We start from the raw sequence: 56,348 nt of genomic DNA, 5'->3' as shown, positions 1-56,348 counted from the left end.
CCCTTGCGGGCCAGCACGCGGACCGACTCGGAGTCGATCAGTTTGCGCCGCAAGGTGTCCCGCGCTTCGGGATCGGTAGGCGCCGCGACGATGCGGCCCTCGGCCTTGGAGATGATCTTGCTGGTGATCACGATCACATCGCCGTCCCGGATCCATGGCGCCGCCTCGGCGATGGTCTTGGCGACATCGTCGCCGGGGCGGAATTCCGGCAAGTCCGCAATGGGTAGAATCTCCACCGGAGCTGCCGAACCATGTTCCGGTGCAGGGGAATCCGCAGATGAGGTCATAGGGTAACTCCGGCCAGGTCGAGTCCCGCACGCACCATCGCCGCCGTCGCGTCCGGGTCGGTCATGAGCAGCGGAATCGACCGTACCTGAACTCCCGCAATGTGAGCGGCGTCACCCTCGTCGACCAGCCAGCCGTCCAGGATGCCGGTCTGTGAGCGGGCGCCGAAGTGTTCCCCGACACCTTGTGAGCTCACCTCGACACCGATCACGCGCAAACATTCGTCGGCCATTCCGCGGAGTGGCTTACCGGACACGATTGGCGAGTACCCGATGACCGGAGCGGTGGTTGTGCGGAGCGCCCCGCGAACTCCGCCGACCGCCAGGACGGCCCCGATGCTCACCACCGGATTGGAGGGAGCCAGCAAGACGGCATCTGCCTCGGCGATGGCTTCGGCAACGCCTGGGCCGGCCTTTGCTTCGTCCGCGCCGACGAACGCGAAACTGTGGGTCGGTACCTGTGCTCGGTGTTGCACCCACCACTGTTGGAAGTGGATGGCACGCTGCTCCCCATCGGCGGGGTCGGTGATCACCACGTGGGTCTCGCAGCGGTCGTCGCTGGCGGGTAACAGGCGGACTCCGGGCCGCCATCGATTGCATAACGCTTCGGTGACCGCTGATAGCGGGTAACCGGCTCGCAGCATTTGACTGCGTATCAGGTGAGTGGCCAGGTCCCTGTCGCCGAGCGAGAACCAGTCGGGCTGGGCGCCGTAGGCCGCCAGTTCCTCCATGGCGTTCCACGTCTCGCCCCGGTGTCCCCAGCCGCGTTCCGGATCCACCCCTCCGCCCAGGGTGTACATGCAGGTGTCCAGGTCAGGGCAGATCCTGACGCCATGCATCCAGGCGTCGTCGCCAATGTTCACGATGGCGTTTATCTGATGCTTGCTGGAGTCCGATCCGAGCAAGCGTTGGACGCCGAGCAGGAAGCGCGCTCCGCCGACGCCGCCGACGAGGACGGTGAGTTTCACGCTGACCGACACTAGTGCGCCGGCAATGATGCGACACGCCACGAGGGCGCCACGCCGATTTTGTCGGTCGTAGATGGTATGAATTTTCGTCCTTCGCTTGACCCCGGCAGCGAACACGTGTGTAATCACACCAGTGTCATTCCTCGGGCTGGGTTTGGAAGTTGCAGGCGCAGACCGGGATTCGATCAGATGTTCGAATGGAATGGCCGGGAAACGACAATGTGGCACGAAACCGGGCACGACGACTGCAAGTGGGAATGGTGAGGAGGCGGGACGATGCTGTTCGGGCACAATGAATTTGGCGCACACGACGAGCTGAGTTCCGGCGTCGGCACGGGTGCGACGGGCTTGCCGCCCGCACGTCCGCATCTGACGTTGGTGCAGAACGATTTTGATGCGCTGATTGGTGTCGCTGATGATCAGTGGCAAGAGAAGGCGCTGTGCGCACAGACCGATCCAGAGGCGTTCTTCCCTGAGAAGGGCGGGTCGACTCGCGAGGCCAAGCGCATCTGCCAGGGCTGCGAAGTCAAGGACGAGTGCCTTGAATACGCACTGGCCAACGACGAGCGGTTCGGTATCTGGGGCGGGTTGTCCGAGCGTGAGCGCCGTCGCCTGAAGCGGGGCATCATCTAACTCCGCGTTCGATCGGGCGGTTAGTCGCCCTCATCGGTGATGGTCGGGTCGATCACCGATGGTTCCACCCCCAGGTGGGTGGCAACCTGCGCCACCAGCAGATCGTGCAGGAGATCCGACAAATCCCCAGATTTCTTCGCGCGTAATTCGATCGGCTTGCGGAATAGGACAATTCGCGCCCGGGTGGTGTTACCCCGGGTATCCACGCCAGCGGGAATAAGCCTTGCCAGCGGGATCGGTCCGTCGGCGATCACCTCCGGCGGCCATTGCACCGACTCGGGATCCTTGGGTTGGATGCGCGGAATCTCGTCTACCGCGACATCGAGACCCTCCAGCCGCGACTGCCACGCCCGCTCGATGGGTTCATAGGCCTCCAGCACCGCCATATCGAAGCGCTCGGCGCGTGAGCGCCAGCCGGGAACGGTCGGCGGCAAGAGCGGGCCACGAAAATCGCGCCCCCTTCGGGAGCCCTGCGAGCTCGATCCGCTCGCCGAGCCGCCGCGCCGTCCGTCACGTGCCATACGGGAAATGGTAACGGTGTGACTGCTGTGGCTGACGAATCACAACGAGCCGATCACCCCGGGGTCTCTGCCTGATCACCGGAGGGTCTCAGTGGGTTCACAGCGCGTGTCTGCGGGTCGGAACGTGTTTGCGCACGCTAGCCTCAACGTTTGTGAGAGCCCCCCGTCGCTGCTGTCGACCCGGGTGCCCGAGTTCCGCCGTGGCGACGTTGACGTTTGTCTATGCGGACTCGACGGCCGTGGTTGGGCCGCTGGCCACGTCCAGCGAGCCGCATTCGTGGGATCTGTGCGCGCAGCACGCGAGCCGGATTACCGCGCCCCGTGGCTGGGAGCTGGTCCGGTACAACGGCCCCCTGCCGTCGAATCCCGAGGATGACGACTTGGTTGCCCTGGCCGATGCGGTCCGGGAACCCACCGGAGTGCGGATGGCCGCGGCGGGATTCAGCGAGCCCGCACTCGATATGGGAGGGCCTGCCACCTCGGCTGCTCCCCGGCCCGTGCATCCGGCTCCCGTCGGGCGGCGCCGCGGACATCTGCGGGTTCTGCCGGATCCGGCAGAGTAGTTCTGATCAGGTGCTTTCGGCTTGGCCCGGTGACATTCTGTACCCTCTCGCCGGACGTTCACGTTGGGCACTCGCCGACCACTAGGCTGGCCAGCGACACCTAACGTCCCTCGCTCGACAGATCAATAGGAGTGCTCTCGTCATGGCCCGGTCCGCCGACGCTGTCCACGCAGTCATCAAGGCGTACGACGTTCGTGGCCTCCTGGGCGAGCAGATCGACGAGTCCTTCGTGTTCGACGTGGGTTCTTCGTTCGCACGACTGGTCAAGGCGGAGCAGGCCGACGCCGGCGCGCCATTGCGGATCGTGGTGGGCCGCGACATGCGCGACTCGTCGCCTCCGCTGGCTCAGGCGTTCACCGAGGGTGTCACCGCTCAGGGCGTCGATGTCGTGCAGATCGGACTGGCATCCACTGATCAGCTGTACTTCGCTTCGGGGCTGTTGGATTGCCCGGGAGCCATGTTCACCGCCAGCCACAACCCGGCCGCGTACAACGGAATCAAGCTGTGCCGCGCCGGTGCCAAGCCGGTGGGCAGGGACACCGGCCTGGCCATCATCAGCGAGGAGCTGATCAACGGGGTGCCCGCGCACGACGCTGCGGCGGGCACGATCACCGAACGTGATGTTCTCGCCGAGTACGGCGAGTTCCTGCGGTCACTGGTTCAGTTGAGCGGGGCACGCCCCCTTCGGGTGGCTGTGGATGCGGGTAACGGTATGGCCGGACACACGACACCGGCGGTGCTGGGTGCGATTCCATCGATTGCGCTCGCGCCGTTGTACTTCGAGTTGGACGGCAACTTCCCCAACCACGAAGCCAACCCGCTCGACCCCGAGAACCTGCGCGATCTGCAGGCCTTCGTGGTGGCCGAGGGTGCTGACATCGGCCTCGCCTTCGATGGCGACGCCGACCGGTGCTTCGTCGTCGATGAGCGCGGACGGGCCGTATCTCCTTCCGCGGTAACCGCTTTGGTAGCGCGTCGAGAGCTGGAGCGGGAAATCGGCGGCACCATCATCCACAATCTGATCACCTCGCGTGCCGTCCCCGAGCTTGTCGTCGAGCACGGCGGAACACCGGTGCGCTCTCGCGTCGGCCACTCGTTCATCAAGGCATTGATGGCCGAGACGGGCGCGATCTTCGGCGGTGAGCATTCCGCGCACTACTACTTCCGGGACTTCTGGGGTGCCGACTCCGGAATGCTGGCGGCACTGCACGTGCTGGCAGCCCTGGGCGAGCAGGACCGGCCGCTTTCAGATCTCATGTCTGATTACGAGCGGTACGCATCCTCCGGCGAGATCAACTTCCGCGTCTCGAATGCCAAGGCATGTATCGACGAGGTGTTGAAGTCCTTTGGCACACAGATAGTTTCGATCGACCATCTCGACGGCGTCACCGTCGACATCGGTACCGGAACGTGGTTCAACCTGCGCACGTCCAACACCGAGCCACTGCTGCGCCTCAACGTCGAGGCCCGCACCGACGAAGATGTGGCGGGTGTGGTCGCGCGCGTCACCGAGTTGGTCGACCGCACCGAGGCCGCGACCTGATGAAGGCCACCATCGATCTGGACGACGCCGAGGCGCTGTTGGCGGCCGACCGCGATGGTTCGCTGCAAGCCGCTTCGATGGCCGGCTCGCAGGTTCGGGCGGTTGGTACAGCCATCGCCGAGGGTGCCCTGGACCCGCTTCACGTGGAGGACCGGTCGCGCGCGCTCGTGTGGGTCGCGGGCCGCGGCACCGCCGCAACGGCGGGAGCGGTTCTGGCTGGGGCGCTGTCGGATACCGCGAGTCTTCCGTTCGTTACCGCCACCCGGGCTCCGGTGTGGGTGGGCCCACTCGATGTCATGGTGGTCGCCGGTGACGATGCCGGTGATCCTGCCCTCACTGCTGCGGTGTCGATGGGTACCCGTCGGGGTGCCCGGGTGGTCATCGCCGCACCCGACGAGGGTCCCTTGGCGGATTCCGGTGCTGGCCGGGCGATTTCACTGGCGCCCCGGTTGCGGGTGCCCGACACTTTCAGCCTTGCTCACAACCTCGCTGTTGGGGCGGCAGTGCTGGGGGTGCTCGACAGGGCCATCGTGCCCGACGTCATGGCGATCGCCGATGAAGTGGATGGCGAGGTATCCCGGAATACCGTGGGCCGGGAAATCTTCACCAACGCCGCCAAGGTGATCGCGACGCGATTGACCGGTGGGCCCGCGGTGTTCTGCGGGGATCGGTCGGTCACCGTGGCGCTCGCGCAACATGCGGCGGCAACGCTGCTGCGGCTGACGCAGCGCACCGCTACCGCGTGCGGCCTTCCGCAAGCGTTGGCCGCGATGCGGGATGCGTTGTCGAGCAGGAGCTCTGGTGAGAGCTCACTGTTTCATGACGAGTTCATCGACGGCCCCCGCGGCGATGGCCCACCGCGGATACTTGCTCTTGCCACCGATAGCGACTTCCAGTCGGTTGCGGCGCGGATCGATGGTGTCGATGAAGCGCAGCTGGTGAGCACCACCGATCTTGGTGACGTGGCGGCCCGACCGTCGGAGCTCGCGCAGCTGATGATGCTCGCGACACGACTCGAAATGGCCTCGGTGTACGCCCGGCTCGGCGGGGGGAGATCCGGGCTGTGAATCTGCTCAGGGGGGCGATAAGGACGTACGCCTGGGGCTCGCGGACGGCGATCGCCGAGTTCACCGGACGCCCAACACCGACACCGCATCCGGAAGCCGAACTGTGGCTGGGTGCGCACCCTGCCGATCCGGCCTACCTGGAAACCGGTGGTGGCGCAGAGTCATTACTCGATGTAGTGGCGGCAGATCCGGCAGGGCAGTTGGGTCCGGCGTCGGTGGCTGAGTTCGGCGATCAATTGCCCTTCCTGCTCAAGGTGCTGGCGGCGGACGAGCCGCTGTCCCTGCAAGCCCACCCCAGTGCGCAGCAGGCGGCAGACGGATACGCGCGGGAAGAGGCGGCGGGTGTCCCGCTCAACTCTCCGGTGCGCAATTATCGGGATCGCAATCACAAGCCCGAACTGGTTGTGGCGCTGGATCGTTTTGAGGCGCTGGCAGGCTTTCGAGACCCCGGTGACACCGTCGAACTCTTTCGCGCGCTCGATGTCGGCGAGCTGACACCCTATGTGAATCTGTTGGCCGGACAATCCGATGCCGATGGGCTGCGCGCCCTGTTCACCACCTGGATAACCCTTCCGCAGCCCAGCCTGGATCTGTTGGTGCCTGCCGTGCTCGAGGGTGCCGTGCGTTATCTGTCGTCCGGCCACGAGCGTTTCGCTGGTGAGGCGCGCACGCTTCTGGAGTTGGGTGAGCGGTATCCGGCGGACGCCGGAGTACTTGCCTCCTTGTTGTTGAATCGGCTCACGCTGGAACCGGGGGAGGGGATTTACCTGCCCGCCGGAAATCTGCATGCGTACCTGCGTGGTCTGGCCGTCGAGATCATGGCCAATTCCGACAACGTGCTGCGCGGCGGGCTTACTCCCAAACACGTCGATGTACCCGAATTGCTTCGGGTGCTCGATTTCTCACCCGCCGCCGAAAAACACCTGCATGTTGAGACCGTCACCGACGGTGCACAGACTCGGTACCTCACGCCCGCCAGGGAGTTCGCGTTATCGCGATTCGATCTGGTGGATGGCGAACGCGTACCGGTGGAGGTAAAAGGACCGCGGATAGTGCTGTGCACGCGGGGCAGCGTGCGGTTGGACGGTATGGGGCCGGACCTTGACGTTCATGCGGGACAGTCGGTGTGGATACCGGCCGACGGCGGAGATGTGACGCTGACCGGGCAGTCCGATGCCCGTGTATTCATGGCAACAGTTGACGCGGACGCGTGACCGTCCGTCAGCACAATGCGAGCGGGAACAGAAGGAGAGTCGATGTCGGCAGGCGGCAGTAAGAGGGCGATCATCGCGGCGCTGGCGGCGAACGCGGGTATCGCGGCGGCCAAGTTCGTCGGATTCCTGATCACCGGGAGTTCGTCGATGCTCGCCGAGTCCGTGCACTCGGTGGCGGACACCTCTAACCAGGGGCTGCTGCTCTACGGGCAGCGCGCCGCGAGTAAGGAAGCAGATCGACTGCACCCGTTCGGATATGGACGTAGCCGATTCTTCTACTCTTTTGTGGTCGCGCTGGTGCTGTTCACGCTCGGCTCGGTCTTCGCCCTCTATGAGGGCTATCACAAGATCCACGCTCCCGAGCATCTGCAGTCGCCCATTGTCGCGATTGTGATCCTGGTGTTGGCCATAGGTCTGGAGGGCTACAGCTTCCGCACCGCCTTCGTGGAATCCAAACCGCTGAAGGGCAAAGCCAGCTGGTGGCAGTTCATCCGAAACTCCCGTAACCCGGAGCTTCCCGTCGTGCTGCTCGAAGACACCGGTGCTCTGCTGGGGCTGGCCTTCGCGCTGTTCGGCGTCGGCATGACGATTCTCACGGGCGACCCCGTGTGGGATGGGATCGGCACCATGGCGATCGGTGTGCTGCTGGGCGTCATCGCGATCGTTTTGATGGTCGAGATGAAGAGCCTTCTGATCGGTGAAGGTGCGACCGCAACGCAGGAGCGCGCGATCCTGGATGCGCTGACCGGCACCGATCACGTCGAGCGGGTAATCCATTGCCGTACTCAGTATCTGGGTCCCGAGGAACTTCTGGTCGCGGCCAAGATCGCGATCGCGCCCGATGCGGATCTGCCGTTGGTCGCCGCCACGATCGATGCCGCAGAGCGGCGGGTGCGCGAGGCGGTGCCGATCGCGCAGGTGATCTATCTCGAGCCCGATCTGGATCGTTCGGCCGTCAATTCTTAGCCGGCCGGTGTGATCAACAGTGGTGAGCACGGGGGTTGTGCAAGACTGCCGTAATGCCAGGTAGCGGATTGTGGCGAACCAAGTCTGTCGAACAGTCGATCGCGGATACCGACGAGCCGGAAACGAAGCTCCGTAGGGACCTAACGTGGTGGGATCTCACCGTTTTCGGGGTCTCTGTGGTCATCGGAGCCGGAATCTTCACCGTCACGGCATCGACGGCCGCCAATGTCACCGGTCCGGCGATATCGCTGTCCTTCATCATGGCTGCGATCGGGTGTGGCCTGGCCGCGATGTGCTACGCCGAGTTCGCATCGACCATTCCGGTTGCAGGCAGCGCCTATACGTTCTCCTATGCGACATTCGGTGAGTTCGCGGCCTGGATCCTGGGATGGGATCTCATCTTGGAGTTCTCGGTTGGTGCGGCCACCGTCGCGAAGGGCTGGTCGAGCTATCTGAGCACGGTATTTGGGTTATCTAGTGGCACAGTGCATCTCGGGTCGCTCAAGATCGACTGGGGCGCGCTGCTCATTGTCTCGGTGTTGACGGTGCTACTGGCCGTCGGCACCAAGCTGTCTTCACGGGTGTCCCTCGTCATCACGACCGTCAAGGTCCTGGTGGTGCTGCTGGTGATCATCGTCGGCGCGTTCTTCATCAAGGCGGCCAACTACACACCGTTCGTTCCACCGGCGGAGGCAGGAAGTTCCAGCAGGACCGGTTTGGATCAGTCCCTGTTTTCGTTCATCGCCGGCGGCTCCGGAAGCCAGTACGGCTGGTTCGGGGTGCTGGCGGGCGCCTCGATCGTGTTCTTCGCGTTCATCGGGTTCGATGTCGTCGCCACCACTGCGGAGGAAACGCGGAACCCGCAAAAGGATGTGCCGCGCGGCATCATCGCCTCGCTCGTCATCGTCACCGTTCTGTACGTCGCGGTCACGGTGGTGCTCTCGGGCATGGTCAAGTACAGCGACCTGCGGGCGGCCGATTCGCACCCGAATCTGTCCACGGCATTTCACCTCAACGGTGTCGACTGGGCGGCCAAGGTCATCGCCATCGGCGCGCTGGCCGGCCTGACCACGGTGGTGATGGTGCTGATGCTCGGACAGATCCGCGTCATCTTCGCGATGTGCCGTGATGGACTGCTGCCCCGCGAACTCGCCCGGACGGGATCGCATGGCACACCCATACGCATCACCCTCATCGTGGGCTTTCTTGTCGCGATAGCGGCGTCCCTTACCCCGATAGAGGGGCTGGAAGAGATCGTCAACGTCGGGACATTGTTCGCCTTTGTGCTGGTGTCGGCCGGCGTCATCGTGCTGCGGCGCTCCCGGCCCGACTTGCCCCGGAGCTTCCGCACACCGGGTGTGCCGTGGCTGCCCGTGGTCGCGATCCTGGCGTGCGGGTGGTTGATGCTCAATCTCGCCGTCCGCACCTGGACGTTCGCATTGGCCTGGATGGTCATCGGCGTGATCGTCTACTTCGCTTATAGCCGCAGGCACTCGGTGCTGGGGTTGCGGGTAGCCGTCGAGAAGTAGCGCGCTCCCTATCTCTCCGTGGGTCCCTTGTGGGTGACGCACACCACCAGGCACTTTACAAAACATAGCTATTTGTCTAGACAAGCGACGAATCATGTCCTATCGTCAAATCTGTTCGGTGACGTACCTCACGCAGATATAGACCGAGGAGATAGTGACGATGACGTCAAACCTTGATGCAGCCCATGACCTGCCCGTCCAGTGGCGCGACCGCAAGCGCCACATGTGGCTGTACGGGATGATCCCGCCCACGGCGATCTTCATTGCGACGGCGCTGGTTTATGCGATGAACCAGCTCGGATGGCAGCAGTTCTCGCCGTTCTTCTTCTGGATCGGCCCACTGCTGGTGTACGTGATCCTGCCGCTGCTGGATCTGCGTTTCGGTGCCGACGGCGAGAACGCACCCGATGAGGTGATGGAGGCGCTGGAGAACGACAAGTACTACCGCTATTGCACGTACATCTTCATTCCCTTCCAATACGCGAGCTTCTTCCTGGGGGCCTACTACTTCACCGCCACCGACCTGAGTTGGATCGGGTTCGACAACGGCATCAGCTGGATCTCCAAGCTGGGTATCGCCTTGTCGATCGGTGTGCTCGGCGGCGTCGGCATCAACACGGCCCACGAGATGGGGCACAAGAAAGACGAGCTGGAGCGCTGGCTCTCGAAGATCACTCTGGCGCAGACGTTCTACGGCCACTTCTATATCGAGCACAACCGCGGACACCATGTGCGCGTCGCGACACCTGAGGATCCGGCCAGCTCGCGATTCGGCGAGACGTTCTGGGGCTTCTGGCCGCGCAGCGTCTGGGGCAGCCTGAAGTCTTCGTGGAATCTTGAGGCCACCCGCATGAAGCGGCTGAACCGCTTCGTGCTGCACCCCAGCAACGATGTGGTGAACGCCTGGCTGATGACGGTGGTGTTGTTCGGGGTCACCATCGCCATCTTCGGCACCGCGGTCATCCCGTACCTGATCATTCAGGCCATCTACGGCTTCACCTTCCTGGAGACGGTGAACTACCTGGAGCACTACGGGCTGCTGCGGCAGAAGGTCGCCGGCGGGCGCTACGAGCGCTGCACCCCCAAGCACAGCTGGAACTCCGATCACCTGGTGACCAACATCTTCCTGTACCACCTGCAGCGGCACAGCGATCACCACGCCAACCCCACCCGGCGCTACCAGACTCTGCGCAGCATGGACGGTGCTCCGAACCTGCCCAGTGGCTACGCCACGATGCTGACGCTGGCCTACTTCCCGCCGCTGTGGCGCAAGGTGATGGATCAGCGGGTGCTGGATCACTACGACGGCGACATCACCAAGGTCAACATCCAGCCCAGCAAGCGCGCCAAGATTCTGGCCAAGTACGGCGTAACCGAACAGGCGGCCTGACATGTCCCAGTACCGTTGCCCCATATGTCAGTACGTGTACGACGAGAGCACGGGTGCCCCTCGCGAGGGGTTCCCGGCCGGGACGGCGTGGTCGGAGGTTCCCGACGACTGGTGCTGCCCCGACTGCGGAGTGCGCGAGAAGGTGGATTTTGAAGCCCTGCAAGGAGCGGAATCATGAGCGACGACGACTACAAGTTGTTCGAATGCATGCAGTGCGGATTTCAGTACGACGAGGCGCTGGGCTGGCCAGAGGACGGTATCGAGCCGGGCACTCGCTGGGATGACATCCCCGAGGACTGGAGCTGCCCGGACTGCGGGGCCGCCAAGGCCGACTTCGTGATGGTGGAGATCGCGCGGCCATGACATTGACCGAGTACACCGCGCCTGCCAGGCTCCACGGTGTGACGCCACGAGTGCCGTATGCCGAGGCCGCGCGGGCGCTGCTTCGCGAATCGGTGCTTGATGCGCTCGGAGACCTTCTGCGTCATCAGGATTGGTCGGCAGTGACCATGTCGGCGGTCGCCCGCCGGGCAGGAGTCAGCCGTCAGACGCTGTACAACGAATTCGGTTCCCGGCAGGGGCTGGCTCAGGGATACGCCCTGCGGCTGGCCTTGCGTCTGGCCGACTCCGTCAACGACGCGATCTACGCCAACGTCGGTGATATCCATGGCGCGTTGCACCAGGGATTTGCGGCCTTCTTCGCCGAGAGTGCCGCAGACCCCATGGTCATCTCGTTGTTGACAGGCGAGGCCAAGCCCGAACTCATGCGCCTCGTGACGGTCGACAGCGCGTTGATCGTGCTGCCGGCGTCGGCGCGGCTCACCGAGTCGTTTGCGAACAGCTGGGTGGCCGCCAGTGGAGAAGACGCGGCCATCCTCGCGAGGTCGATTGTGCGGCTGGCGATTAGTTACGTGTCGATGCCGCCGGAATCGGATCATGATGTGGCGCTCGATATGGCGCGCCTGCTGTCCCCGTTCGTGGAGGCCAACGCGCTCACCGACAAGGCCCCCACAAGCGGCACGGGCCCCCAGTGACCTGCGCATCCATAAATCTCGCTACCTGATCTAACTATCCGTTGCTTACACGCGCTAACCTGGTGACGGACCCGTGTGTGTCAGTTGAATTGACATGCAGGAATTATTCAAGCGACGCGATTGAGGTGGCGATGACCGAGCTGGTGGCCGACGTACGCAACGGCATTGATTACAAGGTGGCCGATCTTTCCGAGGCCGAGTTCGGCCGCAAGGAGATCCGTCTCGCCGAGCATGAGATGCCCGGCCTCATGGCGCTGCGTCGCGAGTACGCGGATGTATTGCCGCTCAAGGGCGCTCGCATTTCGGGCTCGCTGCACATGACGATCCAGACTGCGGTGCTGATCGAGACGTTGACGGCCCTGGGTGCCGAGGTGCGCTGGGCTTCTTGCAACATCTTCTCCACCCAGGACCATGCGGCGGCGGCGATCGTCGTCGGCCCGCACGGCACCCCGGAGGAGCCTCAGGGCACCCCGGTCTTCGCCTGGAAGGGCGAGACGCTGGAGGAGTACTGGTGGGCCGCCGAGCAGATGCTCACCTGGCCGAACGAGCCGGCCAACATGATCCTCGACGACGGCGGCGACGCCACCATGCTGGTGCTGCGCGGCGCGCAGTTCGAGCAGGCCGGCGTGGTGCCCCCGGCGGACGACAACGACTCGGCCGAGTACAAGGTCTTCCTGAACCTGCTGCGTGAGCGGTTCGAGACCGACAAGGACAAGTGGACCAAGATTGCCGAGTCGGTCCAGGGTGTCACCGAGGAGACCACCACCGGCGTGCTGCGCCTGTACCAGTTCGCCGCTGCCGGCGAGCTGGCGTTCCCGGCCATCAACGTCAACGACTCGGTGACCAAGAGCAAGTTCGACAACAAGTACGGCACCCGGCACTCGCTGGTCGACGGCATCAACCGCGGCACCGACGTGCTCATCGGTGGCAAGAAGGTGCTGATCTGTGGCTACGGCGACGTCGGCAAGGGCTGCGCTGAGTCCCTCGCGGGGCAAGGCGCTCGTGTGCAGGTCACCGAGATCGACCCGATCAACGCGCTGCAGGCGCTCATGGACGGGTTCGATGTCGTCACCGTCGAGCAGGCCATCGGCAATGCCGACATCGTGGTGACCGCGACCGGTAACTACGACATCATCCTGCTGGACCACATGAAGGCCATGAAGGACCAGGCGATCCTGGGCAACATCGGCCACTTCGACAACGAGATCGACATGGCGGCCCTCGAGAAGTCCGGCGCCACGCGGCTCAACATCAAGCCGCAGGTCGACCTGTGGACCTTCGGGGACTCGGGCAAGTCGATCATCGTGCTGTCCGAGGGGCGTCTGCTCAACCTGGGTAACGCCACCGGACACCCGTCGTTCGTGATGAGCAACAGCTTCTCCAACCAGGTGATCGCGCAGATCGAGCTGTGGACCAAGAACGACGAGTACGACAACGAGGTGTACCGACTGGCCAAGCACCTGGACGAGAAGGTGGCGCGCATTCACGTCGAGGCTCTCGGCGGCACGCTGACCAAGCTCACCAAGGATCAGGCCGAGTACATCGGCGTCGACGTGGAAGGCCCGTACAAGCCGGAGCACTACCGCTACTGATCGCCGCTCATCCGCGTAGAGGCCCCTTGCACTCCGGTGCCGGGGGCCTTTGCGTAGGCTGACCAGCCGTGGGCCAGCTGATTGCGATCGAGGGTGTCGACGGCGCGGGCAAGCGCACGCTTACCGCCGCGCTGACGAAGCGCTGCGGATTGCAGGGGTTATCCGTTGCGACGCTGGATTTTCCGCGCTACGGACGCTCGGTGCACGCCGATCTCGCGGCCGAGTCGCTCAAGGGCGGGCACGGCGATGTGGTGTCCTCCGCGTACGCGATGGGACTGCTGTTCGCCCTCGACCGCCGCAGTGCGCTCGGTGAGATAGCCGAGCTGATCGCCGCGAACGATCTGGTGATACTGGATCGCTGGGTTGCGTCCAACGCTGCCTATGGCGCGGCGCGGCTGCATCAGGACGGCGGCGGCGACATGGCGCGCTGGGTCTATGAGCTTGAGTACCAACGCTTTGGCCTGCCGCATCCCGACCGGCAGGTGTTCTTGAACGTTTCCCCGGAGCTTGCTCAGCAGCGGGCGCGGCACCGCGAGGAGCAGGAGAGCGCGCGCACCCGCGATACCTATGAGCGTGATGCGGATCTGCAGTCGCGGGTCTCCGCGGCGTATGCCGATTTGGCGCAACGGAATTGGGGTGGCCCATGGGTGATCACCGACGGCGCCGACCCGGATGCATTGGCCGAGAGGCTCCTGCGCCGAGTGTGAAGATTCGGCGGGTATTTCGCCGAATTACCGCCGTGGCTTCACGCTCGACGGGTGTGACCGTAGAGGCTCACCATTCACTGGCTTCGGCCTCTTCCTCGCGGTCGACATGCCAGCGCACCGAGGAGACGGCTGGTTCCATGGACAGGCGGCTCACCGCGGACTCCAGCAGTGAGTCGTTGCGCTCTTCGGCGCTCAGCTTCGCCACCACGCGCACATGCTTGCCGTCTTCGACGTCATAGGACCGCACCGATTGCAGCGCGAATTCGGGCCTGCTGACGGCCTGCACGGTGAGTGCGCGGATGTGCGCCTCGGTTTCGTCGGTGGTGGTGACCTCGAACAGGTACGCGGCCGGCCGGGCTTCGCGGCCGATGGCAGGCTGGCGATCCAGCAGATGTCCGAGCGGCCGCAACAGCACGTTGGCCAGCACGATGGCGGCGGTGCCGACTATCGCGACGTCGTACATCCCGCCGCCGGCCAGTGCCCCCACGGCGGCGGTGGCCCACATGGTGGCGGCGGTGTTCAGTCCGGTGATGGTTGCGCCCTGCTTCATGATCACGCCGGCGCCGAGGAAACCGATGCCCGAAACAATCTGTGCTGCAACGCGAGTCGGGTCGGCGCCGGGGCCGTGGAAGCTGTAGCCGCCCATGATGACGAAGAGTGTCGCACCCAGGCACACCAGCGCGTTGGTGCGCAGGCCGGCATTTTTGGCGCGCCACTGCCGTTCGATCCCGATGACGCAACCCAGGCCAAATCCCAGGGCTACGCGGATGATGACATCCCAATGACTCATGATGGGTCCCGTTCTCTTGCAGTGGCTTCGAGGTGCACACAACGGTGTGGTGCAACAAGAGCGCCTTCGAGCGCGACCCTGATGTGCGTTAGAAGGCGCTGTGGATACTCGGAGGTTGACTATCGGACATAGTCGCGTCACCTCCTAAGCGTGTGCGCAAAGCGCGCATGAACCACTGCTGAACAAAGCGCCATCATTAAACACCCGTCTGCCGGTGACCGGCAAGGCGTCCGCGTGCTTCGTGGATATCCACGCCACATTGGGGGCGGGACGGCAGGATTGGTGCGTGTTCTTCGATCTGAGTGTGCGAGATTTCCTGGACCGCGCGGAGCTGGTGTATCCCGACCGCGTGGGGGTTGTCGACGAGCCGGTGCAACCGGCGCCCTCCTGGGGAGCGGTGACCTACCGGCAGCTTGCCGAGCGGGCGCGCGGGCAGGCCGCGGCACTCGACGGTCTGGGCGTCGGACCGGGGGAGCGGGTCGCGATTGTCTCGCAGAACAGTGCGCGACTGCTCACCTCGTTCTTCGGGGTTTCCGGGTGGGGACGCATCCTGGTACCCGTCAACTTTCGGTTGGCTCCCGCTGAGATCGAGTACATCGTCGAGCACTCACGGGCTTCGGTACTGATAGTGGACCCGGACGTGCGTGGGCTGCTCGACACCGTGCGCGCCACTCATAACTTCGTGCTGGGAGAGGATGACGCCGCGATATTCGGTGAAATCGGTACACCGCAGCGCGCCGATCCGAGACCCTGGTCGTGCACCGAATCAGACACCGCCACTTTGAATTACACCTCAGGAACCACGAGCCGGCCCAAAGGTGTGCAACTCACTCATCGCAACATCTGGATCAACGCGGTTGTTTTCGGGTTGCATGCCACCCTGCGTGACGACGATGTGCTGCTGCACACGTTGCCGATGTTCCACTGCAACGGGTGGGGGTGGCCGTATGCGGCGACCGGAATGGGTGGCCGGCACATCGTGCTGCGCAAGGTCGACGGTGACGAGATCTTGCGGCGTATCGCAGAGCATGGAGTCACCGTGATGTGTGCGGCGCCAACGGTCGTCGATTCTGTGCTGGACGCGGCGGCCCGTTGGCAGGGGCCCATCCCCGGCCGGGACCGGGTCCGGATAATCGTCGCGGGTGCGCCGCCCCCGACGCGCACCATCGAGAGGGTGCGTGCCGAACTCGGCTGGGAGTTCATCCAGATATACGGGCTCACCGAGACTGCACCGCTGATCACGATGAATCGCTTTCGGTCCGAGTGGGCCGATCTCGACGACCATCAGCAGGCTCGCATGCTGGGCCGCGCGGGAGCCCCGGCGATAGGTGTGCGGGTGTCGATCGCCGAGGACGGTGAGGTACTCACTCAGTCGAACACGAATCTTGACGGCTACTGGGATCAGCCGGAAGCGACCACGGAAGCGTTGGCGGGCAATTGGTTTCATACCGGTGATCGCGGATCGATGTCCGACGGGTACCTGAGCATCTCGGACCGCAAGAAGGACATCATCATTACCGGCGGCGAGAACGTGTCGTCCATCGAAGTGGAAGACGCGCTGATATCTCATCCAGGGGTCCGTGAGGCCGCCGTCGTCGGAGTGCCCGATGACAAGTGGGGCGAAGTGGTTACCGCTGTCGTGGTGATCTCGGTGACAGATCCGGGGACAGATCCGCCGACCGGGCCGGATCTCATCGCGCACTGCCGGGAGCATCTGGCCGGATACAAGTGCCCCAAACGCGTCGAGTTCGTCGATTCCTTACCCAGAACCGCGACCGGGAAGGTTCAGAAGTTCAGGATCCGCCAGCAGCTCGCGTGAGACTAGTTCGCAACTCGCCCCTTTGGTACCCCGGTTTTGTCACGATCTAGTGACACGATGGGCTCTATGAGGCAAAGGATCCTTGTTGTCGACGATGACGCGTCATTGGCAGAGATGCTCACCATCGTGTTGCGCGGGGAGGGCTTCGAGACGGCAGTGGTGAGCGACGGTACTCAGGCGCTCACCGCGGTCCGTGAGCTGCGTCCCGATCTGGTTCTGTTGGATCTCATGCTGCCCGGGATGAATGGCATCGACGTATGCCGGGTGCTGCGTTCCGATTCCGGTGTGCCGATCGTCATGCTGACCGCCAAGACCGACACCGTCGATGTGGTGCTCGGCCTGGAGTCGGGTGCCGACGACTACATCATGAAGCCGTTCAAGCCCAAGGAGCTCGTCGCACGTATTCGTGCCCGGTTGCGGCGCAACGACGACGAACCCGCCGAGCTGCTGAACATCGCGGGCATCGACATCGATGTCCCCGCGCACAAGGTGACGCGCGAGGGCGAGCAGATCTCCCTGACCCCGCTGGAGTTCGACCTGCTGGTGGCGCTGGCACGCAAACCGCGCCAGGTGTTTACTCGTGATGTGCTGCTCGAACAGGTGTGGGGCTACCGTCACCCGGCTGATACCCGGCTGGTGAATGTCCACGTGCAGCGGCTGCGGGCGAAGGTCGAGAAGGATCCCGAGAATCCGACCGTGGTGTTGACCGTTCGAGGAGTGGGATATAAGGCCGGACCCCCGTGATCTTCAGCTCGAAGCGGCGCATTCAGCGGCGATCGGCACCACTGGTACGCGGACTGAAGGCACTGAGTCGAGCGGTCGGGTTCACCTGGCGCCGTTCCCTGCAGGTGCGGGTGGTGGTGTCGAATTTGGCGCTGTCCTCCCTGGTCATCCTGATTCTGGGATTCGTGCTCACCAGCCAGGTGACCGACCGCATTCTGGAGTCGAAGATTCGGGTCGCGACCGAAGAGATGGAACGCGCTCGCGTCATCGTCAGCGATGACGTCGGTGGCGAGGAGACGCGGTCGCTGCAGAGCAGTCTGGAGCTGGCCCGTAACCAGCTGCTGAACGGCAGCAAGGGATCCGAAGGCGGTGGCGCCGGAGCGTTCGACGCGGTCCTGCTGGTGCCCGGCGACGGTCCCCGCGAGGCGACGTCGGCTGGCCCCGCCACCCAGATCCCCGGCCCGCTGCGCGAATTCGTCAAGGCCGGTCAGGTCAGTTACCAGTATTCGACAGTCCACACCGAGAGCTTCTCCGGGAAAGCTCTGGTCATCGGCTCGCCGACCACGTCGAAGGTCACCGCGCTCGAGCTGTACCTGGTCTTCCCGCTGTCGAACGAGGAAAGCACGATTTCGCTGGTGCGCGGCACCATCGTCACCGGCGGTGTGGTGCTGCTGGTGCTGCTGGCGGCCGCCGCGCTGCTGGTCGCGCGCCAGGTGGTGTTGCCGGTGCGGTCGGCCTCGCGCATTGCCGAGCGATTCGCCGAAGGACATCTGTCCGAACGCATGCCGGTGCGCGGTGTCGATGACATGGCACGGCTCGCGGTGTCGTTCAACGACATGGCCGAAAGCCTCTCGCGGGAGATCACCCAGCTGGAAGAGTTCGGAAACCTGCAGCGCCGCTTCACCTCCGACGTCAGCCACGAACTGCGTACACCGTTGACCACGGTGCGTATGGCGGCCGATCTTATCTACGACAACCGTGAGGAGCTCGACCCGGCGCTGCAGCGTTCCGCCGAACTGATGGTCAACGAGCTCGACCGGTTCGAGACGCTGCTGAGTGACTTGCTGGAAATCTCGCGACACGACGCCGGTGTGGCCGAGCTCGCCGTGGAGCAGGTGGATCTGCGCGACACCGTCAAGACCGTGGTGGCTTCGGTCAAGCACCTGGCGGACGAGTTGGACACTGAAGTAGAGCTCGACATGCCCGATAGCGAGATCATCGCGGAGGTGGATCCCCGTCGGGTGGAGCGGATTTTGCGCAACCTTGTCGCCAACGCGATCGACCACAGCGAGCACAAGCCCGTCACCATCCGGATGGCCGCCGATATCGACAGCGTCGCCGTCACCGTGCGCGATCGCGGAGTTGGACTGCGTCCCGGTGAGGAAAAGCTGGTGTTCAACCGGTTCTGGCGTGCCGACCCATCGCGCAAGCGTCACTCGGGCGGCACCGGGCTGGGGTTGGCGATCAGCGTCGAGGACGCTCGGTTGCATCAGGGTCGCCTGGAGGCGTGGGGAGAACCGGGCAACGGGGCGCTTTTCCGATTGACGGTGCCGTTGGTTCGTGGGCATAAAGTGACCACGAGCCCGCTTCCGTTGAACCCGACCAGCCGTCCGAGTGCTGGTGCGCGCCGGCCGGTTTCGCGGGGAACTCAGCCAGGGGAACGGGGAATCCAGCCGGGGGAGCAGGAGACCACACCAATGCGTACCTCGGGTGCCAAGGCCGACCACGTGCGGGAGTTGTCCTGATGCGCCGCCGGGTGGCCGCGGTACTGACCGTGGTGGCACTCGGTATCACCGGCTGTGCCGGAGTGCCGACCTCGTCCTCGCCACAGGCCATCGGCACGGTGCAACGGCCATTACCGCCAGGGATGCCGGCACCCACCCCGGGGATGGAACCCGAGACGGTGCTGCGCGAATTCTTGAAGGCGACCGCGGACCCCTCGAACAGGCACCGTGCGGCGCGCCAGTTCCTCACCGAATCCAGTTCGCGGACGTGGGATGACGCGGGCGATGCGGTGCTGATCGAGTCGCCGTCATTCGCCGACCAGCGCGGTGTCGATCGATGGACGATCAATGTGCGCGCCAACAAGTTGGGCACACTGTCCGACATCGGGGTCTTCGAGATGCACCAGGGTGATGTTCAGGATCCCCAGTTCACGCTGGTGAAGGCCAATGGCGAATGGCGGATCGATTCGTTGCCCAATGGGGTGTTCCTTGACTGGGGACAGTTTCAGTCCACCTATCGCCGGTACACGGTGTACTTCGCCGACCCGGCGGGTCGCACGGTCGTGCCCGATCCGCGCTATGTGGCGGTCAACGATCCCGATCTGCTGGCCACCGAGCTCGTGTACAAGCTGCTGTCCGGCCCGCGCCCGGAACTGGTTGGGGCGGTGCGCAACCACCTGAGCGGCCTGCGGTTGCGCGGCCCGCTGACCCGCGTCGACGGCAGCAGGGTGGACGTGGGGCGCGGATACGGCGGCGTGCGCGTGGAGTTGGAGGGCAACCTCACGCCCGATCAGCGGACCCGCCAGTTCCTTGCCGCGCAGGTGATTTGGACGCTCTCGCGGGCCGGTATCGCCGGGCCGTACGTCTTGCAGGTCAACGGTGCTCCTCTCGACGAGCAGTTCGCGGAAGGCTGGAGCACCCAGAACGTCGCATCGACCGACCCTGGCGCATCGGAGGGTGCGGGGGTGGGCCTCTACGGATTGTTGAACGGGTCCATGGTGACGGTCGACCGTGATGCCGCGGTGCCCGTGCGCGGATCGTTTGGCCAAGTGGGAAACCAGGTTTCGGCTGCGCTCTCACGCAGTGGGCGTCAGATTGCCTCGGTTATCCGGGTGCAGGGCGGAGATGATCCGCAGATGTCGCTCTGGGTGGGTGCCAACGGCGCCAACGGCAGCGAGGCGGTCGGCGGTAAGACGCTGACCCGCCCAACCTGGGCGCTCGACGACGCGGTGTGGACGGTGATCGACGGCGGCCGAGTGGTCCGGATAATCCAGGAAGCCACCACGTCGATGGTGGCGGTGCTGCCCGTCGAATCATCCGCGGTGGCGGAGAAGTACAAGGGCCCGATTAGCGAGTTGGCCTTATCCCGCGATGGCACGCGCGCCGCGATGATCATCGATGGCCAGGTGATCCTGGCGACGGTGATACAGACCGACAGCGGCGACTATGCCCTGGCCCATCCGCGCCGGTTGGGCTACGGACTCGGGAACTCCGCGGTGTCGCTGGCTTGGCGCACCGGCGACGACATTGCGGTGGCGCGCAACGACGGTTCACATCCGGTGGCGAATGTGAACCTCGACGGAGTGAACTCGGATCTGAACGACCAGAATCTCCTGACACCGGTCTCGACGATCGCTGCCTCGCCGGCGGCGATCTACCTCGCCGATGCGCGGGGCGTGCTGCAGCTGACGGGACTGGGTACCCCCGAAGTGCGATGGATCGAGGTACGTCCGCTCATGCTGCCGCAAGCGATTCCGGTGCTGACGGGCTAGTTGTCGGGGATCATCTCCGTGGCGAGCAGCGCCTCGGGAATTCCGAAAGCATCCACCAGGGTGCTCAGATGCGGGCGCAGCTCCTCGCACAGTTGATTGACACCGCGCCTGATGGCCTTCGCTCGTTCGGTCGAGACATGCCGGTGCATCAGGAACCATGACAGGTCCGCCTCGAGTGTGCTGTAGACAAACAGATCGCACAGCTTCTCCAGCAGTTCCTGCGCTGACTTGCTGTCGCAGCTGTCGATCGCCTCGATGAAGGCCTCCAGCACCACCCGTTCGGTGTGGGCCGAGCCCACCTTGAGGATGTGGTCCTGTGCGGAGTTGAAGACCTCAAAGGGGTCCTCATCATCGGATTGGGCGCGCTGCATCCGGGTGGCCGCGGTGCGCAGCAGATGATCCTCGCGATTGCGCAGCAGCCGCAGCTGGGTGCCCCTGTTGCTCAAATCGGATTCCTCGACGTCCTCGTCGGAAGAGTCCAAGATGGTCTGGATGACCTGCCGGGCCGCGGAGCGTTCCAGGATCACGTCGCGGGCCATGCCTGCGATGAACCGGGTCCAGCCCACAGCATTGAGACCACGCACATCCTCGGCGTAGGCCGACAGGAGTTCCTTGGCCACCAGCTGGGTGAGCACGGTGTTATCGCCTTCGAAGGTGGTGAACACGTCGATATCGCGGCGCAGAATGGTGAGCTGGTTGGCGTCGAGATAGCCGGCCCCACCGCACGCCTCGCGGCACACGGTGATGGTGTTTTGGGCGTGCCAGCTGGTCATCGCCTTCAAACCCGCTGCGGCACTTTCCAGCTGGCGCTGCCGGTCCGCGTCCACCTCGTCGGCGGTCTGCACCTCGTGCAGTTCCTCGGTGAGCTCGTTCTGCGCGAACGCCAGTGCGTACGACCGGGCGATCAGGGGCAATAGCTTGCGCTGATGCACCAGATAGTCGGCGATGATCACCTCGTCGTCACTGTCCGGCGTGTCAAACTGCTTGCGTACCAGGGCATATCGCGAGGCGATGGTCAGCGCCTTGCGCGCCGCCGCACCGGAGGTCGCGGCGACGCTGACCCGTCCGCGGATGAGTGTGCCCAGCATGGTGAAGAATCGCTTGTTCTCATTCTCGATGGGCGAGGTGTAGGTGCCGTCGGCGCCGACGTTCGCATATTTGTTGAGCAGGTTGGCGCGAGGCACCCGCACGTTGTCGAACACAATGCGCCCGTTGTCGACCCCGGCGAGGCCGCCCTTGTATCCGCAGTCGCTGGTGGTGATGCCGGGTAGATCATTGCCCGCCTCATCCCGGATGGGTACCACGAAGCAATGCACTCCCCGGCCGGATGCCTCCTCGCCGGGCCCGCCGGTGACGAGCTGAGCGAAAACCGCTGCCACAGTGGCGTGCTCCGCGGCGCCACCAATGTAGTCCTTACGTGCCAGCGAGCCCTCCGAGTTCAGAACGAAGTCGCCGGTCTGGCTGTCATAGGTGGCGACGGTCTGCAGGGCCTGAACATTGGAACCATGGCCGGTCTCGGTCATGCCGAAACATCCGAGTACGTCCAGATTGATCAGCGGGACCACGTATTGCTTGTGATGGGTTGCGGTGCCGAGGTTTTCGATGGCACCGCCGAACAAGCCCCATTGCACGCCGGCCTTGACCATGAGGGACAGATCGGCATAGCCGAGCATCTCGATGCCGACGATCGCGGCTCCGACGTCGCCGGTGCCGCCGTGTTCTTTGCGGAATCCCGCGTGTGGCAAGCCATGTGGAACCAGCTCGCGCATGATGCGCAGCGATCGCGTCCGTGCCTCCTCGAGTGTCAGTGAGGGGTCGGGTAGCAGATCGGCGCGGTTCAGGTACTCACGAGCGGCATCACGTATCGGGCCGAATCGGCCGTCGAGCGCAACGCGCAGATTCGAGGTGAGGACTTCGGGATCGGCAGGTGCTGTCCGGGTCTCCATATGCCCGAGCCTAGTCAGGTCGATCCGTCGGCTTGGCGTTCTAGGGCAAACCATTTGCTTATACCGACCAATGGTCTAACATACCGACCAGTGGTCTATTAAGGCTGTGTGAAAGGAGATCGGGACATGAGTACTGCGTCCATCACGGTCGATCCGGCCCTGCGTACCCGCGCATTTGCACGGGTCATCGGCCCCTTTGTCGCGACGGTCACCGCCATCATCGCCGTGCGCGCGGCAGATCTGCGCTTCCTGGGCGATAGCTTCTTCACAGAGCCGATGTGGTCGTGGCTGTTCGGTGCCCTGCTGCTGTTTTGTGGGCTGATGGTCATCGCCTTCCATCAGTTTTGGCGAGGACTCGCGCCGGTGATCATCTCGCTGTTCGGATGGTTCCTGGCCCTGCGAGGATTCGTGCTGCTGGCGTTTCCTCAGCTGATGCAGAAGGGAGTCGACGCCTCGGTGCCCGCAGTCGGCCCGGTCCGTTTCTTCTTCCTGTTTCTGACGGTTGTCGGTGTGTACCTGACCTACGTCGGCTGGATCAGGAAGCGCTGACGTATGCCACGTGTGGTGAAGCATCCGGAGGTGCGCCGGGCCGAGTTGCTCGATCTGGCGATGACTCTGTTCCTGGAACGCGGCTACGAGAAGGTGAGCCTCAACGATCTCATCGCCACCTCCGGCATGTCGAAAGGTGCTTTCTACCATTACTTTTCTTCGAAAGAGGCCCTGGTGGCCACGCTGGCGGAGCGTAGCGCCGACCAGGCCTTCGAGGTGCTGAGTCCGGTGTTCACCGAGCCGGGCGTGGGGGCGTTGGAGCGGCTGAACGCCGGACTGCGCGCTAGCTACGAGGTGAAAATGGCGCTTGGTGCACCGGAGAGCATCGCGGCGATGGTGTCGATGTTCAGCCCAGAGAATCAGCCGCTGCTGCGCCGGATCTCGGCAATCTGGGAGGACAAGTTCCGTCCCGTGCTTACTGAGCTGATCACTCACGGAGTCGCCGAGGGGGTGTTCCAGACATTCGATCCCGAGGGCGTCGGCGACATGATTCAGGGCTTCGCGGCCAACATGGGCTCTACCGTGCAGAGGATCGTGGCCGCGCCGGATGCCCCGGCGCGCGCGGAGGCTGTCGATGCGGCGGTCCAGCGTCAGCGGCTCTACGGCATCGCCACCGACCGCATTCTCGGGCTACCCGACGGGACGGTCGACGTACTGGACCGTCGTCAGATCGAGAGGCTGGTCGCGGCACTTTAGGCCGGGGTGAGTGCTATCCGGTCAGTCTGTCGGACCCCGCGGGCACAGTGACCCCATGCTTGATCTGGTGCTGCCACTGACCTGTGGCGGATGTGGGGCACCCGCCACCCGGTGGTGTTCGGCGTGTGCGTGTGCGTTCACCGCCGAGCCCGTGGTGGTCACGCCGCGGGTCGATCCGGGTGTGCCCGTTCTTTCGCTCGGGCGGTACGCGGGCGCTCGTCGGCAGGCGATTGTGACGATGAAGGAGCGCGGTCGTCGTGATCTCACCGATCCGCTGGGTGCGGCATTGGCACGCGGTGTGGCGCAGCTGCTGTGCTGGCACCTCGTCGAGCAGCCGGTGACATTGGTTCCCGCTCCCACTCGATGGACGTCGGCACGCGGGCGAGGCGGTGATCCGGTGACCGCCGTGGCCGCGGTCGCTACCCGGATTCCGGGTGTGCACCTTGCGTCCCTGCTGCGCATGAGGGTGGGGGCGCGTGATTCGGTCGGGCTGTCCATTTCGGCCCGGCAGCGCAATGTGTCCGGACGCGTCGCGCTGCGCCGGGCCCGGACACCGGATACGGAATTGGTGCTGGTGGACGATGTCGTGACCACCGGCGCCACCGCTACCGAATCGGTCAGAGTGTTGAAATCGGCGGGATTTCGAGTCGCCGCCGTGCTCACGCTGACGTACTCCTAAAGATCGTATGACGATCTCGAAACGACTCTGACGAATCGGTGGCAAGGCGAGTGAACACGGACTACCGTCGGGGCCAACAAGCTATGAACGTTCCGCGCTTGGGCGGTCGAACCGCCTACCAACACGGGCGCCTGCGTCCGGTTTGGCGGAGGAGGTGGTCACCAACCCCAACGCCGGCGGGCTGCCGTCTCAGCGTTTCAGGCGACTCCGGCGTACTTCAAACATCAAACATGCGCGTCGCCAACATCTTTAGTCCCTAGCGGAAGGGTTGAGCGCAAGCGCACTCTCAGTACCGGAGGTATGAGTTGTCAAGCACATCAAAGGCATCCGTTGCACTCGAGGACGGGGAGCGGACAGCCCAAGCCGATATCGTGGTCAAGGGCCGAAACGTGGAAATCCCCGATCACTTTCGAATCTTTGTGAACGACAAACTGTCCCGTCTGGAACGTTACGACAAAACCGTTTACCTCTTTGATGTAGAACTCGAACACGAACGCAACCGGCGTCAGAAAAAGAGCTGTCAGCGCGTGGAGATCACCGCGCGGGGCCGGGGGCCGGTCGTCCGGGGCGAGGCATGTGCCGACACGTTCCACAGCGCCCTTGAAGCGGCCGCCGCCAAGCTGGAAAGCCGGTTGCGACGGGGCCGTGACCGCCGCAAGGTTCACTACGGAGACAAGACGCCGGTATCGCTTGCCGAGGCCACCAAGGTTCTGCCCGCCGATGCCTTCACGCCACCCGCCGAGCTCAATGGCGCACACAGTCACAACGGAGCCGAGGTCGATGACGGTCACGGTCCGGGACAGATTGTGCGGACCAAAGATCACCCGGCCAAACCGATGACGGTCGACGACGCGCTCTACGAGATGGAATTGGTCGGCCATGACTTCTTCCTCTTCCACGATGAGTCCTCGGGCCGCCCGTCGGTGGTGTACCGCAGGCACGCGTACGACTACGGCCTGATACGCCTCGGGGAGTAGTAGGGCGCGCGGATCACCCGCGCAGGAGAAACCCCGCACCTGGTCCGCGACCGGTGCGGGGTTTCTCATATCGGGAGTGCTTGTCGTGTCGCGGCACAGATCTGCCGTAACGCCGCGGCGAGATCGGGCGGTTCGGGGGTGGCCAAGGCCAGGCGGAGCGCATTCGGCGCGTGCGGCGCTGTCGAGAACGCATCGGCAGTCGACACCATGATCCCCACGTCGGCGAGGTCACGCGCCATCACGTCGTTGCGTGCGTGCTCGGGGAGCACGAGCCAGCCCGAATACGAACCGGGATGCGCGTGATAGATCAGGCCCGCGAGTTCGGTGCGGGCGATCGACTGCCGCCGACGGGCATCCGCGCGCCGCAGTTCTTCTAACCGTGTGACGGTGCCGTCGGTCAGCCAGCGGGTGGTCAGTGCGCTGGCGATGGTCGAGGCGCCCCAGCTCGTCGCGCGCAGCGCCCGGATCACATCGGGGCGATGGGCAGGCGGCGTGACGATGTATCCGATCCGCAGCCCGGAGGCGAGATTCTTGGACATGCTTCCCACGTAGAACGTCCGCTCGGGTGCGATGGTTTGCACCGGGGACGGCGCACCCGGATCCAGAAACGCGTAGGTCGCATCCTCGATGATGTGGAAATCGTGCCGATCGGCCAACGTCGCGACGCGCTCACGCGCGCTGGTGCTCAGTGTGTATCCCAACGGATTGTGCAGTGTGGGAATGAGATACAGCGCGGAAATGGGTCGCCTGCCACACAGCCATTCGAGGTAGTCGAGGTCCATCCCGGTGGTGCCGGTCTGGACCGGTGCCAGCTCGAGGCGTCGTGCGGTGGCCAGCAGCTTGATGCCTGGATAGGTCAATGCGTCGGCGGCGACAATCGTGCGGGGTGTGGCTATCGCAGCCAGAACGGTGTCCAAACCCTGCTGGGCGCCGCCGGATATCAGGACGCGGTCCGGCGCGACGTCGATGCCGCGGTCAAGTAAGTAGGTGGCGATCGCGGCACAGTCACGATCTCGGCCGCCGGGAGGCTGCTGATGCAGCAGGCTTGTCAGATCGCCCTCGGCCGCCAACGCGCGTAGAGCCTGCCGCAGTTGATCGTCCTGGCCGCGGGATAACGGCTGATTGAAGGAAAGGTCCGCCGCACGCTGTTTCGCTGCCACGCGGGCGGGCTCTACTCCCGCGAAACCGCTGAGGTCCCGCACAAAGGTGCCCCGGCCAGGCTCCCCGACGACGAGGCCGGCGGCCGTCAGGTCGCGGTACACCCTGCTCGCCGTCGCCACCGCGATCCCGTACCGGCCCGCCAGTGCGCGGTGGGTGGGCAACCGCGTGCCCGCGGAAAGCGTTCCGGTCCGAATCTGTCCGGCGATCTCGTCGGCGACCGTGGCGTGACGGTGAATGCGCACGCGCTCTCCCGATTGTGACTAGGACAATTTATTGATTGCACTAACTTACGTACCTACCGTCGAATCGTGACGACCACTGACCTTTCGGTGCTGGAGTTTCTTCAGCGGCACGTCGCCGGTACCTCCCGGCCCGGTGACACCATCCACATGCGGTACCCGACTGCCATCTCGCGATATCTCGAGTTCGAGATCGTTGCCGTCGAGGCCGGCTCGGCAACCGTGCGGGTGGCGGCCGATCCATCCCGGCACGGGAATCAGCAGGGCACCGTGCACGGCGGATTCTTGGTGGAGCTGGCCGATGCCGCCATCGGAACCGCGCATTCCACCCTGATGCAGCCGGGGGAGACGTTCACCAGCATCGACATCCGCGCGGCATTCCTGCGGCCAGTCTGGGAGGACACCCTGATCGCCATTGCACGCTCCGCACACTCGGGGCGGACCATCACGCACTACACCTGTGAGGTGACCCGAGGCGACGGCAAGGCAGTGGCCACGGTGACCAGCACCGTCATGACGCTGCGCGGTGACCGGGCGGCCGGGCGATAGTCGAGGTCGTACCCGAAACGGCTCGGTGGCACGTGCGCCTACGATGGGACTCGGCTGTTGACGGATGAGCCGCTTGCGCAAATATCGAACATTTGTGCAAGTCCTAACGAGTACAGGGGTTATTGACGTGCTGTCGAAGTTGCTGCGCCTTGGTGAAGGTCGCATGGTCAAGCGTCTTAAGGGCGTGGCCGATTACGTCAACACCCTGTCCGATGACGTCGAAAAGCTCTCCGATGCCGAGCTGCAGGCCAAGACCGACGAGTTCAAGAAACGCCTGGAAAAGGGCGAAACCCTCGACGACCTGATGCCGGAGGCATTCGCGGTCGCCCGCGAGGCGTCCTGGCGGGTGCTGAGTCAGCGGCACTTCGACGTGCAGATCATGGGTGGCGCCGCACTGCATGCGGGCAATGTCGCCGAGATGAAAACCGGTGAAGGCAAGACCCTCACCTGCGTGCTTCCTGCATATCTCAACGCCCTGGCCGGTAAGGGTGTGCACGTCGTCACCGTCAACGACTACCTGGCCAAGCGCGACTCGGAGTGGATGGGCCGCGTGCACCGCTTCCTGGGTCTTGAGGTGGGCGTGATCCTCTCGCAGATGACCCCGACAGAGCGCCGCGACGCCTACAACGCCGACATCACCTACGGCACCAACAACGAGTTCGGCTTCGACTATCTGCGCGACAACATGACCCATTCGCTCGACGAGTTGGTGCAGCGCGGGCACGCCTTCGCCATCGTCGACGAGGTCGACTCGATCCTGATCGACGAGGCCCGGACCCCGCTGATCATCTCGGGCCCGGCCGACGGCGCATCCAACTGGTACACCGAGTTCGCGCGGATCGTGCCGCTGATGGACAAGGACACCCATTACGAGGTGGACATCCGCAAGCGCACCATCGGTGTGCACGAGCTGGGTGTGGAATTCGTCGAGGACCAGCTGGGCATCGACAACCTGTATGAGGCCGCCAACTCGCCGTTGGTGAGCTACCTCAACAACGCCATCAAGGCCAAGGAACTGTTCAACCGGGACAAGGACTACATCGTCCGCGACGGCGAGGTGCTGATCGTCGACGAGTTCACCGGTCGCGTGCTGTTGGGCCGCCGCTACAACGAGGGCATGCACCAGGCCATCGAGGCCAAGGAGCGGGTAGAGATCAAGGCCGAGAACCAGACGCTGGCCACGATCACCCTGCAGAACTACTTCCGCCTCTACGACAAGCTCGCCGGCATGACCGGAACCGCGCAGACCGAGGCGGCCGAGCTGCACGAGATCTACAAGCTGGGCGTGGTGTCGATCCCCACGAACCGGCCGATGGTCCGCAAGGACCAGTCCGACCTCATCTACAAGACCGAGGAAGCCAAGTACATCGCCGTCGTCGACGACGTGGTGGAGCGGTACGAGGCCGGCCAGCCCGTCCTGATCGGTACCACGAGTGTTGAGCGCTCCGAGTACCTTTCACGGCAGTTCACCAAGCGTCGGATTCCGCACAACGTCCTCAACGCCAAGTACCACGAGCAGGAAGCCCGCATCATCGCCGAGGCTGGGCGCCGTGGAGCCATCACGGTGGCCACCAACATGGCCGGTCGCGGCACCGACATCGTGCTGGGTGGTAACCCGGACTTCTTGGCGGATACGCATCTTCGCGAACAGGGCCTGGACCCGGTGGAGACCCCGGACGAGTACCAGGACGCCTGGGATGCGACGTTGCAGAAGTTCAAGGACGCCGCCGAGACCGAGGCCAAGGAGGTGCAGGAGGCCGGCGGCCTGTACGTGCTGGGTACCGAGCGCCACGAGTCGCGGCGTATCGACAACCAGCTGCGCGGACGTTCCGGACGTCAGGGCGATCCGGGCGAGTCCCGCTTCTACCTCTCGCTGGGTGATGAATTGATGCGGCGCTTCAATGGTGCTGCGCTGGAAACGATTCTGACGCGCATGAACGTTCCCGATGATGTGCCGATCGAAGCCAAGATGGTGACCAGCGCCATCAAGAGTGCGCAGACCCAGGTCGAGCAACAGAACTTCGAGGTCCGCAAGAACGTCCTCAAGTACGACGAGGTGATGAACCAGCAGCGCAAGGTCATCTATGCCGAGCGTCGCCGCATCCTGGAGGGTGAGGATCTGCAGCCGCAGATCGAGGAGATGATCACCGACACCATCGCCGCCTACGTAGACGGCGCCACGGCCGACGGCTATCACGAGGACTGGGACTTCGAAGCGCTGTGGACCGCGCTCAAGACGCTGTACCCGGTAAGCATCAAGCCCGAAGAACTCATCGCGTCCGATACGTATGGGGAAGCCGACGAGTTGAGCCCCGCGGACCTCAAAGCGGCATTGCTCGATGACGCCAAAAGGGCTTACAAGGCAAGGGAAGCCGAGATCGACGGGCTGGCCGGCGAGGGATCGATGCGTCAGCTGGAGCGCAACATCTTGCTCAGCGTGATCGACCGCAAGTGGCGTGAGCATCTCTACGAGATGGATTACCTCAAGGAGGGCATCGGCCTGCGGGCGATGGCGCAGCGTGATCCGCTGGTGGAGTACCAGCGTGAGGGCTACGACATGTTCACCGCCATGCTCGACGGCCTCAAGGAGGAGTCGGTTGGCTTCCTGTTCAACATCAACGTCGAGGTCCAGCAGCCGGCCGACGGAACGGTCGCTCCGCAGCCGGCGCCGGAAGGGCTAGCCGAGTTCACTTCCGCCGCAGCGCAAGCAGCGCAAGGGGAGTTGCGTGCCAAGGGGCTTGATGAGTCGACGCCAGAGCTGACGTACTCGGGTCCGGCAGAAGACGGCTCGGCGCAGTCCCGGCACGAAGGCGGCGGCGCCTCGGCCTCGGGCGGCGGCACGCGGCGCGAGCGCAGGGAAGCGGCGCGCAACGCGGGACGCACCTCTAAGCCGGCGAAGTCGCGCCGCAAGCGGTAGCGGCCGTCAGCGTCAGCCGAGCTGCAACGCGACCACCAGCCAGCTGCCCCGTACGGACTGGATGCGGCCGGCGAACGCCCTGATGCGTCCGCCGCGCTCGAATGTCCCGAATATCTCTGCGGCGTCGTCCGCGCAGCGGCGCACCCGAATCTTCGACAACCGGGCAGTGGCGGTGACCGGGGTCCGCGAGGAGCGTGCCATCACCGCGGACAGTGGCCCGTCACCCAGCAGCGGGCGCAGCTGAGTGACCGGACGGCGCCGGTCCATGACTTCCAGCACGCGGCGCATTGCGGCATCGGCGAACGCAATCGCCTGGGGCGGCGGAGACTGTTCGCGCAGATGTGTTTGACGCTCGATACCCGCTGGCCGAGTCCGTGATTGGTGCAACCTCGCTGGACGTGGTGTCTGACAGGCCGGCGGCAGGCTGGCCAGCACCGGCGCCGGTTCGTAGTCGGCCACCCGAGTGACATAGCGATGAGACATTTTCCCCCTCCAGTGAAATGAGCCCCCTCATTTGCTCTGCTGGAGAGATGCAGATTATTGCGATCATGATCGCACAGCCGGTGGTCAGGGCGCCAGGGTACGGTGAGCAAGACGTTCGGCACAGCGGCGCCGTTGGGTACAAGTGGTGAGTTTGAGGGGAAGGCGGCGCGGATTGTGGTGACCCGGTTGTCCGCGCTCGACGCATCGTTCTACTCCCGCGAGGACAGCTCTACCCCGATGCATGTCGGCTCGTTGGCGATCATCCGCAAGCCCCGCGGCGGCTTCACGTATGAGGAGCTTCTCGCGCTGGTGGAGAGCCGATTGCCGCAAGTTCCGCGCTATCGGCAGAAGGTCAAGGAGATCGGGTTCGGGCTGGCTCGGCCGGTCTGGCTCGACGATGTCGATTTCGACGTCACCTACCACATCCGGCGCTCGGCACTACCGTCGCCGGGAAGTGATGGTCAGTTGCAAGACCTGGTGGCGCGCTTGACATCTCGCCCACTGGATCGATCGCGGCCATTGTGGGAGATGTACCTGGTGGAGGGGTTGTCCAAAAACCGCCTGGCCATCTACACCAAGACACATCAGGCCCTGGTGGATGGCCAATCCGCACTGGAACTCGGGCAGGTCATGTTCGACCGGACGGCCCGCACGCCGGACTTCGGGGAGGACATCTGGGTTCCCGGGCATGAACCGAGTACGAACGAGCTGATCGCCGGCGCTGTTTCGGAATGGTTGGCGCGTCCCGGTGCCCGTCTGGAGGCGGTGCGCACCGCGGTCGCCGATGCCGCATCACTGACGGGCGAGATCGGTGAGCTGGGGGAGCGGATGGTCAAGGTGGTGCGCACCGCGGCTCGCGGTACCGCACCGCGCGGCCCGCTCAACCAGCGCGTGTCGCGCAGCAGGCGGTTCAGCGTGGTGACCACCAAACTGGCCGACTATCGGCGGGTGCGCGCCAAGTACGATTGCGATGTCAACGACGTGGTCTTGGCGGTAGTCGCTGGGGCGCTGCGTAATTGGCTGATGAGCAGGGGGGAGCCGGTCACCACTGCCTCCACGATTCGCGCGATAGTGCCGATGTCGGTGTACCGGGACGGGGATCTGGATGTCCTCGCCGAGGGGGCCGCCACCACCGAGGTGTCACCATTTCTCGTAGATCTCCCGGTCGGGGAGGGTAACGCCGTGGTGCGGCTGTCTCAGATCGCGCATGCCACCGAATCGCACTCTGCCGCATTTAGTTTGGTGGACGTGCCGAACATGGCCGCGCTCTCGGGATTCGTGCCGCCGACCCTGCATGCACTGGCGGCCCGCGTCGCGACCACCCTGCCCAATCGGTTGTTCAATCTGTTGGTCACGAATGTTCCTGGGCCGCAAGCGCCGATGTACCTCGGCGGTGCGCGCTTGGCGGAGATCTACCCGGTACCTCCCTTGTTGCGCAATCAGGTGTTGTCGATCGGGCTGACTTCTTACAACGGCGTTGTGTACTACGGGATCAATGCTGATCGCGACGCGATGCCCGATGCCGACATGCTCCCGGTGTTGATCACCGAGGCGCTCGATGAACTGCTGGAGGCGGCGCAGTAATGCAGGTTTATATCCCGGTGACGCTCGCGATGCTGCGTGAACTGGTGGCCGATGGCGAGCTCTGGCCGGTGAACGGCACTGCTTTCGCGGTGACACCGGCGCTGCGTGAGGCCTACTCCGCGGGTGATGACGAGGAGCTGTCCGAGGTGGCGATGCGTGAGGCGGCGATGGCCTCGCTGCGGCTGCTGGCCAATCATGACGGCGAGAACCAATTGCCGGCCCGGCGGGCGGTGCTGGTGGCCGACGCCGACGATGCCAAGCTGCGTCCGGACCTGGACGATGCGGTGGTGCGGCTGGCGGGCGCGGTACCGATATCCGCGGTGGTGGCCGCGCACGTCGACCTGGCGCAGGCTGAGTCCGATGTGGTGCGCGCGGCCGAGGTGATCGATGCCGCAGACCTGGGCGATGAGGATGCCGAGCTGGTGGTCGGGGACGCTCAAGACCACGATCTAGCCTGGTACGCGACTCAAGAACTACCGTTCCTGCTCGACCTGCTGTAGGCGGCATGACGTGGCCGATTGGCCTGTTTCCGGCCAGTAACCTACGGTAGCGTAGGTTACGCCTGGCAGGGCATCTCCTTCATCACCGGAAGGTCATTGGCTGTGAAATTGTCTTCCTGGCTCGACGCGTCCGCCTCGGGTGCGCCCAAGTCGCGCCATGCCGCGGTAAACGTCTTGCGTGGCTTGGCTTCCCGCATCACCACCCCGCTGCTCCCGGACGACTATCTGAGTCTGGCCAATCCGCTGTGGTCGGCCCGGGAACTGCGCGGCCGCGTGGTCAGCGTGCACAAGGAGACGAGCGATTCGGCGACCCTGGAGATCAAGCCAGGCTGGGGCTTCCACTTCGACTATCACCCGGGTCAATACGTCGGGATCGGCGTGCTGATCGACGGACGGTGGCGTTGGCGGTCGTACTCGCTGACATCGGCGCCCGTGCACGCCGGTGGTTCGGGGCGCACCATCACCATCACCGTCAAGGCGATGCCCGAGGGATTTCTCTCGACACACCTGGTCAACGGCCTCGAGCCCGGCACGATCGTGCGACTGGCGGCCCCTCAGGGGAACTTCGTGCTGGACGACCCCGCGCCACCGGCGATCTTGTTCCTCACCGCGGGTAGCGGCATCACCCCGATCATGTCGATGCTGCGTACGTTGGTACGCCGGTCGGCGGCGGCTGAGTTACCCCTGCCGGATGTCGTGCACCTGCACTCGGCGCCCACCGAGGCCGACGTGATGTTCGCCGGTGAGCTCGCCGCGTTCTCCGAGGAGCACCCGTCGTACCACTACCGTCTGCGGACGACGAGAACGCAGGGACGTCTGGACCTTTCAACACTGGCCTCGGAGGTGCCGGACTGGGCGCAGCGCCAGACGTGGGCGTGCGGTCCGGAAGGCATGCTCGACGACGCGCAGCGGGTATGGGCCGACGCCGATCTTGCCGATCTACTGCACCTGGAGCGATTCGCGGTATCGCGGGCCGCGCCCCACGGGCAGGGTGGTCTGGTCACCTTCGCGCGCAGCGGTAAGCAGCGCGCGGCCGATGCGGCGACCTCGCTGATGGAGGCCGGGGAGGAAGCCGGGGTGCAGATGCCCTTCGGGTGCCGCATGGGGATCTGTCAGACCTGTGTGGTGTCACTGCTGGAAGGGCACGCGCGCGACCTGCGAAATGGTGCCGAGCACGAGCCGGGATCGCGCATTCAGACCTGCGTTTCCGCAGCCTCGGGGGATTGCGTGCTCGACGTATGAGGTTAACGGTCTAGTAACCTACGGTGCCGTAGGTTACGCTATCGTAGGCACGAACCGGCGAAGGGAGCTCACGGATGGCGATTTCGGATATCCAGGAATTCGCGCACCTCACCGAGGCTGATGTCGAGGCCCTCGGCAATGAGCTGGACGCGATCCGTCGGGATGTCGAGGAATCGCTCGGAGCCGCCGATGCACGGTATATCCGTCGCACCATCGCCGCCCAGCGTGCCCTGGAACTGAGTGGGCGTGTGCTGCTGACCGCGAGCAAGAAGCGGTCTGCCTGGTGGGCTGGAGCGGTGACGCTCGGGGTGGCCAAGATCGTCGAGAACATGGAGATCGGCCACAACGTCATGCACGGCCAGTGGGATTGGATGAACGATCCCGAGATCCACTCCTCCAGCTGGGAGTGGGACATGGTGGACCCGGCCTCGCACTGGAAGCAGACCCACAACTACATCCACCACAAGTACACCAATGTGCTGGGCATGGATGACGACGTGGGCTACGGTCTGCTGCGCATCACCCGCGACAAGAAGTGGACACCGTTCAACCTGGGCAACCTCGTCTACAACACGCTGTTGATGCTCCTCTTTGAATGGGGTGTTGGCACACAGCATTTGGAGCTCGGCAAGGTAGCCCAGGGGCGCGCCGACAAGGCGGAGTTCCGCGCCAAGCGTGACGAGGCGCTGGCCAAGATGGGCAAGCAGGTCGCCAAGGACTACGTGGCCTTCCCGGCGCTGAGCGCGCTCTCGCCCGCGGGAAGCTATCGCAAGACGGTGACCGCCAACCTGTTGGCCAACGTGATCCGCAACATCTGGTCCAACGCGGTCATCTTCTGCGGCCACTTCCCGGACGGTGCCGAGAAGTTCACCAAACAAGACCTGGAGAATGAGACACAGGGCCAGTGGTACCTGCGACAGATGTTGGGCAGCGCCAACTTTGACGCCGGTCCGGCGATGGCCTTCATGAGTGGCAACCTGTGCCACCAGATCGAGCACCATCTGTTCCCGGATCTGCCGAGTAACCGGCTCTCTGCGGTGGCGGTACGCGTGCGCGAGCTGTGCGACAAGTACGACCTGCCGTACACCTCCGGGCCGTTCCTGCTGCAGTACGGCAAGGCCTGGCGCACCATCGCCAAGCTGTCACTGCCGGACAAGTACCTGAAGTACACCGCGGACAATGCGCCGGAAACACGCAGCGTCAAGATGTTCGACGAGCTGGAGCCGCGCGAGCGGCGCGGTCTGAAGTCGGCGTTCGCGGCGGTACGTGAACGCAGAAGGGCGCGTCGCGGCGCCAACGCCTGACGAGAAAACCTAAAAGCCCCCGAACGCGCAATGCGTCGGGGGCTTTTAGGTTAGTGGTGGCCGGGAACTACCCCAGGCCGGATACGGACAGCCACATGGTGGCCCAGGCGGCGACACCGCAGGCGAAAATGGCTGCCACATTGGCGATTCTACGAACGTAGCTCGTCATCTCTTAACCCCTGACCCTAGTTGGCTGTTTCCGTCGCAGCCACTGATGGAAACGCTAATCGCCATGTGCTGTTCGCGCGATTCGAGAAGGCTTCCGCAACCAAGAGTTAGGCCGTTGTTAACACAGAGAGCAGCTGTCGCACCGCGATCACTCGTTTCGCGGACGCGCCGGTGAGCTCGTCGAGGGCGCACTCGGGGTCTGCGGGTGGGCCAAGATGCTGGCAGCCGCGCGGGCAGTCCTCGATGGCCTCGGACAGGTCGCTGAATGCGGCGAACACGTCTGCCGGCTTGATGTGGGCCAGACCGAACGACCTGATGCCCGGGGTATCGATGACCCAGCCCGATGGATGCAGCGGCAAGGCCACCGATTGGGTGGATGTGTGCCGGCCCTTGCCGACGCCGGTCACCTCGCCCGTCGCGCGGTCGGCTTCGGGGACAAGCCGATTGACTAAAGTTGACTTACCCACCCCGGAGTGGCCGAGTAGCGCGGTGAGACGGCCGGTCAGCACATCCATGATGGGCTCCAGGGGCGCGTCGCGTCCCGCGACGATGACCTGAATATCGAGATCTGAGAACTGTGCTGCGAACGAATCTGGATCTGTGAGATCGGTTTTGGTGAGAGCCAGGATGGGAATGAGGCCTCCCGCGTACGCCGCGATGAGCGCACGCTCCACCAGTCCGGTGCGCGGCGGGGGATCGGCTACCGCCACCACGATGAGCAACTGATCGGCGTTCGCCACAAAGACCCGTTCAAACGGATCAGTGTCATCGGCTGTGCGGCGCAACACCGTTCGCCGTTCCTCCAGCCGTACGATGCGTGCCAGCGAGTCGGGTCGGCCGGACAGGTCGCCCACCAGGCTGACGGTATCGCCCACCACGATCGGAGTGCGGCCGAGCTCACGGGCACGCATCGCGGTCACCTGTTCGGTGGGGTCGTTGTTGAGCACGCACCCCCAGCGGCCGCGGTCCACGGTGACCACCATCGCGGGCACCGCGTCGGCGTGATCGGGACGATTCTTGGTGCGAGGCCGCGAGCGCCGGCCCGGCCGGATGCGGGCGTCAGACTCGTCGTACTCGCGTGGGCTCAAGAGGCGCGACCGCCAGATTGGGCCAGCATGTCGGCCCACATTCCGGGGAAGTCGGGCAGTGTCTTGCCGGTGGTGGCGATGTCGTCGACGGAAACGCCGGGCACCTTCAGGCCGACGAGGGCTCCGGCAGTGGCCATCCGGTGATCGGCGTACGAGCCCCAGACGCCGCCGTGCAGATCGGTGGCGACGATCCGCAGCCCGTCTTCGGTCTCCTCGCATTGTCCACCCAGAGCGTTGATCTCATGGGCAAGCGCCTTGAGCCGGTCGGTTTCGTGCCCGCGCAGATGCGCGATCCCACGCAGTGTGGAGACGCTCCCGGGTGCGGCGAGGGCAGCCAGTGCCGCCACCGTCGGGGTCAGCTCGCCAACCTCGCCAAGGTCCAGATCGACACCGCCATAACCGGTCTGGCCGATGACCTCCAGATGGGAATCCGTCAGTGACACTGTCTGGGCGAACTGGCGCACCACGTTCTCGATCTGGCGGGCGGGCTGAGTGGATTCTCGCGGCCAGCCACTGATGCGCACACTTCCGCCGGTGGCCAACGCCGGCGCGATGAACGCCAGCGCGTTCGACAGGTCAGGCTCGATCACCCAGTGGTGTGCGGGAATTGGCTGCGGATCGATATGCCAGCGCCCGGGGGTGGAATCGTCGACCGCGATGCCCGCCTCACGCAGCATCGTCACCGTCATGACCACGTGTGGACCCGACGGCAGCACGTCCGCGGTATTCACCGCCGTCAGACCTTCGGCGAACGCGGCGCCGGAAAGCAGGAGACCGGAAACGAATTGGGACGATCCGGAGGCATCGACACCGACCTGGCCGCCGCGGACCTGTCCCGCGCCGGCCACTGTGAACGGCAGGTGCTGCCCGTCGATGCCGACTCCGATGGCGCGCAGCGCGTCCAGCAGCGGAGCAATGGGACGGGCGCGTGCCTGATCGTCGCCGTCAAAAATGGTGGGGGCGTGACGAAGTGCTGCCAGCGGTGGCAGGAAACGAAGGACTGTTCCGGCAAGCCCGCAGTCGACCCTCGAGGTGTCTCCGTCGCCGGTCCCGGGGGAGATCGTCAGATCGGTACCGTCGCCGGTGACGGCAAACCCGAGGGCTTGTAGCGCCCCGATCATCAGATCGGTGTCGCGGCTGCGCAACGCGCCGGACACGGTGGAGGTGCCGCCCTCACGCGCCGCCAGGGCCGCGAGCGCGAACGCTCGATTGGTCTGAGATTTCGAGCCGGGCATGGTGATGGTCGCGTTGACGGAACCGTCGATCGTCGGTGCCTGCCAGAGTCCGCTTGTCACCGCCCTATTGTCCCGGACGCATACCTGTGGTGTCGGCCCCGGGTGGCACGATGGCGATATGTGCGGACGGTATGCGGTAACGATCGACCCGGCGCTGCTTGCCGCGGAGATCGACGCAATCGACGAGATAAGCACAGCGAGTCAGGCGTCGGAATCTGCGCAGCAGCTTCCCGTCATCCCGAACTACAACGTCGCCCCCACCGATCCGGTGCTCACGGTGGTGGCGCGGCATCGCGAACCCGGCGACGTTCCCACTCGTCGTATTCGCGCCATGCGCTGGGGGTTGGTGCCGACATGGGCCAAGGCGCGCGAAGACGGTCGGCCGCAGGCCAAGGGTGCGCCCCTGATCAACGCCCGGGCGGAGACCCTCACCACGGCCGCCACCTTCCGCGTGGCCGCGCAATCCAAGCGGTGTCTGGTTCCGATGGACGGCTGGTACGAGTGGCGTAAGCAGGAGGGCGCCAAGACGGCGTTCTATATGAATGCCGGCGACGGAAAGCGGTTGTTCGCCGCGGGCTTGTGGTCGGTGTGGAAGCCCACCGGTCTGCAGGGACAGGACGCGGCGCCGCTGCTGAGCTGCACGATCGTCACCACCGATGCGGTCGGTCCGCTCCAGGAAATTCATGACCGGATGCCGTTGATGCTGGCTGCTCAATCGTGGGATCGCTGGCTGGACCCCGACCGCGATCTGGACCAGAGCCTTCTGCGGGGAACAGGGGACGCAACCGGAATCGACACCCGGCAGGTCTCCTCATTGGTCAACAGTGTCGCGAACAACGGTCCTGAACTACTGGCGCCCGACGACGGATCCCAGCGGGTGGGGGAGCAGATCACCCTGCTGTGACGGATGCGGTCACCGCGTTAGTAAGCCGGACCAGATCATCGGGTGCCAGTGCCATCTGCAGCCCGCGCTTGCCCGCGCTACACAGAATGCGTTCCCAGGTCAGGGCGGACGAATCGATGACGGTGGGTAATGGTTTGCGCTGCCCGAGCGGAGAGATTCCGCCCACCACGTAACCGGAACTGCGTTCGGCCGCCGTCGGATCAGCCATGGTGGCCTTGGCCCGGCCGAGTGCGGTGGCGGCAGCCTTGAGTGAGAGCGTCGCGGGTACCGGGATGACCGCGACCGCCAGATCCGCGCCGCGATCCAGCGAGATCAGCAGTGTCTTGAAGATCTGTTCGGGAACCAATCCGGAACCAGCCAACGCGCGCACCGCCTCATCGCCGAACGCGTTTTCTCCGGGCCGGTGTTCATACGGCAATAGTTCATAGTCGACTCCGGCCGCGATCAACGTGGCGACGGCCGGAGTGGCAGCTTTGGCGGCCTTGGAACCCACGATCTGGACAGTAGCGCTCCGGGTCCAGTGAATTTGGAGTTGACAGTCGAGATACTTTGGGAAATACCCCGGCATGCGTCGGTGTTGAGCAGTGTGTCCGCAGAGAGCGGACTATGGTCCTCAACACGGAAGGGGTATTGCAGGTGACAATGGCGTGCCTCGAACGTCCGATGTCGGTGCCGATCCGTATGGTCGGTGTCGCTACCGAAAGGACCGCCGTGACAGACACTGCAGATCCCGTTGATCAGCCGATTCAGGTGGATACCAAGGCGGAAACTGAGGCCGAGCGGGCCGCACGCTTTCAGCGTGACGCGCTCCCGCTGCTGGATCAGCTCTACGGTGCTGCGCTGCGGATGACACGGAACCCCGCCGATGCGGAGGACCTGGTGCAGGAGACGATGGTCAAGGCGTACGCCGGGTTCGGGACCTTCAAAGAGGGCACTAACCTCAAGGCCTGGCTGTACCGGATTCTCACGAATACCTACATCAATATTTATCGCAAGAAGCAGCGCCAGCCCGCGGAGTATCCGACCGAGGAGATCACCGACTGGCAGCTTGCGGCGAACGCCGAGCACACCTCTACGGGGCTGCGGTCGGCGGAGATCGAGGCACTTGACGGACTGCCTGATGACGAAATCAAGGAAGCGTTGAATAAGCTGCCGGAAGAATTCCGGATGGCCGTGTACTACGCGGATGTCGAAGGCTTCCCGTACAAGGAGATCGCCGAGATCATGGATACGCCGATCGGCACGGTGATGTCGCGGTTGCACCGTGGCCGTCGCCAGCTTCGCGAATTGCTGGCCGAAGTGGCCAAGGACCGTGGGTTCCTGCGCAACAATGAGTTGGCGGAGGGCCGGGCATGACCGACGGTGAACTGAAGAACAGTGTCGATAAGGGTGGCAACTGCGAGGTATCGGGTTGCGCCGAGGTGATCGCGGAGGTCTGGACCCTCCTCGACGGTGAATGCAGCGCAGAGAACAGTGCGCGGCTGCGGCATCATCTCGAAGAGTGCCCTGGCTGCCTGCAGCACTACGGCATCGAAGAGCAGATCAAAACACTCGTAGCCCGCAAGTGCGGTGGAGAAAAGGCACCTGACGGGCTACGTGAGCGTCTTAAGTTGAAGATCACTCAGACCACGCTCATCGAGCAGCGGGCCGAGAACTCCTAGCGCTAGCTGTTGGGACGCTTGCCGTGGTTGGCGGCGTTGTGCTTACGGCTGCGCTTCTTGCGACCACGCTTGGCCATGGGAATCTCCTTACCGATCAAATGGGTTCCGGGTGCGAGCCCGGCTGACATGCCAGCTGCGCGTGGTGCGCGCCGGTGTGTGTATCCAGTCTCTCATGCCGGGGCGGGTGGTTGAAAGCGTGGATCCCGTAGGTGTGGTTCGATACTGAGGACCGGTAACCGGATGTCGACGAGAGCGAGGTGGCGCGCAGGTGGCCGAGGAAGTACACGCCGAGATCGTGGCCAGCGTGCTGGAAGTGCTCGTCAAGAAGGGTGACGCGATCGCCGAAGGCGACACGATCGTCCTCCTGGAATCCATGAAGATGGAGATCCCGGTGCTGGCTGAGGTGGCGGGAACCATAGGCGACGTGAGCGTTTCGGTGGGCGACGTCATCCAGGCCGGCGACTTGATCGCCGTCATCGACGACTAGATCGCCACCGCATGTCAACTCTCGGTGATCTGCTTGCCGAGCACACCATGCTTCCCGGTGAAGCGGTTGATCATCTGCATGCCGTGGTGGCCGAATGGCAGCTGCTAGCTGACCTCTCTTTCGCCGACTATCTGATGTGGGTGCATCGCGACGACGACTCCTTTGTCTGCGTCGCTCAATGCCGGCCCAACACCGCCCCGACGATCATCGACAGCGATGCCGTCGGCACCGTCGCGAAGATCGCGGATGTTCCGTTGGTGGAGGCGGCGTTCGCTTCGGGGACCATCGAGCGGGAAAGTGATTCGGATCTGACCGAACACGCCTCCGAGCTGAACGTGGAGGCGGTCCCGGTGCGCTGTGGGGACCGGACCGTGGCCGTACTAACCCACCAGACCGCACTGGCCTCCCGACTCAAGAAGGGCGTGCTGGAGCGCGCGTATCTGGAGTGCGCGGGCGATCTGCTGCTGATGCTCACCGAGGGCACCTTCCCGAACGTGGCGGACCAGGCGATGTCGCGCTCCAGCCCCCGGGTGGGTGACGGATTCATCCGGCTCGACGTATCCGGTGAGGTCCGATACGCCAGCCCCAATGCCTTGTCGGCGTATCACCGCATGGGCTTGGCCAGCGATCTGCAGGGACATGACCTCATGGAGGTCACCAAGCCGCTCATTTCGGATCCCTTTGAAGGCCAAGAGCTCGCGGCGCACGTCCGTGATGTGCTGGCCGGGGGGCCGAGTATGCGCATGGAGGTCGACGCACGTGGTGCCGCGGTGCTCATCCGCACCTTGCCGCTCATCGTGCGCGGCGCGTCGGTGGGGGCGCTGCTGCTGACCCGTGACGTGACCGAGGTCAAGCGCCGCGACCGGGCACTGCTGTCCAAAGACGCCACCATCCGCGAGATCCACCATCGGGTGAAGAACAATCTGCAGACCGTGGCCGCGCTGCTGCGGCTGCAGGCCCGGCGCACACAGAACGAGGAAGCTCGCGAGGCGCTTTTCGAATCGGTACGCCGGGTGTCGTCCATCGCCCTGGTCCACGACGCCCTGTCGATGTCCGTGGATGAGGAAGTCAACCTCGACGAGGTGATCGACCGGATCATGCCGATCATGACCGATGTGGCCACCGTCGACACCAAGGTGCGAGTCTCGCGCGAAGGTGCGCTCGGGGTGCTCGACTCCGACCGCGCGACACCACTGATCATGGTGATCACCGAGCTGGTGCAGAACGCCATTGAGCACGCCTTCGAGGAGGGTGCGCAGGGTCAGGTGGTTATCAGGGCGGAGCGCTCGGCCCGCTGGCTCGATGTCGTCGTGCATGACGACGGGCGGGGATTACCCGAGGGATTCAGTGTGGAGACGTCCGACCGGCTGGGATTGCAGATCGTCAGGACGTTGGTGTCGGCCGAGATCGACGGCTCACTGGACATGCGCAGCGACGCCGAGGGTGGAACAAATGCGGTGCTTCGGGTGCCACTGGGCCGGCGTGCCCGCCTGATGGCCTGAAAGCTTCTGCGCGGCAATCAATCCGGCCCAGAGCAGCAAAGAACCCGGCACCAAATTGTGCCGGGTTCTGCGATGCTGCGGCGTTAGACGGCGCTGCGGGCGCGAGCGCGGGCGTTGCGACGCTTGAGGGCGCGGCGCTCATCCTCGCTGAGGCCACCCCACACACCGGCGTCCTGGCCCGACTCCAGCGCCCAGGTAAGGCACTCGGTCGTCACCGGACAGCGGTTACAGACGAGCTTTGCGTCAGCGATCTGGGCAAGGGCCGGTCCGCTGTTCCCTACGGGGAAGAACAGTTCCGGATCCTCGTCGCGACAGACCGCCTTATGGCGCCAATCCATAGTTGTGCACTCCTTTTTCATCGCGCGCCACAAGCGCACGAGATCAATGTTTTTCGGCTGTTAACGCGTGCGTACCAAATGTTTCTGCACTGTTGCTTCCGATCGTTTCACAAGCTCAGCAGAAGTCAATAGCGTGAGTTAACACGTGGTCAATCTCACTCGGGGGTGGTGTCTGCGGACTCCACATTCGTTTGTACTACACTGATCCGATCTGCGCCTTGAATCTGGCGAGATTCCCCCATTTTCCCAGGTGGCTTAGTGCTACCGGTGAGTAACATCACGGCCTGCCGGAGATCGACTACGTCAAGTAGTACATCCGATCTGCCCCAGGTGTGACGTAGACCGCGTCGCTGCTGTGAGTCGGCTGTGTCCGGAACGGGCTGTCGCCCAACACTATTGCCTTCCCGGCCGGTCTCAGGAGAGGGCGTCTGCGGGTTTTGCCGGGGCCACCACGTCGAGAACGTCGGGTTCGGCGGTGAAGGTCAGCTCGCTGCGGAACCCGAGGAAATCGCCGTCGACCTGGGTGGCGATAGGTGCTGACGCGCGTATCCGTACCCATGCGACGTCATCTTCGCGCAGCAGGTGGCTGGCCGCGGGACGGTCCGGGCGGGGTGCTCCCACCATGTGGCGGACCAGGCGAAGGTTGGCCATCACGTTCATGCTCTTCGATGCGAATACGCCCAAACCGCTCTCGAAACCGGTGCCCGGGTTTGTCCAGATGGCGCGCTCGTTGGCGTACGTCCACGGGTTGGAATTGCAGATGAACGCGAAGTGGATGCCCTGCTGCGGCTCCTGGCCCGGCAGCTCGACGGTGAGGGTTGGCTGGTGGCGCGCGGCGCGGAAGAAGCTCAGCACCGCGCGTGTCACATACCGTCCGGCCGTGACCTGCTTGCCCTTGTTGCGGTGAGCCTCCATGGCGGCGACCACCTCGCCGTCCAGGCCCATTCCGGCGTTGAAGATGAACCAGCGCTCTCCGCAGTGCCCGAGGCCGATCCGGCGCCACCGTCGCTGGTCACGGCGGTGTGCGTCGAGCAGATCGACCACCTGATTGGTGGCCTGCACGGGGTCGGCCGATATCCCCAGCGTTCGGGCGAACACATTGGCCGAGCCGCCGGGTACCACCGCGATGGCGGGCAGCGGCCCGGGCGCGGGATGTCCCGGCTGGCCGAGCAGGCCGTTCACCACCTCGCTGACCGTGCCGTCGCCGCCGTGTACGACGATGACCGCCGCCCCCTCGTCGGCTGCGCGCCGGGCCAGCTCGCTGGCGTGGCCCCGGTGGTCTGTGTGCAGAACCTGAAGATGCACTCGACTCTCGAGCGCGTGAGCCAGCAGGTCACGCCCGGCCGCCGTTGTCGAGGTGGCATTGGGATTCACGATGAGGACCGCACGCACGGGGCATGAGCCTAGCGGGACCTTCTTCACGCAAGCTGCCCATCGCTGCGGCGAAGTGTCCACCTAGGCTTGTCGGGTGACCACAGCCGTTCCGAATACCGTTCGCCGCGCCGGGACGATCGTTGCCGGTGAAGGCGCCGTGGGGCTGGTCATCGCGGTGGTCCTGGTGGTGCGGGCGGCCGGTGGCGCCGACCAGCATCTGGTGAACGGGTACGGCACCGCCGCGTGGTTCGCGGTATTCGGCACCGCTGTCCTTGCGGCGGGTCTGGCCCTCGCCACGGGGAAACGTTGGGGCAGAGGGATCGCGGTGATGATGCAGCTGCTGCTCCTGCCCGTCGCGTGGTACGCGGCTGTGGGATCGCATCAGCTCGCGCTGGGCGTACCGATCGCCATCGTCGCCGTGGTGGCGCTGGCGCTGCTGTTCAGTCCCACTGCTCAGATATGGGCCACCGGCGACGAATCCGGCCCCGACGAATCCGACTAGCGGTCCGAGGCCAGCTGCGCCAAGGCCGGGCCCTGCAGCCGGTAAGTGATCCAATCCGATTGCGGATTTGCGCCTATCGAGTCGTAGAACTTGATAGACGGTGTATTCCAGTCCAGCACAGCCCAATCCAGCCGGGTATAGCCGTTGGCCACACATTCGGCGGCCAGCGCCGACAGCAGGGCCTTCCCCAGGCCGGTGCCGCGCTGTTCGGGCTTGACGTACAGGTCCTCCAGATAGATGCCGTGTTGACCGGTCCAGGTGGAGAAGTTCAGGAACCACACGGCGGTGCCGCAGACCACCCCGCCCGCCTCTGCGACATGGGCGAAAAGTGCCGGAGCCGAACCGAATAGCGCCTTATGCAGTTGCTCCGGGCTGATGTGGCATTCATCGCGCGCCTTCTCGTACTCCGCCAGATCCTCGATGAGGCCGACGATGGCCGGGACATCCGCTTCGGTGGCACGGCGAATCTGGGTGTTACTCACTGTGGGCTCCTAACCCTGCCAATATGGTCCGGAATTTGACGGTGGTCTCCGACAGTTCGTCCTGGGGATCCGATTCGGCGACCAGGCCGCCGCCCGCGTAGGCGCGGATCGCCGTGCCGTCCGCCGACAGCTCGGCGCAGCGGATCGAGACGGCCCAACGGCCGTCCCCGCTGCTGTCGCACCAGCCGACCGCGCCCGCATAGAACCCGCGATCACCCTCGATGCGTGCGATCAGATCGGCCGCCGCCTCGGTGGGGGTTCCGCACACCGCCGGAGTGGGGTGTAATGCCATTGCCAAATCAAGTGCAGTGGTGGAACTTTGGCGTAACCGAGCGCTGATGGAGGTGCTCAGATGCCAGAGTGCTGCGGTACGACTCAGCGTCGGCTCCGGCGGAACCTGGACATCCACGCACAACGAGGACAGATCCTCGCGCAGCTGATCGATCACCACGGAGTGTTCGTGGCGGTTCTTGTGCGAGCCCGCGAGGTCTTCGCCCGTGCGCCGGTCTTGCGATGGATCACTGGACCGAGGGGCCGAACCGGCGAACGGGTGACAGATCACCATGTCTCCGTGGCGCTCCACCAACAGCTCCGGGCTGCAGCCCACCATGGTGTGTCCACGGAACCGCTCGCCTGCGGGGGAGAGGTCCACGCAGAAACTGTTGGCGTCGGGGTCGTTTCGGATCAGCCGATGGGTCAGCACCAAGGCGTCCACCGGGGCATCGGCCTGTAACTCCAGCACCCGTGCAAGGACCACCTTGGACAGGCCTCCGGTGGTGTCACGCAGCACCTCGACGGCCTCGGTGACACGCCGCAGATGCTCAGAGGGCTCCGGTACTTGTTGTGTCACATGAATATTCGGCATGGTGCCGTAGAACTCGTGGGGCTGCCCGCGCTCAACTGTCGCCGGAACCGTCAGTGCTGCGGGCCTGGAGGTGTCAAAAGGTAGCGCACCCACCAGCATGCGGTGCCGGCCTGTGCGCAGGGCTTCGGCGGCACTCGCGACATCGTCGTAGGCCCTCTCGCGGCCATACGCGTACAACGCGTCGGCCGCCCGCGACATCACGAAATGCGGGTACGCGGGCGAGTCGGTGGCCGTCATGGTCAGCTAGACGGTACCGGGTGCCTGTACCCGGTCAGCCCAAGTGCGGCCACCTGACGCTGGCCGTGCTCATGCCCGCCCACCGCGATCGAGGCCGTGGCCATGCCCAGCCGGGTGCCCTCTTCCAGCGGCAGGTCGATCCACCTGGTCATGAGGGCGCGCGAGAAGTGGCCATGACCGACCAACAGCACATCGCGCTGGGTGAGCTCGGCGGCGATCTTGGCGATCACCCGGTCGGCCCGGGCCTGCACCTGTGCTACCGACTCGCCGCCGGGGCAGCCGTGCGTCCATACCAGCCAACCCGGGTCGTTCTCGCGGATCTGCGGTGTGGTCAGGCCCTCGTAGTCGCCGTAGTCCCATTCGGCGAGCTCCTCGTCGGTTGCGTCGATCGTCAGACCCGCCAGTTCGGCGGTCTGGATCGCCCGTCGGCGCGGACTGCTCACCACAACCGGATCATTCAGATCGAGATTGGCCAGCACCTCGCGCGCCGCCACAGCCTGGGCGCGACCGATTTCCGTGAGATCCAGGTCGGTGCGACCGGTATGCCTGCCGATCTTTGACCACTCCGTTTCGCCATGACGTAGCAACAACATTCGGTTCTGAGGGGCAGACACGCACTTGATTGTGCCGTACCGACTTCCGTCGTGATCGTGTTCGGCATGCCAGTATGTGGACGTGACTCGGGTGCTGGCGGTAGCCAATCAAAAGGGTGGGGTGGCCAAAACCACGACGGTCGCGTCCCTCGGCGCGGCATTGGCCCAGGCCGGCAAGAAGGTGCTGCTGGTTGACCTCGACCCACAGGGCTGTCTGACGTTCTCGTTGGGGCAGGATCCGGACCGCCTGGGGGTCTCGGTGCACGAGGTGCTGCTGGGGCAGGCCGATATCAAGGAGGCGCTGCTCACCACCGCCGAGGATCTGACGCTGCTACCTGCGAACATTGACCTGGCCGGCGCCGAGGCGATGCTGCTGATGCGGGCGGGACGCGAGTACGCGCTGAAGCGGGCGCTCGAATCGCTGGGGGACGACTTCGATGTGGTGATCATCGACTGCCCGCCCTCCCTGGGGGTGCTGACACTGAATGGTTTGACGGCGGCCGATTCGGTGATGGTGCCGCTGCAGTGCGAGACCCTGGCGCATCGAGGTGTCGGACAGTTCCTGCGGACGGTGACCGACGTACAGCAGATCACCAACCCCGGGCTGACGCTGTTGGGTGCGCTGCCCACCTTGTACGACTCGCGGACCACGCACAGTCGCGATGTGCTGTTGGACGTGGCCGACCGTTACGAGCTGCCGGTGCTCGCGCCGCCGATTCCCCGAACGGTGCGCTTCGCCGAGGCGAGCGCCTCGGGCGCCTCAGTGCTCGCTGGCCGCAAGAACAAGGGCGCGCTGGCCTATCGCGAGCTGGCGCAGAGCCTGGTGAAGCACTGGAAGAGCGGCAAGGCCATGCCGACCTTCACCCCGCCGGTGGACTGAGTCGGGCACTCCGCGCGGGCGGGTTATCCCAACGCGAAGACTCGCGACCCCCGCTGCTCCACCAACGTGTTGCCGACCACGGCGCTGATGACAGGACCCTTTTCGTCGGCCGGATCACGGTGTACGGCAATGGATTTCCGGAATTCTCCGGTGGTCATGTTGAAGACGTCGATCCCGCCCTCGACGGGGATCAGTAACTCACCGGCCATGGCCGTACCTGGCCCCAGTGGCTTCTTGGTGGTGGGCAGGACGAATCGGTAGGAGAGATCGAAGCCGCCCAGCACCAGCACCTGATTGCCCGTCCACCAGGTGACGACGTCGCCGGCCTGGGCGGCGGTGTTGGACTGGACCACCTCGCCCGGTAGGGCTGTCGCGCCGACGCGCATGCCGTGGTCGTCGAAGACCACCAGCTCATTGTGCGTGCCGGGCAGATACACGGCCGACCGGGTGTCCGCGACCGCGAGCACCTTCGCCGCGGAGCCGCGCTCGACTCCGGGCAGCGCCGCCGAGTAGAGCTCCTCGGGCTTGTCGTTGTCTTTTGGTGTGGGCTTTTGCAGCGTCAGCCGCAGGGTGGAGTCCTGCGGGCAGGTTTCCAGCACCGCGAGCACGCTGGACCCGACGGCACCCGATTTCAGCGTGCAGTCCACGCGGGGCTGGCTATTGGGGTTCAGGGGAGCGACGACTCGCCCGTACTCCAGGGTGCGCACCATGTCCGAACGCCACAGTTCCAGCCGCGTACTGCCGAGCGCCAGCACGTAGGTGCCGTCGGTCGACAACGAGACCTTCGGGTCATTGGGGCTGCTGCGCAGCGGGCCCCGGCGGCCGGTCTGTCCGTCGATCATCGTGACCTGGCCGCATCCGCGTGCGTCTCGGTAGACGGCCACCGCGTCGTCGATGAAGCCGATCGCGCCGCACAGATCGAGATTGCGGCGCGCGTAAGACCACAGTTGGGCCCCGGTTACCGGGTCATGGGCCACTACTTCGTGTCCGTCGGCGCTGACGACCGCACCGCTGGCGATGACCGGCCCCTTCGTGGCTCCACTGGAGGCGGACCATAGTTCGCGCACTGAGTCGGGAACCCGGGTAGCACTCATCGGGCGCTTGATGTCCCCGGCTGCGGGATGGCTGACGGTGGCGCGGGCGTCGCTGGTCCACCAGATCGTGACACCGGTAACGGCGACCACCACGGCGATCACCGCCGCAGCAATGATGTCGGCCCGTGTGCGCCGCTCCGGTGCGATCACGCCGTGGCGGTGGTGGCAGCGGCCGCGTTCGGACGCCGACGGCGGCGGCGACGGCGCGCAGCAGCAGGCTGGTCGCCTTCTGCGGTAGCCACTGCCGCGGGCGCTTCGGCCACCGCACCGTCGGCGGGCTCGCCCGCGCGGGTACGCCGACGGGTGCGGGTCCGCTTGGGCTTGTCGCCTTCGGTGCGCTCGGCCCGGGGCTCACGGCGCTTCGGTCCGCCGGCGAACTTGGGACCGACCGAACCGGTCACATCGGCGGGGATGTTCAGCTCGGTGAACAAATGCGGTGAGGTGGAATAGGTTTCGTCGGGGTCGGGCACGCCGAGGCCGAGTGCCTTGTCGATCAGCTGCCAGCGTGCGATGTCATCCCAGTCGACGAGGGTGACCGCGATGCCGGTGCGCCCGGCACGACCGGTGCGTCCGATGCGGTGCACATAGGTCTTGTCGTCCTCGGGGCACTGGTAGTTGATGACGTGGGTGACATCGTCGATGTCGATGCCGCGGGCGGCCACGTCGGTTGCGACCAGCACGGTGATCTCACCGGAGCGGAACGCGGACAGCGCCTTTTCGCGCGCGATCTGACCGAGGTCACCATGTACCGCGCCGACGACGAAACCGCGCTCGGCCAGCTCGTCGGAGACCTTCTGGGCGGTGCGCTTGGTACGGGTGAAGATCATGGTGGCGCCGCGGCCCTCGGCCTGCAGGATGCGGCTGACCAACTCGATCTTGTCCAGCGCGTGTGCGCGGTACACGAATTGCTCGGTTGAGTCGTGCACCGACGACGAGTGGGGCGCCTCGGCCCGGATATGGGTCGGACGATTCATGAACGTGCGGGCCAGGGTGATGATGGCATCGGGCATGGTGGCCGAGAACAGCATCGACTGCCGCCCCGACTCGGCGGACGGCGCCAGCGCCAGAATGCGCTCGATATCGGGCAGGAAGCCCAGATCCAGCATCTCGTCGGCCTCGTCGAGCACCAGCATCGCCAGGCCACCCAGCTGCAGGTGACCCTGCTGTGCCAGGTCGAGCAGGCGTCCGGGCGTCCCGACAACGACATCGGCGCCGGCGCGCAGGGACTCGATCTGCGCCTCGTACGGGCGTCCGCCGTAGATGGAGACGACGCTGAAGTCGCGGTCGCCGGCCGACAGGTACTTGGATGCCTTGATGAGGTCTTCGTAGACCTGGATGCACAGCTCGCGGGTCGGCACCACGACCAGGGCGCGCGGGGTGCCGTTGAGCGGCCGGTCCTCGACGCCGGTGGCGATGCGGTGCAGCAGCGGGACGCCGAATGCGTAGGTCTTGCCCATACCGGTGCGGGCCTGGCCGATGAGGTCGGAGCCGCCGAGGGCGAGGGGAAGGGTGAGCTCCTGGATGGCGAACGGATGCTCGATTCCGACCTCGCGTAGGGCGCGAACGATCTCGTCGCGGACCCCGAGCTGGGCAAAGGTGTGTTCGATGTGACTCATGGGGGTGTACGTACCTTTCGTGTTTTCGCTCAGCGCGCACGATCGGTAGGTCGGATTCCTAGGATTCCAAGGGGCCGGGCTCGCGTCTATCGGCGAGGGCAGCACGTGCACGCACATTTCCTGTGGGAGAAATCCCTGGGTGCTTCGTGGTCAGGGCGTTCGTCCTGCGACCATGGTAGCGGGTGAGCTGCGTTTTTCCGATTCGCCGTGCTTTGCCGCGCAGATCGGTGTTCTGCCGCGGGCCCCCGACTAGAGTTCCAGGCATGAGTACGGACCTCGATCCTCCCGGCGTCAATCAGCTGTTCGCGGTGATCGCGTACGGCGAGATCGCGGCGTTCTACCGGTTGACCGACGAGTCCAAGATGGCGCCCGATTTGGCCAGCAAGATCGCGATCGCCAGCATGGCGGCCTCGCAGATGCGTCACTACGAGGTACTGCGGGATGCGATGGAGGCCAACGGAGTTGACGTGCTGGCGGCCATGGAGCCGTACGTCAAGACCCTGGAGAACTACCACTCGCTGACGCTGCCGCGGACCTGGCTGGAGGCCATGGTGAAGGCGTACATCGGCGACTCGCTGGCAGCCGACTTCTATGGCGAGGTCGTGGCCTCGTTACCGGGTGAATCGGCGGCGGTTCTCAAGTCGGTGCTGGGTACCACGGGGCACTCGGAATTCGTTATCGCTCAGGTGCGTGAGGCCGTCAAGGACAACCCGCAGCAGCGCAACCGGCTCACCCTGTGGGGGCGGCGGCTGCTGGGTGAGGCGGTGACGCAGGCGCAGCACGTGCTGGCTGGGCACGATGAGCTGGCCGAGCTGGTGATGTCCGGTGATGCCGGTTTGGGCAACCTCAACGAGTTCTTCGAGCGGCTGCAGAAGGCGCACACCGAGCGGATGGCCGTCCTCGGGCTCGCGTAGCGGCGAGAGCTACTTGGCGCAGCGCGCGATGATGCTGTTGCTGCTCTGCACCGCCAGTATCTGACTCTCGCTATTGGTAATCGAGCAGTTGACCTGGCTCGCGAAGCTCGTCGCGGTGATCGAGCCGCCGGTGATACCGGGGCTCGGGGTCACGATCATCGTCCAGGGCAGTGAGGCGCCGAGCACGGTGCGTGTTGTGCCGTTGCCGTCGGTGTAGGTGATGGTGAGCAGATCGCCCGGCGTCTGGTTACCCGTCACGTAGTACGCGAATGCCGCGGGAGTGATCGGCCGCTGGCCTTCCGGCGGAAGCATCGGGTTCGACGGGGGAGGCTCGGGCGGCGGCGCCTCGGTGGACGGCGCGGTGGACGGCGTCTCCTGCACAGGCGTGCTCGTCACGGTTGTCGTCGATGGTGGCGTCGATGTCGCCGAGGGCGGCGGCGGGGGCGCGGTGGTGGTCACCGGAGTCAGCGAGGGCACGGGTGTGGTGATGGCGGCGGCCGGCGGCTTGTCCTCGCCGCCACTGAGCACGACCGCCGTCGCGATGACGGCGATTGCCAGCACGGCTCCGGCGATGGACGCGACCCATTTCCAGTTCTCGTTGGAACCCGGGGGCCGGTACTCGAAGTCCTCATCGAGACCCGAGTACTCGCGGTACTGCGGGGTCGTCTGGGAGTCGTACGGGTCGTCGTAGGGCTCGTAGTCGCTCGAGTACCGAGAATCTCCGCGATAACCGACCATGATCAGCGCTTCCTCTCAGCCCCAAATCAAATGTGAAATCTGATGCTGATGTTACTGCTGTGACTTAAGGACTGGCACGATCATGCGAGGTGTGTCGGCGTGAAGCGCGTCGGCTAACCTCGTCGATACGAGCTCAATGGCGGCTCAACAACTTGGAAAGGTGTCCCCGTGGAGATCAAGATCGGTGTCACAGATAGCCCGCGCGAGCTGGTCATTTCGAGCGATCAGACCCCGGCTGACGTCGAAAAGGTCGTATCCGCGGCGCTGGCCAAGGAATCGGATGTGCTGAACCTCACCGACCAGAAGGGCCGCAAGTACCTGATCTCGGCGGCCCGGATCGCCTACGTGGAAATCGGCGTTGCCGACGCGCGACGCGTCGGCTTCAGCGGCTAGTCCAGCGGCTGCAGCGGAACGTGTGAGAGCCCGCCCCAGGCAAACCCGACGGTGGCGTTGACCGCGTCGTCCTTGGAGATGGGCTTCTCGTTGTCCAGCCAGTAGCGGGCGCTCACCTGACTGATCCCGACCAGGCCCACGGCCACCATGCGGGCATGGTGGGGGTCCAGTCCGGAATCGTGGCTGACCAGGTCGAAGACCGCGTCGGTGCAGGCGCTGATGGCGCCCTCGACGCGCTCGGTGACCTGTGGGACGCCCACCAGATCGTTTTCGAAGATCAGCCGGTACCCCTGGCTGTCGTGCTCGACGAAGTCAAAGAACGCCATCACGGCGGCGCGCAGCCGCTGGCGGTTGTCGGTGGTGGTGCGCAACGCCTGTCGCACACTGGAAACCAGATTGTCGGCATGCTTGTGCAGCACCTCGAGGTACAGCTCCAGCTTGCTCGGAAAGTGTTGGTACAGAACAGGTTTGCTTACGCCCGCGCGTTCTGCGATCTCATCCATTCCGGCTGCGTGGTAACCGCGGTCGACGAATATCTCGCTGGCAGAGCCCACCAGTTGGCCGCGGCGCTCGTCGCGTGGCAGCCGTCCACCACGCCGCGCATTTCCCTGAGTCGAATCTTGCGTCGCCACCGTCGAGTTCACCGTGCCTCGACGCCCGGCCAGATTCGCAAGATCACGCATGTCCTTATCCTCTGCGCACACACGACTTGATGGTCGCGCACGCCACCTCACTCAGCCGGCTATTCAATCCGCCTGAACCCGAACTACAGACAGTACTCCTGGCATCCGGCGGCGTGCCCGAGGCGGGATGGCCTGTCGCTATGCCATCCTTGCCCGGTGACCTACGACCGGCACCAATGGGCGCATAATCGTAGGTCCATGCCAGAAACCATGAGTCGACTCCCCGTGCAGGAGTCCTCCGAACGCTACGAGCCACTGCGCGCCCAGCGCGATCCGCTCGCCGAGGGAAGCGGACGCATCCGTTCCGATCGGCGCGATCGCGACCGCTGGCGCAAGCAGACCTGGCTCGGTCGTTTCATCTCCACCTATGGGTGGCGCGCGTACGCCATCCCGTTGCTGGTCGGGTTGACCGTCTTCGTCGGCTACCAAACCGTCACGCAGCGTGAACCCTCACATGCGGGTACCGGCCCCAACGAGCCCGTCGCCGATCCGCCATCCATTGGCGCGCTGGGTGACGCGATCATTGGCGCTCCGCCCAAGGGCCTCACCCAGTTCGACGCGACCCTGCCCACCGGCGTGCTGCCGGAGGGGGAGTCGTTCACCGAGGCCGGCGCCAAGTCCTGGCACGTCGTACCGGGTACGACACCCCAGATCGGGACGGGTGCGGCGAAGGTGTTCGCGTACACCATCGAGGTCGAAGACGGCATCGACACCATGGGATTCGGTGGTGACGATCTCTTCGCGCGCATGGTGACCGAGACACTGGCCAGCCAGAAGAGCTGGACGCATAACCCGCAGTTCGGGTTCGTCCGGATCGACTCCGGCACACCTGATTTCCGGATCTCACTGACCTCGCCGGCGACGGTGCGCGAGGGCTGCGGCTATGAGATACAGCTCGAGGCGTCGTGCTACAACCCGCGATACGGCGAAAACGGTGACCGGCGCGTGTTCATCAACGAAGCGCGGTGGGTACGCGGTGCGGTGCCGTTCCAGGGCGACATCACCTCGTACCGCCAGTACGTCATCAACCACGAAGTCGGACATGCCATCGGTTATCGGGTTCACGAACCGTGTGAGCAGGACCAGCAGCTGGCGCCGGTGATGATGCAGCAGACATTCAGCACCAACAACAATGACGCGGCGAAGTTCGACGCGGATTCGATCAAGCCCGACGGCAAGAGCTGCCGCACGAATCCCTGGCCGTATCCGATTCCGTAGCGGCAGTCCCGGCTCGGGAAGGGTTGGCATCCCGATACTGTTGATGCAGCTGTAGCCCTTTCAGACAGCCCTGAGGAATTCGAGTTACAGGAGTCACGGTGCCCACATTGCCGCCGTTGGTAAGTCCCGCCGCCGATCTGACCCGCGAGGAAGTCGCGCGGTACAGCCGGCATCTGATCATCCCTGACCTGGGCGTCGATGGGCAGAAGCGACTCAAGAATGCCAAGGTGCTCGTCATCGGTGCGGGCGGCCTCGGATCTCCGACACTCTTGTACCTGGCCGCCGCGGGTGTCGGCACCATCGGCATCGTCGAGTTCGACGTTGTCGACGAGTCCAACCTGCAGCGCCAAATCATCCACGGCCAGTCCGATATCGGCCGGTCCAAAGCGCAGAGTGCGCGTGACTCGGTGCTGGAGATCAATCCGCTGGTCGAGGTGCGGTTGCATGAGCTGCGTCTGGAACCCGATAACGCGGTGAACTTGTTCTCGCAGTACGACCTGATCCTGGATGGCACCGACAACTTCGCGACGCGCTACCTGGTGAACGACGCCGCGGTGCTCGCACACAAGCCCTACGTGTGGGGCTCGATCTACCGTTTCGAGGGGCAGGTATCGGTCTTCTGGGAGGACGCGCCCGACGGGCTCGGCTTGAACTATCGCGACTTGTACCCCGAGCCGCCGCCTCCGGGCATGGTGCCGTCCTGCGCGGAGGGCGGCGTGCTGGGCATCCTGTGCGCATCCATCGCCTCGGTGATGGGTACCGAGGCCATCAAGCTGATCACCGGGATCGGTGACTCCTTGCTCGGCCGGCTCATGGTGTACGACGCGCTCGACATGACTTACCGCACCATCAAGATCCGTAAGGATCCGGCCACGCCGAAGATCACCGAGCTCATCGACTATGACGCGTTCTGCGGCGTGATCAGCGACGAGGCCTCGGCTGCGGTGGCAGATTCCACAATTACCCCCCGTGAACTGCGCGAATTGCTCGACGCCGACAAGAAGGTGGCGCTGATCGACGTGCGCGAGCCGGTCGAATGGGACATCGTCCACATCGACGGTGCCGAGCTGGTGCCCAAGTCGACCCTGGAGTCCGGTGCCGGCCTTGCCAAGCTGCCGCAGGACCGTCAGGCGGTGCTGTACTGCAAGACGGGGATTCGGTCGGCAGAGGCGCTTGTGGCCGTCAAGAAGGCGGGTTTCGCGGACGCGGTACACCTCCAGGGCGGCATTGCGGCCTGGGCCAAACAGGTGGACCCCGACATGGTCATGTACTGATCGATGGAAACCAGCAACAGCCACGTATTGCGGGACTTCCCATCTGTGACTGCCGACACGAACTCCGAGCGAACACAATCCAGTTCATCGCAGGCGGTAACGTATCCCGCGTGACTGTGGACCGCCCACCCGAGCACGTGCTCGCGACTTACGGGCTCAGCGGCGTCAAACCAGTCCAGCTAGGCCCGACATGGGAGGGTGGCTGGCGCTGCGGTGAAGTGGTGTTGTCACTGGTAGCGGATCATGCGCGTGCCGCATGGTCCGCCAAGGTGCGCGACACCCTGTTCATCGACGGGGTGCGGTTGGCCCGGCCGGTTCGCTCCACCGACGGACGCTATGTCGTATCGGGTTGGCGTGCGGACACATTCGTTGCGGGTGCGCCCGAGCCCCGGCACGACGAGGTCGTGTCGCTGTCGGTGCGCCTCCATGAGGCCACT

At 64.7% G+C, this 56,348-nt stretch carries 60 protein-coding genes (2 of these 60 cut by a window edge); 39 read left to right on the top strand and 21 right to left on the bottom strand.

Going from position 1 to position 56,348, the window contains the following annotated elements; translation table 11 throughout:
• Together HBA99_RS18305 and cofD are read right to left on the bottom strand one after the other, a co-directional pair.
• Window positions 1–287 carry the 5' end (the start) of a coenzyme F420-0:L-glutamate ligase gene (locus HBA99_RS18305; RefSeq protein WP_070952129.1) on the bottom strand. The gene continues 1,090 nt to the left of window position 1, outside the view, so only the first 287 of its 1,377 coding nucleotides appear in the window; it begins with the start codon at window positions 285–287; its stop codon lies beyond the left edge, outside the window.
• Entirely contained in the window at window positions 284–1,252 is a 969-nt protein-coding gene (cofD, locus tag HBA99_RS18300; protein WP_057966906.1) for a 2-phospho-L-lactate transferase, read from the bottom strand. The genes HBA99_RS18305 and cofD overlap by 4 nt, the downstream gene beginning before the upstream one ends.
• Window positions 1,253–1,630: 378 nt before the next feature.
• Between cofD and HBA99_RS18295 the strand changes: the two genes are divergently transcribed.
• Window positions 1,631–1,885 (top strand): WhiB family transcriptional regulator, encoded by a 255-nt coding sequence (locus HBA99_RS18295; protein WP_030096897.1) that lies wholly within the window; start codon window positions 1,631–1,633, stop codon window positions 1,883–1,885.
• Between the two features lie 20 nt (window positions 1,886–1,905).
• Here HBA99_RS18295 and HBA99_RS18290 read toward each other — a convergent pair whose 3' ends face one another.
• The gene (locus HBA99_RS18290) at window positions 1,906–2,406 is read right to left on the bottom strand and encodes a metallopeptidase family protein (protein ID WP_064409395.1); all 501 of its coding nucleotides are present in this window, start codon (window positions 2,404–2,406) and stop codon (window positions 1,906–1,908) included.
• A 152-nt stretch (window positions 2,407–2,558) separates the two neighbouring features.
• Here HBA99_RS18290 and HBA99_RS18285 point away from each other — a divergent pair, with 152 nt between their 5' ends.
• The 12 genes from HBA99_RS18285 to HBA99_RS18230 all read left to right on the top strand — a co-directional run bounded on the left by HBA99_RS18285 (window position 2,559) and on the right by HBA99_RS18230 (window position 14,011).
• Window positions 2,559–2,969, top strand: coding sequence for a DUF3499 domain-containing protein (locus HBA99_RS18285; RefSeq protein WP_075908115.1), 411 nt, complete (start codon window positions 2,559–2,561; stop codon window positions 2,967–2,969).
• A gap of 142 nt (window positions 2,970–3,111) precedes the next feature.
• On the top strand, window positions 3,112–4,512 hold the full coding sequence (locus tag HBA99_RS18280; RefSeq protein WP_070950717.1) for a phosphomannomutase/phosphoglucomutase: 1,401 nt from the start codon (window positions 3,112–3,114) through the stop codon (window positions 4,510–4,512).
• Window positions 4,512–5,579: a hypothetical protein gene (locus HBA99_RS18275; RefSeq protein ID WP_030096901.1), complete on the top strand. Its 1,068-nt coding sequence runs from the start codon at window positions 4,512–4,514 to the stop codon at window positions 5,577–5,579. The genes HBA99_RS18280 and HBA99_RS18275 overlap by 1 nt, the downstream gene beginning before the upstream one ends.
• Complete coding sequence (manA, locus tag HBA99_RS18270; RefSeq protein WP_070915198.1) at window positions 5,576–6,793, top strand: mannose-6-phosphate isomerase, class I; 1,218 nt, start codon at window positions 5,576–5,578, stop codon at window positions 6,791–6,793. The genes HBA99_RS18275 and manA overlap by 4 nt, the downstream gene beginning before the upstream one ends.
• Before the next feature lie 42 nt (window positions 6,794–6,835).
• Complete coding sequence (locus tag HBA99_RS18265) at window positions 6,836–7,759, top strand: cation diffusion facilitator family transporter (protein ID WP_030096903.1); 924 nt, start codon at window positions 6,836–6,838, stop codon at window positions 7,757–7,759.
• Between the two features lie 53 nt (window positions 7,760–7,812).
• Window positions 7,813–9,288 carry an amino acid permease gene (locus tag HBA99_RS18260; protein ID WP_070933059.1) on the top strand — a complete coding sequence of 492 codons (1,476 nt, stop codon included), beginning with the start codon at window positions 7,813–7,815 and terminating at the stop codon, window positions 9,286–9,288.
• Between the two features lie 160 nt (window positions 9,289–9,448).
• Window positions 9,449–10,678 carry an alkane 1-monooxygenase gene (locus HBA99_RS18255; protein WP_030096905.1) on the top strand — a complete coding sequence of 410 codons (1,230 nt, stop codon included), beginning with the start codon at window positions 9,449–9,451 and terminating at the stop codon, window positions 10,676–10,678.
• 1 nt (window position 10,679) lies between these two features.
• Complete coding sequence (locus HBA99_RS18250) at window positions 10,680–10,856, top strand: rubredoxin (RefSeq protein ID WP_030096906.1); 177 nt, start codon at window positions 10,680–10,682, stop codon at window positions 10,854–10,856.
• Window positions 10,853–11,041 carry a rubredoxin gene (locus tag HBA99_RS18245; RefSeq protein ID WP_030096907.1) on the top strand — a complete coding sequence of 63 codons (189 nt, stop codon included), beginning with the start codon at window positions 10,853–10,855 and terminating at the stop codon, window positions 11,039–11,041. The genes HBA99_RS18250 and HBA99_RS18245 overlap by 4 nt, the downstream gene beginning before the upstream one ends.
• A 50-nt stretch (window positions 11,042–11,091) precedes the next feature.
• On the top strand, window positions 11,092–11,712 hold the full coding sequence (locus tag HBA99_RS18240; protein ID WP_081347744.1) for a TetR/AcrR family transcriptional regulator: 621 nt from the start codon (window positions 11,092–11,094) through the stop codon (window positions 11,710–11,712).
• A 131-nt stretch (window positions 11,713–11,843) separates the two neighbouring features.
• Window positions 11,844–13,304 (top strand): adenosylhomocysteinase, encoded by a 1,461-nt coding sequence (ahcY, locus tag HBA99_RS18235; RefSeq protein WP_030096909.1) that lies wholly within the window; start codon window positions 11,844–11,846, stop codon window positions 13,302–13,304.
• Between the two features lie 68 nt (window positions 13,305–13,372).
• Window positions 13,373–14,011 (top strand): dTMP kinase, encoded by a 639-nt coding sequence (locus HBA99_RS18230; RefSeq protein WP_057966875.1) that lies wholly within the window; start codon window positions 13,373–13,375, stop codon window positions 14,009–14,011.
• Window positions 14,012–14,078: 67 nt separating this feature from the next.
• On the opposite strand, the gene HBA99_RS18225 is transcribed toward HBA99_RS18230, so the two are convergent.
• A complete protein-coding gene (locus HBA99_RS18225) occupies window positions 14,079–14,801 on the bottom strand; it encodes an MgtC/SapB family protein (protein ID WP_030096911.1) in 723 nt (240 codons plus the stop codon).
• A gap of 286 nt (window positions 14,802–15,087) precedes the next feature.
• On the opposite strand from HBA99_RS18225, the gene HBA99_RS18220 reads away from it, so the two are divergent.
• The 4 genes from HBA99_RS18220 to lpqB are packed head-to-tail and all read left to right on the top strand — an operon-like array spanning window position 15,088 to window position 20,839.
• Window positions 15,088–16,620: an AMP-binding protein gene (locus HBA99_RS18220; RefSeq protein WP_070952462.1), complete on the top strand. Its 1,533-nt coding sequence runs from the start codon at window positions 15,088–15,090 to the stop codon at window positions 16,618–16,620.
• Between the two features lie 57 nt (window positions 16,621–16,677).
• Window positions 16,678–17,364 carry a two-component system response regulator MtrA gene (gene mtrA, locus HBA99_RS18215; protein ID WP_014850711.1) on the top strand — a complete coding sequence of 229 codons (687 nt, stop codon included), beginning with the start codon at window positions 16,678–16,680 and terminating at the stop codon, window positions 17,362–17,364.
• Complete coding sequence (mtrB, locus tag HBA99_RS18210; RefSeq protein ID WP_070952131.1) at window positions 17,361–19,088, top strand: MtrAB system histidine kinase MtrB; 1,728 nt, start codon at window positions 17,361–17,363, stop codon at window positions 19,086–19,088. Before mtrA ends, mtrB begins: the two co-directional genes overlap by 4 nt.
• Window positions 19,085–20,839 (top strand): MtrAB system accessory lipoprotein LpqB, encoded by a 1,755-nt coding sequence (gene lpqB, locus HBA99_RS18205; RefSeq protein ID WP_081347694.1) that lies wholly within the window; start codon window positions 19,085–19,087, stop codon window positions 20,837–20,839. Before mtrB ends, lpqB begins: the two co-directional genes overlap by 4 nt.
• On the opposite strand, the gene HBA99_RS18200 is transcribed toward lpqB, so the two are convergent.
• On the bottom strand, window positions 20,836–22,785 hold the full coding sequence (locus tag HBA99_RS18200; RefSeq protein WP_070952133.1) for an acyl-CoA dehydrogenase family protein: 1,950 nt from the start codon (window positions 22,783–22,785) through the stop codon (window positions 20,836–20,838). The genes lpqB and HBA99_RS18200 overlap by 4 nt on opposite strands.
• 126 nt (window positions 22,786–22,911) lie before the next feature.
• Here HBA99_RS18200 and HBA99_RS18195 point away from each other — a divergent pair, with 126 nt between their 5' ends.
• From HBA99_RS18195 to hpf, 4 genes are all read left to right on the top strand, one after another.
• The gene (locus tag HBA99_RS18195; RefSeq protein WP_070952134.1) at window positions 22,912–23,334 is read left to right on the top strand and encodes a hypothetical protein; all 423 of its coding nucleotides are present in this window, start codon (window positions 22,912–22,914) and stop codon (window positions 23,332–23,334) included.
• Between the two features lie 3 nt (window positions 23,335–23,337).
• On the top strand, window positions 23,338–24,030 hold the full coding sequence (locus HBA99_RS18190) for a TetR/AcrR family transcriptional regulator (RefSeq protein WP_070952135.1): 693 nt from the start codon (window positions 23,338–23,340) through the stop codon (window positions 24,028–24,030).
• Between the two features lie 55 nt (window positions 24,031–24,085).
• A complete protein-coding gene (locus HBA99_RS18185) occupies window positions 24,086–24,709 on the top strand; it encodes a ComF family protein (RefSeq protein ID WP_070952136.1) in 624 nt (207 codons plus the stop codon).
• 305 nt (window positions 24,710–25,014) lie between these two features.
• Window positions 25,015–25,686 (top strand): ribosome hibernation-promoting factor, HPF/YfiA family, encoded by a 672-nt coding sequence (gene hpf, locus HBA99_RS18180; RefSeq protein ID WP_030096919.1) that lies wholly within the window; start codon window positions 25,015–25,017, stop codon window positions 25,684–25,686.
• A 65-nt stretch (window positions 25,687–25,751) separates the two neighbouring features.
• Here hpf and HBA99_RS18175 read toward each other — a convergent pair whose 3' ends face one another.
• Window positions 25,752–27,089 carry an aminotransferase-like domain-containing protein gene (locus tag HBA99_RS18175; RefSeq protein ID WP_070952137.1) on the bottom strand — a complete coding sequence of 446 codons (1,338 nt, stop codon included), beginning with the start codon at window positions 27,087–27,089 and terminating at the stop codon, window positions 25,752–25,754.
• A gap of 147 nt (window positions 27,090–27,236) precedes the next feature.
• Here HBA99_RS18175 and HBA99_RS18170 point away from each other — a divergent pair, with 147 nt between their 5' ends.
• Together HBA99_RS18170 and secA are read left to right on the top strand one after the other, a co-directional pair.
• Complete coding sequence (locus HBA99_RS18170; RefSeq protein ID WP_070952463.1) at window positions 27,237–27,635, top strand: PaaI family thioesterase; 399 nt, start codon at window positions 27,237–27,239, stop codon at window positions 27,633–27,635.
• A 127-nt stretch (window positions 27,636–27,762) separates the two neighbouring features.
• Complete coding sequence (gene secA / locus HBA99_RS18165) at window positions 27,763–30,552, top strand: preprotein translocase subunit SecA (RefSeq protein WP_070952138.1); 2,790 nt, start codon at window positions 27,763–27,765, stop codon at window positions 30,550–30,552.
• A gap of 12 nt (window positions 30,553–30,564) precedes the next feature.
• On the opposite strand, the gene HBA99_RS18160 is transcribed toward secA, so the two are convergent.
• Window positions 30,565–31,035, bottom strand: coding sequence for an Rv3235 family protein (locus tag HBA99_RS18160; protein WP_030096922.1), 471 nt, complete (start codon window positions 31,033–31,035; stop codon window positions 30,565–30,567).
• Between the two features lie 174 nt (window positions 31,036–31,209).
• On the opposite strand from HBA99_RS18160, the gene HBA99_RS18155 reads away from it, so the two are divergent.
• The 4 genes from HBA99_RS18155 (at window position 31,210) to HBA99_RS18140 (ending at window position 35,665) form a co-directional block, all read left to right on the top strand.
• Entirely contained in the window at window positions 31,210–32,619 is a 1,410-nt protein-coding gene (locus HBA99_RS18155; RefSeq protein ID WP_070950996.1) for a WS/DGAT/MGAT family O-acyltransferase, read from the top strand.
• A complete protein-coding gene (locus HBA99_RS18150) occupies window positions 32,619–33,119 on the top strand; it encodes a DUF6912 family protein (protein ID WP_070950727.1) in 501 nt (166 codons plus the stop codon). Before HBA99_RS18155 ends, HBA99_RS18150 begins: the two co-directional genes overlap by 1 nt.
• A 102-nt stretch (window positions 33,120–33,221) precedes the next feature.
• Complete coding sequence (locus tag HBA99_RS18145) at window positions 33,222–34,361, top strand: ferredoxin reductase (RefSeq protein ID WP_064409384.1); 1,140 nt, start codon at window positions 33,222–33,224, stop codon at window positions 34,359–34,361.
• Between the two features lie 74 nt (window positions 34,362–34,435).
• Window positions 34,436–35,665, top strand: coding sequence for a fatty acid desaturase family protein (locus tag HBA99_RS18140; protein WP_070952139.1), 1,230 nt, complete (start codon window positions 34,436–34,438; stop codon window positions 35,663–35,665).
• A 275-nt stretch (window positions 35,666–35,940) separates the two neighbouring features.
• On the opposite strand, the gene rsgA is transcribed toward HBA99_RS18140, so the two are convergent.
• The gene (gene rsgA, locus HBA99_RS18135) at window positions 35,941–36,921 is read right to left on the bottom strand and encodes a ribosome small subunit-dependent GTPase A (RefSeq protein ID WP_070952140.1); all 981 of its coding nucleotides are present in this window, start codon (window positions 36,919–36,921) and stop codon (window positions 35,941–35,943) included.
• Entirely contained in the window at window positions 36,918–38,216 is a 1,299-nt protein-coding gene (gene aroA / locus HBA99_RS18130) for a 3-phosphoshikimate 1-carboxyvinyltransferase (RefSeq protein WP_070952141.1), read from the bottom strand. The genes rsgA and aroA overlap by 4 nt, the downstream gene beginning before the upstream one ends.
• Window positions 38,217–38,274: 58 nt before the next feature.
• Here aroA and HBA99_RS18125 point away from each other — a divergent pair, with 58 nt between their 5' ends.
• Window positions 38,275–39,060, top strand: coding sequence for an SOS response-associated peptidase (locus tag HBA99_RS18125; RefSeq protein ID WP_064409381.1), 786 nt, complete (start codon window positions 38,275–38,277; stop codon window positions 39,058–39,060).
• On the opposite strand, the gene HBA99_RS18120 is transcribed toward HBA99_RS18125, so the two are convergent.
• Window positions 39,047–39,553 carry an aminoacyl-tRNA deacylase gene (locus HBA99_RS18120; protein ID WP_070952142.1) on the bottom strand — a complete coding sequence of 169 codons (507 nt, stop codon included), beginning with the start codon at window positions 39,551–39,553 and terminating at the stop codon, window positions 39,047–39,049. The genes HBA99_RS18125 and HBA99_RS18120 overlap by 14 nt on opposite strands.
• 149 nt (window positions 39,554–39,702) lie before the next feature.
• Here HBA99_RS18120 and HBA99_RS18115 point away from each other — a divergent pair, with 149 nt between their 5' ends.
• Complete coding sequence (locus HBA99_RS18115; RefSeq protein WP_030096931.1) at window positions 39,703–40,416, top strand: sigma-70 family RNA polymerase sigma factor; 714 nt, start codon at window positions 39,703–39,705, stop codon at window positions 40,414–40,416.
• Entirely contained in the window at window positions 40,413–40,721 is a 309-nt protein-coding gene (rsrA, locus tag HBA99_RS18110) for a mycothiol system anti-sigma-R factor (RefSeq protein ID WP_030096932.1), read from the top strand. Before HBA99_RS18115 ends, rsrA begins: the two co-directional genes overlap by 4 nt.
• Window positions 40,722–40,723: 2 nt before the next feature.
• Here rsrA and HBA99_RS25140 read toward each other — a convergent pair whose 3' ends face one another.
• Both HBA99_RS25140 and HBA99_RS25035 read right to left on the bottom strand, forming a co-directional pair.
• Window positions 40,724–40,798: a 50S ribosomal protein bL37 gene (locus HBA99_RS25140; protein WP_085988129.1), complete on the bottom strand. Its 75-nt coding sequence runs from the start codon at window positions 40,796–40,798 to the stop codon at window positions 40,724–40,726.
• Between the two features lie 17 nt (window positions 40,799–40,815).
• Window positions 40,816–41,007 (bottom strand): hypothetical protein, encoded by a 192-nt coding sequence (locus tag HBA99_RS25035; protein ID WP_078321276.1) that lies wholly within the window; start codon window positions 41,005–41,007, stop codon window positions 40,816–40,818.
• Between HBA99_RS25035 and HBA99_RS18105 the strand changes: the two genes are divergently transcribed.
• Window positions 40,990–41,208 carry a biotin/lipoyl-binding carrier protein gene (locus tag HBA99_RS18105; RefSeq protein WP_005056341.1) on the top strand — a complete coding sequence of 73 codons (219 nt, stop codon included), beginning with the start codon at window positions 40,990–40,992 and terminating at the stop codon, window positions 41,206–41,208. The two genes, HBA99_RS25035 and HBA99_RS18105, sit on opposite strands and share 18 nt — an antisense overlap.
• Window positions 41,209–41,219: 11 nt before the next feature.
• A complete protein-coding gene (locus HBA99_RS18100; RefSeq protein WP_030096933.1) occupies window positions 41,220–42,710 on the top strand; it encodes a sensor histidine kinase in 1,491 nt (496 codons plus the stop codon).
• A gap of 83 nt (window positions 42,711–42,793) precedes the next feature.
• Here HBA99_RS18100 and HBA99_RS18095 read toward each other — a convergent pair whose 3' ends face one another.
• A complete protein-coding gene (locus HBA99_RS18095) occupies window positions 42,794–43,048 on the bottom strand; it encodes a WhiB family transcriptional regulator (protein ID WP_005056343.1) in 255 nt (84 codons plus the stop codon).
• A gap of 414 nt (window positions 43,049–43,462) precedes the next feature.
• A complete protein-coding gene (locus tag HBA99_RS18090) occupies window positions 43,463–44,440 on the bottom strand; it encodes a diacylglycerol/lipid kinase family protein (RefSeq protein ID WP_057964422.1) in 978 nt (325 codons plus the stop codon).
• Between the two features lie 76 nt (window positions 44,441–44,516).
• On the opposite strand from HBA99_RS18090, the gene HBA99_RS18085 reads away from it, so the two are divergent.
• Window positions 44,517–44,924 (top strand): hypothetical protein, encoded by a 408-nt coding sequence (locus HBA99_RS18085; RefSeq protein ID WP_030096935.1) that lies wholly within the window; start codon window positions 44,517–44,519, stop codon window positions 44,922–44,924.
• On the opposite strand, the gene HBA99_RS18080 is transcribed toward HBA99_RS18085, so the two are convergent.
• The 3 genes from HBA99_RS18080 to HBA99_RS18070 are packed head-to-tail and all read right to left on the bottom strand — an operon-like array spanning window position 44,921 to window position 47,122.
• Window positions 44,921–45,406, bottom strand: a complete 486-nt coding sequence (locus tag HBA99_RS18080; protein WP_057966889.1) for a GNAT family N-acetyltransferase — start codon at window positions 45,404–45,406, stop codon at window positions 44,921–44,923. The two genes, HBA99_RS18085 and HBA99_RS18080, sit on opposite strands and share 4 nt — an antisense overlap.
• Window positions 45,399–46,508 (bottom strand): isochorismate synthase, encoded by a 1,110-nt coding sequence (locus tag HBA99_RS18075; RefSeq protein ID WP_070952143.1) that lies wholly within the window; start codon window positions 46,506–46,508, stop codon window positions 45,399–45,401. Before HBA99_RS18075 ends, HBA99_RS18080 begins: the two co-directional genes overlap by 8 nt.
• 2 nt (window positions 46,509–46,510) lie before the next feature.
• Window positions 46,511–47,122 (bottom strand): acid phosphatase, encoded by a 612-nt coding sequence (locus tag HBA99_RS18070; protein ID WP_030096938.1) that lies wholly within the window; start codon window positions 47,120–47,122, stop codon window positions 46,511–46,513.
• A 61-nt stretch (window positions 47,123–47,183) separates the two neighbouring features.
• Between HBA99_RS18070 and HBA99_RS18065 the strand changes: the two genes are divergently transcribed.
• Window positions 47,184–47,981, top strand: coding sequence for a ParA family protein (locus HBA99_RS18065; RefSeq protein WP_030096939.1), 798 nt, complete (start codon window positions 47,184–47,186; stop codon window positions 47,979–47,981).
• 23 nt (window positions 47,982–48,004) lie between these two features.
• Here HBA99_RS18065 and HBA99_RS18060 read toward each other — a convergent pair whose 3' ends face one another.
• Both HBA99_RS18060 and HBA99_RS18055 read right to left on the bottom strand, forming a co-directional pair.
• Window positions 48,005–49,225 carry an Rv3212 family protein gene (locus tag HBA99_RS18060; protein ID WP_070915156.1) on the bottom strand — a complete coding sequence of 407 codons (1,221 nt, stop codon included), beginning with the start codon at window positions 49,223–49,225 and terminating at the stop codon, window positions 48,005–48,007.
• Window positions 49,222–50,691, bottom strand: coding sequence for a DEAD/DEAH box helicase (locus tag HBA99_RS18055; protein WP_057964416.1), 1,470 nt, complete (start codon window positions 50,689–50,691; stop codon window positions 49,222–49,224). Before HBA99_RS18055 ends, HBA99_RS18060 begins: the two co-directional genes overlap by 4 nt.
• Before the next feature lie 263 nt (window positions 50,692–50,954).
• On the opposite strand from HBA99_RS18055, the gene HBA99_RS18050 reads away from it, so the two are divergent.
• Window positions 50,955–51,605, top strand: coding sequence for a ferritin-like fold-containing protein (locus HBA99_RS18050; RefSeq protein ID WP_030096942.1), 651 nt, complete (start codon window positions 50,955–50,957; stop codon window positions 51,603–51,605).
• A gap of 9 nt (window positions 51,606–51,614) precedes the next feature.
• Here the strand turns inward: HBA99_RS18050 and HBA99_RS18045 are convergent, their stop codons facing one another.
• Window positions 51,615–52,343: an MmpS family transport accessory protein gene (locus HBA99_RS18045; protein WP_030096943.1), complete on the bottom strand. Its 729-nt coding sequence runs from the start codon at window positions 52,341–52,343 to the stop codon at window positions 51,615–51,617.
• 168 nt (window positions 52,344–52,511) lie between these two features.
• Here HBA99_RS18045 and HBA99_RS18040 point away from each other — a divergent pair, with 168 nt between their 5' ends.
• A complete protein-coding gene (locus tag HBA99_RS18040) occupies window positions 52,512–52,736 on the top strand; it encodes a DUF3107 domain-containing protein (protein ID WP_030096944.1) in 225 nt (74 codons plus the stop codon).
• Here the strand turns inward: HBA99_RS18040 and HBA99_RS18035 are convergent.
• Window positions 52,733–53,419: an HTH-type transcriptional activator FasR gene (locus HBA99_RS18035; protein WP_046255945.1), complete on the bottom strand. Its 687-nt coding sequence runs from the start codon at window positions 53,417–53,419 to the stop codon at window positions 52,733–52,735. The genes HBA99_RS18040 and HBA99_RS18035 overlap by 4 nt on opposite strands.
• Before the next feature lie 198 nt (window positions 53,420–53,617).
• On the opposite strand from HBA99_RS18035, the gene HBA99_RS18030 reads away from it, so the two are divergent.
• From HBA99_RS18030 to HBA99_RS18020, 3 genes are all read left to right on the top strand, one after another.
• Window positions 53,618–54,637 (top strand): DUF3152 domain-containing protein, encoded by a 1,020-nt coding sequence (locus tag HBA99_RS18030; RefSeq protein WP_044105209.1) that lies wholly within the window; start codon window positions 53,618–53,620, stop codon window positions 54,635–54,637.
• Window positions 54,638–54,744: 107 nt separating this feature from the next.
• A complete protein-coding gene (gene moeZ, locus HBA99_RS18025; RefSeq protein WP_196325715.1) occupies window positions 54,745–55,911 on the top strand; it encodes an adenylyltransferase/sulfurtransferase MoeZ in 1,167 nt (388 codons plus the stop codon).
• A 110-nt stretch (window positions 55,912–56,021) separates the two neighbouring features.
• Window positions 56,022–56,348, top strand: the beginning of a protein-coding gene (locus tag HBA99_RS18020; RefSeq protein ID WP_030096948.1) for a TIGR02569 family protein. 528 nt of this gene lie beyond the right edge of the window; the window shows 327 of its 855 coding nt (coding positions 1–327); it begins with the start codon at window positions 56,022–56,024; its stop codon lies off the right edge, out of view.

Source organism: Mycobacteroides chelonae (assembly GCF_016767715.1).
GTDB classification, from domain to species: Bacteria; Actinomycetota; Actinomycetes; order Mycobacteriales; family Mycobacteriaceae; genus Mycobacterium; species Mycobacterium gwanakae.
This window is presented reverse-complemented; position numbering and strand designations above follow the sequence as displayed.

What these genes read in the sequence shown, in the direction of transcription:
- HBA99_RS18290 (WP_064409395.1), bottom strand. Translation starts at nt 2,406, where the DNA reads ATGGCACGTGACGGACGGCGCGGCGGCTCGGCGAGCGGATCGAGCTCG.
- HBA99_RS18280 (WP_070950717.1), top strand. Translation starts at nt 3,112, where the DNA reads ATGGCCCGGTCCGCCGACGCTGTCCACGCAGTCATCAAGGCGTACGAC.
- HBA99_RS18275 (WP_030096901.1), top strand. Translation starts at nt 4,512, where the DNA reads ATGAAGGCCACCATCGATCTGGACGACGCCGAGGCGCTGTTGGCGGCC.
- HBA99_RS18265 (WP_030096903.1), top strand. Translation starts at nt 6,836, where the DNA reads ATGTCGGCAGGCGGCAGTAAGAGGGCGATCATCGCGGCGCTGGCGGCG.
- HBA99_RS18260 (WP_070933059.1), top strand. Translation starts at nt 7,813, where the DNA reads ATGCCAGGTAGCGGATTGTGGCGAACCAAGTCTGTCGAACAGTCGATC.
- HBA99_RS18255 (WP_030096905.1), top strand. Translation starts at nt 9,449, where the DNA reads ATGACGTCAAACCTTGATGCAGCCCATGACCTGCCCGTCCAGTGGCGC.
- HBA99_RS18250 (WP_030096906.1), top strand. Translation starts at nt 10,680, where the DNA reads ATGTCCCAGTACCGTTGCCCCATATGTCAGTACGTGTACGACGAGAGC.
- HBA99_RS18245 (WP_030096907.1), top strand. Translation starts at nt 10,853, where the DNA reads ATGAGCGACGACGACTACAAGTTGTTCGAATGCATGCAGTGCGGATTT.
- ahcY (WP_030096909.1), top strand. Translation starts at nt 11,844, where the DNA reads ATGACCGAGCTGGTGGCCGACGTACGCAACGGCATTGATTACAAGGTG.
- HBA99_RS18225 (WP_030096911.1), bottom strand. Translation starts at nt 14,801, where the DNA reads ATGAGTCATTGGGATGTCATCATCCGCGTAGCCCTGGGATTTGGCCTG.
- mtrA (WP_014850711.1), top strand. Translation starts at nt 16,678, where the DNA reads ATGGGCTCTATGAGGCAAAGGATCCTTGTTGTCGACGATGACGCGTCA.
- HBA99_RS18200 (WP_070952133.1), bottom strand. Translation starts at nt 22,785, where the DNA reads ATGGAGACCCGGACAGCACCTGCCGATCCCGAAGTCCTCACCTCGAAT.
- HBA99_RS18195 (WP_070952134.1), top strand. Translation starts at nt 22,912, where the DNA reads ATGAGTACTGCGTCCATCACGGTCGATCCGGCCCTGCGTACCCGCGCA.
- HBA99_RS18190 (WP_070952135.1), top strand. Translation starts at nt 23,338, where the DNA reads ATGCCACGTGTGGTGAAGCATCCGGAGGTGCGCCGGGCCGAGTTGCTC.
- HBA99_RS18185 (WP_070952136.1), top strand. Translation starts at nt 24,086, where the DNA reads ATGCTTGATCTGGTGCTGCCACTGACCTGTGGCGGATGTGGGGCACCC.
- HBA99_RS18170 (WP_070952463.1), top strand. Translation starts at nt 27,237, where the DNA reads ATGCGGTACCCGACTGCCATCTCGCGATATCTCGAGTTCGAGATCGTT.
- HBA99_RS18160 (WP_030096922.1), bottom strand. Translation starts at nt 31,035, where the DNA reads ATGTCTCATCGCTATGTCACTCGGGTGGCCGACTACGAACCGGCGCCG.
- HBA99_RS18150 (WP_070950727.1), top strand. Translation starts at nt 32,619, where the DNA reads ATGCAGGTTTATATCCCGGTGACGCTCGCGATGCTGCGTGAACTGGTG.
- HBA99_RS18140 (WP_070952139.1), top strand. Translation starts at nt 34,436, where the DNA reads ATGGCGATTTCGGATATCCAGGAATTCGCGCACCTCACCGAGGCTGAT.
- HBA99_RS18125 (WP_064409381.1), top strand. Translation starts at nt 38,275, where the DNA reads ATGTGCGGACGGTATGCGGTAACGATCGACCCGGCGCTGCTTGCCGCG.
- HBA99_RS18115 (WP_030096931.1), top strand. Translation starts at nt 39,703, where the DNA reads ATGGCGTGCCTCGAACGTCCGATGTCGGTGCCGATCCGTATGGTCGGT.
- rsrA (WP_030096932.1), top strand. Translation starts at nt 40,413, where the DNA reads ATGACCGACGGTGAACTGAAGAACAGTGTCGATAAGGGTGGCAACTGC.
- HBA99_RS18100 (WP_030096933.1), top strand. Translation starts at nt 41,220, where the DNA reads ATGTCAACTCTCGGTGATCTGCTTGCCGAGCACACCATGCTTCCCGGT.
- HBA99_RS18095 (WP_005056343.1), bottom strand. Translation starts at nt 43,048, where the DNA reads ATGGATTGGCGCCATAAGGCGGTCTGTCGCGACGAGGATCCGGAACTG.
- HBA99_RS18075 (WP_070952143.1), bottom strand. Translation starts at nt 46,508, where the DNA reads ATGACGGCCACCGACTCGCCCGCGTACCCGCATTTCGTGATGTCGCGG.
- HBA99_RS18055 (WP_057964416.1), bottom strand. Translation starts at nt 50,691, where the DNA reads ATGAGTCACATCGAACACACCTTTGCCCAGCTCGGGGTCCGCGACGAG.
- HBA99_RS18050 (WP_030096942.1), top strand. Translation starts at nt 50,955, where the DNA reads ATGAGTACGGACCTCGATCCTCCCGGCGTCAATCAGCTGTTCGCGGTG.
- HBA99_RS18045 (WP_030096943.1), bottom strand. Translation starts at nt 52,343, where the DNA reads ATGGTCGGTTATCGCGGAGATTCTCGGTACTCGAGCGACTACGAGCCC.
- HBA99_RS18035 (WP_046255945.1), bottom strand. Translation starts at nt 53,419, where the DNA reads ATGCGTGATCTTGCGAATCTGGCCGGGCGTCGAGGCACGGTGAACTCG.
- HBA99_RS18030 (WP_044105209.1), top strand. Translation starts at nt 53,618, where the DNA reads ATGCCAGAAACCATGAGTCGACTCCCCGTGCAGGAGTCCTCCGAACGC.